We start from the raw sequence: 57,671 nt of genomic DNA on the forward strand, positions 1-57,671 counted from the left end.
AGCTGTTGCGCGCCAACACCTTCGCCGCGCATGTGTCAGGTCGCCCACCAGCGCCCCACCACAGTGCCAGATCGCCACACCGGAGCATCGCTACTCGGGCGCGCCCCCTGTCATCCGCCGGTATCGCGCGAGGACCGAGTCCGCGACGATCGGCGCGGCCCCGAGGTAGTTCTCGGGCGTCAGCGCGGCGGCGATGGCCTCGGGTGAGAGGTGCGCGCGCACCGACGGTTCCTCGGCGAGGATGTCGGCCAGCGGACGGCCGGAGGCCCCGGACAGGTGGGCGGCTTCGCGCAGCAGGGTTTTCGTCTCGAGTCGTCCAAGCAGCGGTGCGAGCAGGACCGCCAGGCGTTCGGTGAGGATCTGTCCGCCGCTGAGCGCGAGGTTGGTGCGCATGCGGGCGTCGTCGACGACGAGGCCGTCGCACAGTTCGACCGCGGTCGCGGCCGCGCCGCCGACCAGCAGCAGCGCGTCGCGCAGCGGTTGCCATTCGGCGTGCCACGCGCCCGCGGACCGTTCGTCCTCGCCGACCATGGCCGTGTGCAGGATCGAGACCAGGGCGGGGACCTGGGTGGCGGTCGAGCGGAGCAGGGCGCTCAGCGCCGGGTTGCGTTTCTGCGGCATGGCGGAGGATTCGCCGCGGCCCGCGGCGGCGGGTTCGGCCAGTTCGGCGACTTCGGTACGGGCCGAGGCGATCACGTCGGCGGCGATCTTGCCGAGCACGCCCGCGACCTGGGCCAGGACGCCCGCGATATCGGCGAGGGGTGTCCGGTTGGCCTGCCAGGGCACCGCCGGGGCACGCAGGGACAGGCGTCGGGCGAATTCCGCGGCGAGGTCGGCGTACAGGGCCGCGGCGTCCGCGACCCGGCCCTGCGAGGAGGCGGCCTCGAGGTAGGCGGCGGAGGTCCCGGCGGCCCCGCCGAGTTGGACCGGCAGCGCGCCCGTCGCGAGGGGCCGCACCCGGTCGCAGGCGTCGAGGACGCCGTCGAGCCAACCCGCGGCCTTCGCGCCGAAGGTGGTGGGCACGGCGTGCATCGCCAGGGTGCGGGCCACCACGGGTGTGTCGCGATGACGCCGGACCAGTGCGGCGAGCAGGTCCGCGAGCCCGGTCAGATCGGCGTGGACCTCCGCCAGCACACGGGCGGCCACGAGCATCGCGGCGGTGTCGAGGATGTCCTGACTGGTCGATCCGCGGTGGACGTGGTCGGCGGCGACCGGATCGTGGGCGGCCACCACGCGGGTCAGTTCGGCGACGAACGCGACGACCGGATTGGCGGCGCCGCGCGCGGCCACCGCCAGTGCGGCGACGTCGAAGTCGTGGCGCGCGAGGGCCTCGGCGATCCGGTCGGGCACGTCGGCGGGCACGATGCCGAGCGCGGCCTGCGCTCCGGCCAAGGCGATCTCGACCTCGACCATCGCGCGCACCCAGGCGGCGTCGTCGAGGAGGGCGGCGACCCGCGCACCCGCGCGGACAGGTGCGAGCAGACCGGTGTCGGCGGAAGGGATTTCGACGGAGGTGGGCATGGTTCCAGCGCATCGCACGCCGCCGAACCCGGCAAGGGGATCGGCGGGGATCTGTCACCTCCGCGAATCCGGGACGGACGCCGCGGCGTTCGTCCCGGATCACGTCGTGGCGACGGGAGGGGTCACGCCTCCACGAAATCGTCACCGCCCTTGCCCGGCGACCCGAGTCGCGGGGAGTCCGGGTCGGTGCGATCGGCCCCGCCGGGCGTCATCTTGTTCGGCCACCAGATCGGTTCCCCGACCAGCAGGGTCAGGGCGGGGACCAGGACCGAACGCACCAGCAGCGTGTCGATGAGGACGCCGAGAGCGACCGCGAAACCGAGTTGCACCAGGGCGACCAGCGGCATCGTCATCAGGATGGAGAAGGTCGCGGCCAGCACGACGCCCGCCGAGGTGATGACGCCGCCGGTGACGGCCAGACTCAACCGCATTCCGGCCCTGGTGCCGACCCGGTGCGCCTCCTCCTTGGCGCGTGTCATCAGGAAGATGTTGTAGTCGACGCCCAGCGCCACCAGGAACAGGAACGCCAGCACCGGGAACACCGGTTCGAGCCCCGCGAAGCCGAACACGTGCTCGAACACCCAGATGCTCGCGCCCATCGCCGACCCGAAGGACACCACGACGGTCAGCACCAGCGCGATCGGCGCGACCAGCGAGCGCAGCAGCACGATCAGGATGAGCGTCACCACGACCAGGACCAGCGGGATGACCACGCGTTCGTCGCGCGAGGCGGCGTCGGCGGTGTCGAGCATGGCCGCGCTGGGGCCGCCGACGACGGTGCCCTCGGCGACGCCGGGCAGGTTCTCGCGCAGTCGCTCGATGGTGGCGTGATCGCCGTCGGAGTCGGCCGGGTCGACCGAGAACGCGGTGATCTCGGCGAAGTCGGGACCGGTGCGTCCTTCCATGGCCAGCGCGATGCCGGGATCGCCGGTGACCGCGCGCAGGACCTCGGGCCTGCTCGGGGTCGGGGTGATGATCGTCAGGAAACTGCCGCCCATCTTCGGGAAGTGCTCGGCGACGACGGACTGCCCGGTGACGGCTTCGGGGGTGTCGACGAAGCGTTCGGCCTGGGTCAGCGGACGGGTCTGGGCGAGCAGACCCAGCGCGAGCACCCCGAGTATCACCAGGGAGGCCGCGACCGCCCAGGCGGGACGGCGGGCGACGGTGTCGCCGATGCGCACCCACAACCCGGACCTACTCGCCTTGTCGGACTCGATGACGCCCACCTTGGGGATGCGCGGCCAGAAGATCGAGCGGCCGAACAGGACCAGGATCGCCGGGAACACCGTCAGCATCGCCAGCAGCGTGCAGACCACGCCCGCCGCGCCGACCGGGCCCATGCCCGCGGTGTTGTTCATGTCGGCGGCGATCAGGCACAGCAGGCCGAGGGCGACGGTGGCCGCCGAACCCGCGATGGCGGGCCCCGCGCCGCGCAGTGCCGCGATCATGGCCGTGCCGACGTTCTCCTCGCGTCGCAACTCCTCGCGGTAGCGGGCCACGATCAGCAGGGCGTAGTCGGTGCCGACGCCGAAGACCAGGATCAGCAGGATCGCGGCGCTCTGGTCGTTGACGGTGATGTCGAAGGCCTTGACCAGCAGATAGACCACGCCCATCGAGAAGACGTAGGCCATCGCGACCGAGATCAGCGGGATCAGCCACAGCGCCGGACTGCGGTAGATCAGCAGCAGCAGGACCGTCACCACGAGCAGGGTGGCCAGCAGCAGTTGTTCGTCCACGCCTTCGAACGCGCCGTCGAAGTCCGCGCTCATCGCGCCGGGGCCGGTCACCGAGACCGCCAGACCCGGCGGGGTGTCCGCGACCACGTCCCGGAACTCGTCGATGTACTCGGAGGGCTTGCCGAAGGAGACGCTCACCGGCACCGCGTACAGCAGGGCCTTGTCGTCGTCGGAGACGGTGATCGCCTCGGCGGCAGGGCGCGCGCTGACGCCGTAGCGCTCGTTGAGGCTCTGGTATTGCCGTTGCGCGGCTTGACGATCGGCGTCGGTGATCGCGCCGTCGCGCTCGTAGACGACCCAGAAGACGTTCTCCGAACCGCCGGGCAGGGTCTCCGCGATCCGTTCGACCTCGGTGGCCTCGGCCGACCCCGGCAGGTAGTCGGTGGCCTTGTACGACTTGACGTCGTTGAATCCGCTCACCCAGGGGGATATCGCGACCAGCAGGACCAGCCAGCCTCCGATGATCAACAGCGCTCGCGTCCGCATCAGATCCACTCTCTCGTCGATTCCGCTCCGTACGGGGAGCAGACTAGTACATTGATCGGGATATAGACCAGTGTTCCACCGACCGGACCAATGTTCTAGCTGCGAGTATGGAAATACTGAACGGCTATCACCGGTTCCGCACCCCGATCGGGACGGGTGTCGATCGTGCGACCCGCTCGCGGCGGCGCACTACACTCGGCACGCACCCGAACGCCAGCCGAGGAGGACATCGACGCCATGACCGGCAAAGCAGCTGGCTCGCGCAGTATCTGGCTCCGACCCGTCCCCGAGGTCCGCAACGGTCCGCCGCTGACCCGGCAGCGCATCACCGAGGCCGCGGTGGATCTGCTCGACGCCGAAGGCATGGACCGCTTGACCATGCGGCGGCTGGCCGAACGCCTCGGCGTCGGCGCGACAACTCTGTACTGGCACGTCGAGACCAAGGACGACGTGATCGACCTGGCGATCGATTCGATCTTCGGTGAGCGCCCCTCGGGGGACCACGAGCCCGCGCGGTGGCGCGCGGACATCGTCGCGCTGCTGGAGAGCTGGCGCTCCACGCTGTTGCTGCACCCGTGGTCGGCGCATCTGACGGCGAGCAGGCGGCCGCTGATCGGCCCCAATTTCCTGGCCTGGATGGAATTCCTGCAAGCGACCCTGGCCCGGGCCGGGCTGGCCGCGGACCAAGTCGCCGCCGCCACCTGGGTCCTGTTCAGCCACGTCCAGGGCTCCGCCTCGAGCCAGTCGAATCTGCGCGCCTCGAGCGGTGAACTCGCGCAGGGCTACGAGCAGGTCCGCGAGCAGGCAGGCCGCTATCCGACGTTGAGCGGGCAGCGCTACATGCAGGACAACGACTGGGACGCCAACTTCCGGCGCGGCCTGGACTACATCCTGGACGGCATCGATCTACAACTGCGCCGACAGCAGTGAGGACGAGTCCGGTTCGGCCCGGCCCGCCGTGGGCCGATCCCGGCGGCAGGTCGGCCCGAGCAGGACGTCCAGGGCGGCGATGTCGACCGCGGCCAACCGACTCCTGATCTCCTCGACCACGGCCGCGGCCCGCCGCCGGTGCCGCGCCGCCGCCTCGTGCCGCCCCAGCGCGGCCGCCAATTCACCCAACGCCTCGTCCTTGGGCCCGAAGACGAAGACCCCGGCGTCCAGACCGATCATCGCCGCCGGATGCCCGCTGAGCCGGTCGTAGACCCGCGCGGCCTCGGCCAGGTCGTTGACCGCGATCGCCGCGCGGGCCCGGAACGCCAGCATCGGCGCGTCGAGCAGGTCGTCGCGTTCCAGGCGGGTCGCGGCCAGCACGGCACGGCCTTGTTCGGGCTGACCCGCGTGGATCAGGGCCAAGGCGTAGGGGTGGGCCACGACCTCCGGCGCCTCGCGATAGGCCAGTTCGAGATCATCGATCAGCTCGGACAGATCGTCACGGGCCCAGGCGATCACCAGCGCGCCGCACAGTTCGAGGAATTCCTTGTTCACGTAGTCGGATTCGGACAGTCGCAGCTGGAAGGAGCGGTAGATCCGCTCCACCTCGCCCGCCCGGTCGCACAGCATCGCGATGGTGAACGAGAACGCGGTGAACACCGTGAAGACCGGCCACACCTGCGCGCACCGCGCGTGCTCCAGCGCGGCCGTGGCGTGCCGGACGGCCGCCGCGATCTCGAGGCGGCCGAACTCCGCGCGGAAGCGCAGGTAGCGGGCCAGCGCCTGGTAGTGGGTCAGGCCCGCGTCATCGGCGACGCGCTCGAGGTCGGCGACCAGTTTGTCCTGGGAATCGGGTGCGGCGTTGTCGAAGGTGACATACGCCAAGGCATTCAGCGCGGCGCACACCAGGGCGGCCTCGCCGATGGTGTGGGCGATGTGCACCGCCTCGACGGCGGCCGCGCGGGCTCGCGCCGCGTCCACCCAGCGCGCCTCGAACGCCGTGGTGACCAGCAGGCCGATCCGCAGGGTGGTGGTGACCGACCCCTTGGCGATCGCGTGCTCGAGTAGCGCGAGCAACCGGGGCGAGGGCGGGCACCACGGCCTGCCCGCCCAGACGACCGGCGCGCGCCAGACCAGCGCGTAGGCCAGCAGGTGCGAGTCGCCGAGGTCCTCGGCGATGCGGATCGCCCGGTCGCGCTGGACGCGCGCGTCGCGGTGTTTGCCCGCGAAGGCCAGGGCGGTGGCGAACTTGCAGCGGGTGTGGGCGAGGGTGACGCGGTCCTCGCGGTGCGCGTGCCCGGAGTCGTGGCCCGCCAACTCGTGCAACTCGACCACCGCGCCCCACCAGTGCGCGGCGTCGGCGCGCAACCCGAGGTCCTCGAAATGTCTCGCCGCGGCGGTGACCGGGGCCAGGGCCCGTTCGGCCGTCTGCTGATTGGCGCCCAGCGCGGCGTGGCGGGCGCGGAATTCGACGCCGGAACTCTCCACCGCCTTCGGCGCCGCGTCGAGGTAGTCGTAGATCCGCCAGTGCACCCTGGCCCGGCGCAGAGAGGAGATCCGCTGGTAGACAGCATCGCGGATGAGGGTGCGCGCGAAGCGGATACGCCCGCCGCGGCCGACGGAGATCAGCCCGGCGCGTTCGGCGGTGCCCACCGCGTCGAGGTGGTCGCGCTCGGTCTCGCCCGAGAGTTCGCGCAGGACTTCGGGATCGATCTCACCGCCCCAGACCGCGAAGTACTCGAGCACCCGCACCGCCTCGGTGGGTAGTCGCTCGATCTGCCGGGCCAGCACGTGGCCCACGGCCGAGGGCAGGGCGTCCAGCGACCGGTGCGCGGCCGCGGCCAGCGACAGTTCCCGGACGAACAGCGGGTTGCCGCCGGTCCGCTCGTGCAGTTCGCGCACCGCGGCCTCGCTCAGCGAGCGCAACCCGGCGCCTTGGGCGACCGCGCGCACCCCGTGCAAGGTCAGCCCGTCGAGTTCCAGGCGCGCCGCCGCCCGGCCCGCCAGTTCCGCCGAGGTGGCCCGCAGCGTGGAGGTGGCCTCCGAGGGGCGGTAGGTCACCACGATCAGCACCGGGGAATCGCCGAGCCAGCGCACCAACTGCCGCAGGATCTCGTGGGTGACCGCGTCGGCCCGGTGCAGATCCTCGAGCACGATCACCAGCGGCGACCGCTCGACGATGTCGACGCAGAGGCCCGCCACCCGCATCGCCAACGCGAACGGATCGTCGATCAGCGCGACCGGCGGTCCGCCGACCTTGTCGTGGCCCGCCAGTTCCGCGGCGATCTCGGTCCACACCCAGGCGGGCGGCGCGTGCGAGACGTCGGGGCAGTCGCCGAGCACGACGGTGGACCCGTCGCGGGACAGGTGGCGCGCGACCGAATGCACCAGCGTCGTCTTGCCTGCCCCCGCCTCCCCCGCCACCCAGGCCAGCGCGGGACCGCCCCTCCGGGTGGCCGCGGCGGCCGCCACCAACGCCGACCACTCCTCGCGGTAGTCGGTGCGCACGACGTCCTCGGCCTGTTCGGGCGGGGGCGGCGGATCGTCCTCGCCCCGCACGATCACCGGGGAATCCGGCAGCACCGCGCGCCGTGCGCCGTAGAACCAGTCGGTGGGACTGTCGAGGTCGGGGGAATGGTCGAGGATCTTGGTCTGTAGTTCGCGCAGCATCGCGCCGGGTTCGACGCCGAATTCCGCCCGCAGGTGCTCCTGCACCCGGCGGATGGTCTCCAGCGCGTCGAGTTGGCGGCCGAGTCGGTACTGCGCGAAGGCGAGCAGGCCCGCGCTGGTCTCGCGCTCCGGGCGGTCCAGGACCGCCTGGGTGAGCGCGGCGACCACCTCGATCGGCCGGTCCAGTTCCAGCGCCGACTGGGCGCGCTGTTCCAGGGCCGCCAAGCGCACCTCGACCAACCGCGCCGTCTCGGCCGAGGCCCAGGTGAATCCGACGAACGACTGGTACGGAGTGCCCGACCAGCAGTTCAGCGCCACGTCCAGGATCCGGCAGCGCTCGGCCGCGTCCGGCGCCTGCGGGGAATGGGTGAGGACCTCGTAGCTCTCCATGATCGCGTCGAAGCGCCAGGCGTCGACGTCGGAGGCGGGCAGGTTGATCGAATAGCCCGGCGCCTCGGAGAGGATGACGCTGCTCGGCGCGCGCGGCGCGCGCTCGGGTTCGAGGATCTTGCGCAGCGCCGAGATGTGCACCTGGAGTATCGAGGACGCCTTGGACGGCGGTTCCTCGCCCCACAGATCGGCGATCAGTCGGTCGACCGAGACCACCTGACCCGCCGACAGGATCAGTCTGCCGAGTACGGCCCGCCGCTGCGGCCCGCCGAGGAACACCGATTCGCCCCCCACGTTCACGCGCAACGGTCCGAGGACCTGAATGCTCGTCATCACACCCCCCAGCTCACGTTCCACCACGCCCGGCTCTCGGGCGCTGCGCCCGGACCGCCGCCGCCACAACGCGATTCACCGAAGTCGTCGCGCGGGATTCACGCGTGGGCGACCGGAACCGCGCCGGGAAGCTCCGGCGGTTCGAGTCCGAGTTCACGCAACGTCGCGCGATATCGGCGCACCGAGTCCAACTTCACCTGCTCATACCCCCGTACCATCTCGGCCGCGCCGACCGCGGCGAGGGCGGTCCGATAGGTCTTCTCGGTGAGATCACGATTCAGCATACTGACCATCCGGATGAAATGGTCTCGCAGAATTCGCTCCACGACACGCACCCGTCCGTAGCCGAAGGGGTCTAATATGGTGCCGCGCAATCGTTTCGAGGCGGCCAGTATCCGCAGCGCCCATGCCGCGCGCGGCCCGAGGCCGATCTTGTTCCGCATTCCCATGCTCCGCAGCAGCGGCGGGTGCAACCGGAAGACCGGCCGTCGCGCGTCCGGGACCTGGGCCGACAGGTGGTCGGCGAAGGCCGGGTCGGTCAGCAGGCGGGCCACTTCGTATTCGTCCTTGTAGGCCATGAACCGGAACAGGCCGCGCGCCACGGCGAGCGTGTAGTCGCCATTGTCGGTGATCGCGCGTTCGGCTTCCCACGCGCCGCGCACGATTTCCACGTATTCCTCGGCCAGCGCGCGATTCTGGTAGGCGATCAGTTCCGCGGCCCGCCGAGCCACGACCGCGCGCACCGCGTCGGGGAAATCCGCGCGCGCGACCGCGTCGAGGGCAATTGTCGGCGCGGCGGGCGGGGACGGGTGGATCTCGTTCAGGGCCGCCGGATTCGCCGCGAGCGCCCGCCCCCAGCGGAAGGCGGCGATATTGCGGTCGACCGCGACGCCGTTGAGCGTGATCGCCCGCTCGACGGCCCACGCCGGTATCCCGAGCGCGCCGAGTTGGTGGGCCGCGCCGACGAGCAGGAAATTGGCCTGGGTGGTCTCGCCGAACAGCGTCGACGACGCGGCGAGCGCGTCGAAGGATTCCACGCGCGCGCACCCGCCCGCCAAGCGGGACAGCAGGTTCGGCGCGTCCGGGTGCTCGACGGTGATGTCGTGGATCATCTCGCCGGTGGGTGTGCGCCCGGTCGAGGCGATCGCGACGGTGCGGGTCGCCGACCCGTAGGTCAAGGTGGCGGCGTCCGCGGCGGTGAGCAGGTCGAAGGCCAGCAGGCAGTCGGCGCTGCCCGGGCCGAGGCGGTGGGCGGGTTCGGGGTCGGGGCCATAGCGCAGGTGCGAGACGACGGGTCCGGCCTTCTGACTGAGCCCGGTCTGGTCCAGCGTGGACACGTGCAGTCCGGCCAGCACGGCGGCCGTGGCCAGTACCTGGTCCACGGTCACGATCCCGGTGCCGCCCACCCCGGCCATCAGGACGTTGCGGGTGGCGTCCGCGTCGGCGAGGACCGGTGGCTCGGGGACCTCGGGCGGCGTCGGCGTCGGGCGCGGGGACCGTCGGTCACCGACCTCGACGGTCACGAAGGACGGGCAGTCGCCGTCCAGGCAGCTGTAGTCGAGGTTGCACGAGGTCTGGTCGATGCGGGTCTTGCGCCCGAATTCGGTGTCCACCGGTTGCACCGACAGGCAGTTGCTCTTGACCCCGCAGTCGCCGCACCCCTCGCACACCGCCTCGTTGATGACGACCCGGGTGCGCTTGTCCGGCAACCGACCTCGTTTGCGTTGACGGCGCGCGTTCGCGGCGCAGTGCTGGTCGTAGATCAGCACCGTGACGCCGGGGATCTCGCGCAGGGCGCGCTGCGCCTCGTCCAGTCGGTCGCGCGACCACACGAGCGTACCGGGGGCCAGATCGGCGCGACGGTGCCTGCGCGGGTCCTCGGCGCACACGATGGTCCGCGCCACGCCCTCGTCGGCCAGTTTGCGGGTCAGCGCCGCGACGGTGAGCCCGCCCTCGGCCTCCTGCGCTCCCGTCATCGCCACGACTTCGTTGAACAGGATCTTGAAGGTGATGTTCACCCCCGCCGCCCGGCACGCCTGCACGGCCAACTGGCCGGAGTGGAAATAGGTGCCGTCGCCGAGATTCTGGAAGATGTGCCCGACGTCGGTGAACGGGGACTGCCCGATCCACTGCGCGCCCTCACCGCCCATCTGGGTGAGCCCGACCACGGCCATGTCGGCGCGGTCGGCCATCGCGACCATGGTGTGACAGCCGATGCCGCCGCAGGCCACCGACCCTTCGGGCACCCGGGTCGAGCGGTTGTGCGGGCAGCCGCTGCAGAAGAAGGCGGCGCGGCGGGTCGAGAGCGGCTCCAAGCTCAGCGGGGCCGGCAGCGGCCTGCGGAACTCCAAGTAGCCGTGCAGGAAACGGGCGAGCGTCCGGCGCACCCGCAGTACGGTCAACTCGCCGTCGGCGGGCACCAGCGCGCGCCCCGTCTCGTCGGACTTGCCCAGGATCAACGGGGCGTCGGCGGTCCCGTAGAGCAGGTCGCGGAGCTGGGATTCGAGGAAGGCCGCCTTCTCCTCCACGACCAGCACCATGTCCACGCCGCGGACGAATTCGCGCACCCGATCCGGGGAGAGCGGATGGACCAGACCGATCCGCAGCAGGCGGATACCCGCGCGCGTCAGGGCGTCGTCATCGATGTCCATGTCGCGCAACGCCTGTCGCACCACCGAGTAGGTCGCGCCGGTGGCCATGACGCCGATCCGGGCCCGCGGCGGGTCGACCTCGAGGACGTCCACGGCATTGGCCGCCGCGTACGCGCGCACGACGCGGCGGCGGGGGCCGAGCAGATCGGCCTCGGCTTCCAGCGTCGCGGGACCGGCGGTCATCGGCCGCTGTCGATAGGTGAAAGTTCCCGCCCCGTGCGCGATCTCGGGGACGACCGGTTCGACCTCGGCGATCGAACCGTCCACCCGCCGGCCGCCGTCGGCCACGTCGGAGACGATCTTGAGGGCCACGGGGCAACCGGACGCGCGGGAGAGGGCCAGTCCGTGGATGCCCAACCGCACGATGTCGGCGGCGTCGCGGGGTACCAGGACGGGGATGTGCAGGGCGGCCAGCGACCGTTCGCTGACCACGGGCAGACTCGACGACTTCGAGCCGGGATCGTCACCGACCAGCAGCAGCATCCCGCCGCGCGGATCGACGCCGTAGAGCGTGGCGTGGCGCAGGGCGTCGGTGGCGCGGTCCAGGCCGGGCCCCTTGCCGTACCAGACCCCGATCACGCCCTCGTGGGTGGCCGACCCCGTGCCGACCCCGATCTGGCTGCCCCACACCGCCGTGGCCGCCAACTCCTCGTTGAGCCCCGGACGGAAGACGATGTCGTTGTCGGCCAACACCTCCGGCATCCCCGCCAGCAGGGTGTCCACCCCACCCAGCGGCGAACCCTGGTAGCCGGAGACGAACGTCGCCGTGCGCCGACCGTGGCGGCGGTCGTGGGCGCGCAGTTCCACCAGCAGTCGCGCGACGGCCTGGACACCGGTGAGCAGCACGGGGCCCGAGCCGTGCCGGAAGCGGTCGGCGAGACGGTAGCCCTCGGCGGGCGCGGGGCGCAGCGCGATCTCGGTCATCGTCGTCACCCCCGGCCACGGTCGGTGTCGCGCCCCGCGGCCGAAAGCGCCTCGCCCGCATCCAGATCGGCGAGCAGGTCGGCCGTGGACTGCACGTAGGCGCAACGGCGCGCCGCGTAGTCGAGGGTCATCCGGTGGTCCTCCGCGGTGAAGTCGGCCACCGCGTCGGCGACCAGGAAGGGCTGGATGTCGCGGGTGAAGGCGTCACACGCCGTCATCAGCACGCCGACGTGGGCGTAGACGCCGCACACGACGAGTTGGTCGCGACCGAGGCGGGCCATCCGCTCGGCCAGCACCGACCGGTGGAAAGCGCTGTAGCGCCATTTCGTGTACACGTCGTCGCCGGGGGCGGGCGCGAGTTCGGGGACGATCTCGCGATCGGATTCGTCGGTGGTCATCCCGTCGCCCCAGAAATCGCGCAGCAGTCCGCGTTGGAGCCGGTCCATTCCGCCGGGCTGCGCGGTGTAGCCGACCGGAATTCCACGCTCCGCGCACGCCGCGCGCAACGCGCGGATATTCGACACCAACTGCGCGCCCGGCGCGGCGGCGGAGTCCAACGGCCGCAGGAAATAGCGTTGCATGTCGTGGACGAGCAGATAAGCGCGCTCCGGCCGCACGGTCCAGTCGGCCGCATTGTCGGGAATTCCGACCGGCATATCGTAGGAAATCCTGTCCGGAATATCGCCGAACCTCATTCGTCTTCCCTTTCTCTGTGCTGGCTGTTCGGTCTGCGGAAATGCGCGACGGTCACACCGCCGGGCGGATCGGCCCCTTCGCGGCGCACGCGGAGCCCATGACCAGGGCGTGCGCGGCGCCGGCGAGGGTGACGTGGCGGTGCCAACCGCCGTAGGAGCGGCCGGAATAGTCGCGAAGGCCGACCTTCTCGGCCACCTCGGCGGCGTCGCGCGCCACCCGTCCCGCCGCGTGGGCGCAGCGCGCGACCTCGCCGATCCGGTGCGCGGGCAGGTCGGTCAGCCACAGTGTCCCGCCCGTCCCGGAACCGTCGGCGGGCAACTGCACCAGCAGCAGGTCGGCGGGCCGCTCCGGCGCCGAGGACGGGCGCGGGGTCAACCCCGCGCCGACCATCACCACCCGGCCCGGCCGCGCGGCGCGCGCCAGATCCCGGCCGCGCCACGACATCCCGTGCAGGCTGCCGCGGGCGGCCTTGGCGATCTCGCCCGCCGCCACCGGCGCGGCGCCGCGGTGACCGGTCAGCGTCGGGTCGGCCACGAACAGTCCCTGGTCGGGCGCTATCCGGGCCAATAGCGGCGTGCCGATCGCGCGCAGTCGACCGACGACGGCGGCGACGTCGAGTTCGCGTGCGTCGAAGACGACCGGACGGCGCGGCAACCGCCAGTCCTCGGTCGTCTCGGCGCACAGTTCGACCACCTGGTCCTCGAGCGGACGCGGGCGGACCTCGGGCGGAATCGCCGCGGCGGCGCGGCGGTCGGCGTCGGCCAGCCAGGCCGCGGGCAGGTGGATCCGCCAGTTCAGCGGATAGGCGGCCCCGGCGGCCACCGACCAGACCCCCACCGCGCGTTGCACGTTGAGCACCCGGCCCTCGTCGCGGACGAAGCAGCGCTCCACGCCGACCGAGCGCCGCCCGGATTTCGGGATGGTCATCGTGTGCACCACGCAGACCTCCATCCCGTGGGTGTCGACGACGTGGCGGGCCAGGGTCCGCCGGATCGGCCGCCAATCCCAGTCCGAGGCGCTGATGAAGTGGTGCAGACCCTGGTCGGTCGCGTCGCCGCCCACCGTGCGGGCGATGTTGCGCACCGATTTCCGGCCGTCGGTCTGCAACAGTCCTCGCAGATACTGCGCGGCGCGGGTCCGTTGATCCCGGCGCGGCAACGAGGAGAAGAGCAGATCACAGAGGTCGGTGAATTCTCCGGCCGACATAGAACCCCCACACATATCGGGTCACTCCGCAGTACCGGGCCGATCAGTCGAGCAGGCCTTGGATTGCTACTGCAGCACGATCATTCGATATTCTTCCCCATGCAACTTCATACCTACTTGTCGCCGACTTAATACTGCCCGGCTATCACTTGTCACGGCAGGTATCCGGGGATGCGCAAGATTACGGGTCGATACCCCGAGGCGATGCGCAGATTTCCGGCGCGCGCGGTGCGCGCAGAATACGGCAATTCCATCCGTACACCGCGGAATTGCGATGACATGAACGGGCCATCATTTCCGCGCACACGACGGCGCCGCGGACCGAGGATCGTCGGTCCGCGGCGCCGCGCGCGGATCAGTGCCGTTGTGCGGCGGGCCGATCCGTGGCCGCCGCGGCCTCGTGGGCCACGGCGGAGTCGAACACCTCGGACACCAGCGAGCGCAGCAACCGCACGCCGTCGCGGGTGAGAATGGACTCCGGGTGGAACTGCACCGAGGCGAAACCCGCCCCGCGCAGCGCGTGGACCTCGCCGCTGTCGGGGTCGCGGAAGACCTCGACGGCCCCGAATTCGGATTCGCGGACGTCGGTGTCGCAGACCACGGTGTAGGTGTTGTAGAACCCGACCTGTTCGGTGCGCCCGAACACCGAGACCTTCTGCTGCACACCTTGATTGGGTGTGTCCAGCCGACGCAGCCCGAATCCGAGGCGCAGGCCGAGCAATTGGTGGCTCAGGCAGATCGCGAGGAAGGGGCGGCGCGCGGCCAACAGTTCGTCCAGGGCCAGCGACATCCGGGCGATCTTGGGCAGGTCGGCGCGGCGCGGATCACCCGGCCCCGGGCCCATGACCACCAGGTCGTGGTCGGTGAGCGTGTACTGCTCGTCGAAGCGGCGCACCGTCACCTCGACGTCGAGAGCGGCCAACTGGTGGGCGAGCATCGAGGTGAAAGTGTCCTCGCCGTCGATCACCAGCAGGCGCGGCCGTGGCGGCCCCGCCCCCGCGCCGAGCGCCGCGCGCTCCCGCGGCGGTGGCGTGAGCCAGAACTCCGCGATGGCCTCGTTGCGGCCCGCCAGCGCGGCCCGCACCCGCGGGTCCGAGCCCACGCGGGCGGCCCGCCCGCCGCCGAGCACCGCCAGCAGGCCCGCGGCCTTGGCGTGGGTCTCGCGGGCCTCGGCGGCCGGGTCCGAATCGCGCACGATCGTCGCGCCGACGCCGATGCGCACCCGACCGCGGGCATCGATGTCGGCGGTGCGGATGAGGATCGCCGAATCCAGCGTCGCCGCGCCGCGACCGTCACGCCCGAGCAGGGCCACCACACCGCTGTAGTAGCCGCGTCCCCCCGGCTCGTAGCGGGCCACCACCGAACAGGCGTTCTCCAAGGGACTTCCAGTGACCGTGGGGGCGAACATGGTCTCGCGCAGGATCTCCCGCACGTCGGCGTCCGTCCGGCCTTCGATGAAGTACTCGGTGTGGGCGAGGTCGGCCATCTCCTTCAGGTACGGACCCGTGACCCGGATGCCCGAGGAACAGATCCGCGACATCATCTTCAGTTCCTCGTCCACCACCATGTAGAGCTCACCCGCCTCCTTGGCGTCGGCGAGGAAGGCGAGGACCTCGGCGACGCGCGGCCCGGACCCGCCGTAGCGGAGGGTGCCGCTGATCGGGTTCATCACCGCCGTCCCGTCGGCCACACTGATGTGCCGTTCCGGCGTCGCGCCGAGGAAGGTCCGTTCCGGCGTGTGGATCAGGAAGGTCCAGTAACTGCCGGTCTCGCGGGTCAGCAACCGGCGGAACGCCGCGAGGGCGGTGTCGCGGTCGTAGTCGGGCAGGGTGGTCAGATAGGTGCGTTTGAGGACGAAGTTCGCGCCCGCCCCCGCCCCGATCTCGTCGCGGATGATTCGGCCGACGATCTCCGCGTAATCCTCGTCGTCGAGGTCGAAACGGCCGTCCGTCGCGACGGCGGGCCGGTCGGGCAGCCCGCGCAGCAGGTCCGGCAGCGCGACCGTGTGCGCGTCGGTGACGGTCATCGCCAGCAGCGGACTGCGGTCGTCCACGCAGTCGAAGCCGCGCTCGGCCACCTGGCGGTGCGGGATCACCACGAGGGTGTCGTGCGCCGGCCGTCCGGACCCGTCGCCGGTGACGACGGGGATCTCGGCGAGCGAATCCAGTTCGCGCACTGGACCGCTCAGGACGTCCACGACCCCCTCCGCGCCCGCCCCGGGCCGGTGGAGCAGGGCGAACGACGGCGTCCGCCCGCTCAGGATCGCCGCAGGCGGATCGGTCCGCGCGGCCGAATTCGGTGCGCCCATCGGCCCTCACGCTCCCAGCGAAGCGCCGCCGTCGACCACCATGCTGTGCATCGTGATGTGACCGGCGCTGTCGGACAACAGGAACGCGACGGCCTCGGCGACGTCCTCGGGACGGGCGATCTTGCGCAACGGGATGCCGACCCGGTAGGCGTCGAGGCTGCCGTCCACCGTCGCGCTCGCCCCTGTCTCGTCGTGCCACATCGACCACAGCATCGGGGTGTCGGTGGACCCGGGTTCGACGATGTTGCACCGGATTCCGGACGCGGCGACCTCGAGGCCGAGGCACCGGGTGAAGGCGACCGCGGCGGCCTTGGACGCGGCGTAGGCGGCCATCCGCATCCGCGGCACGCTGGCCGCGTTGGACGCGACCGTGACGATCGCGCCCGCGCGGCGGGCCACCATCCGGTCGGCCAGCAGTCGCGAGACGCGGAACACGCCGTGGGTGTTGACCGCGAAGGTAGTGGTCCAGTCCTCGTCGGTGAGTTCGCGGACCGGCCCCATCCGCAGGATGCCCGCGGCGTTGACCAGGTAGTCGACCGGGCCGAGCACGTTCTCGGCCCGGTCCACCGCGGCGGCCACCGACGCGGCCTCGCTGACATCGGCGGGCACCGCGAGCACCGACCATCCCTTCCCGCACAACTCCTCTTCGAGTTCGCGCAGTCGGGCGTGTTCCAGATCCACCGCCGCGACATGAGCGCCCGCCTCGGCGAGTTTGCTCACGACCGAGGCGCCGATGCCGCCCGCCGCCCCGGTGACGAAGGCGACCTTTCCATCCATACGCATTTCGTGTTCCTTCAGCAGTGCCAGGCCGCGACGACCGCGCGGGCTTGAGGCGGAGCCAGTCGCGGGTCACACAGGCTCGTGTACTTGCCCACGGTGGTCCGCGACGGATCGGACAGGCATTCGCCCACATCGTCGGGGGTGGTCTCCAGATGAAGTCCGCCCGCGACCGCGCCCGCCTCGAGCAGCACCGACCGGAACCGCGTCACTTCGCGCACCATCGCGTCGAGGTAGCGGGTCTTGGCGCCGTCGGCCAGGATCACGGTGTTCGCGTGCATCGGATCGCACATCCAGATGACCGGGTGTTGGCGCGCGCGCACGGCGCGCACCAGGCGGGGCAGGCGCTGGGCCAGCTTCGCCGCCCCCATTCGCACGATCAGCGTGAGCCGACCGGGTTCGCGGGCGGGGTCGAGCCGTTCGCACAGCGCGATCAGTTCCTCGACGTCGATGTCGGGGCCGATCTTGCAGGCGACGGGGTTGCGCACCTCGGCGAGCAGGCGCACGTGCGCGCCGTCCGGGTCGCGGGTGCGCTCGCCGATCCACGGCCAGTGCGTCGACCCGAGCAGCGCGCCCGAGGCGGTGGCCCGCACCTGCGGGATCTCGTAGTCCAGCAGCAGCGCTTCGTGACTGGTCCAGATCCGCGCGCCGTCCCAGGAGTAGCGGCCCAGCCCGCGCCACCCGAGGTGGCCCATGACCTCGCGGGCGGCCTCGTAGCAGTCGAGCAGGCGACGGGGGTCGGGCCTGCGGGCCTGGGCCAGCGGTTCGGGCCCGTTGACCAGATGCCCTCGGTAGCTGGGGATCTCCACCCCGGCGACCGTCTCGTGGGTGCGTCCCCGGGGTTTGGCGTACTGGCCCGCGATCCGGCCGACCCGCAGGACGGGACGTCCGGTGCGCAGGGCCAGTTCGCCGCCCAGCGCGTCGAGCAGGCCGACCTTGCGCGCGACGTCGGCCGCGGTGCGCTCGGCCGGGTCCTCCGCGCAGTCGCCTGCCTGCACGACCAGCGCCTCCCCCGCCGCGACCGCGACCAGCGCGCGCCGCAGTCTGGCCACGCCCTCGCCGTCGACCAGCGGGGCGCGCTCGGCCAGTTCCCGCCGCGCCAGGGCGACCGCGCGCTCGTCCTCCCACACGGGCTGCTGACGCGCGGTCACGGGACGGGTGTCGAGATCCTCCGACATCGTCAACCAGCCCAACCGAGGTCCGCGCCGAGCCGGAAGCACAGCGATCCCCAGAAGAAGCCGGAACCGATCGCGCCGAGCACGATGACGTCGTCGCGGCGGGCCAGCCCGGCGGTCGCGAGCTTGTACAGCGAGGTCAGCGGCGAGGCCGCGCCGGTGTTGCCCAGCACGTCGCCGGTGATCGGCACCCGCGCGGGATCGACGCCGACGACCTTGCCGATCTCCCTGACCAGCCGCACATTGGCTTGGTGCAGGGCGAATCCGGCGATGTCGCCGACCGCGAGCCCGGCGTGCCCCAGAGTGGCGCGCACCGAGGCGGGAACGTGGGTGATGGCCTGATCCCACACGACCTTGCCGTCCATGTTCATGTAGGTGCGCCCGGCCTCGGTCCGGCCGCCGACCTCGGCGTGCGGCGCCCACCACGGGGTCGCCAGATTCACGGCGGGGTGCGGCGAATGGCCGAGATCGTAGGCGAGCAGTCCGCCGGACTCGGTGCGCCGCAACACAGTGGCGGCCGCCGCGTCGCCGAAGAAGATCCGCGTGGTGCGGTCGGTCGGGTCGGTGATGCCGGAGACCCGCTCCCCGCACACGATCAGCGCGGTCCGCACGCCTTGCTCCTGGAGCAGACAGGCGGCCAGGTGCAGTGCGTACGTGGAGGCCGCGCAGGCGTATTGGGTCAGGTCCACGATGCGGGAGGTGTCGATGCCGAGTCGGTCGGCGATCGTGATCCCCACCGACGGGAAGAAGTAGTCGGGGCTCGAGGTGGCGGTCACCACGACATCGACCTCGGCCGCGGACAACTCGCCCGCGGCCAGCGCGGCGGCCGCGGCCTCGGTCATCAGATCGTCGAGACTCTCCTCCGGATCGAGGAACCGGCGCTCCAGGACGCCGATCTTCTGCTCGATCCACTCGGGGGTGCTGTCGAGCACCGCGCACAGGTCGGCGTTGGTGACGACGCGTTTGGGCAGGGCGACGGCTACACCGCACAGGTCGACCGGCGCGAGATTCCAGGTGGGCACGCTGATTCCCCCTCAGCCCTGATCGAAGGACATCTTCAGCCGCCCCGTGTGGTGCGGGCTCAGCGGCGGACGCTTGTCCAGCGGGATGCCGAACCATTCCTGGTAGGCGGTCAGCACCGCGGCGTCGTCCTCGAGTTTCGTGGTGGTCTTCTCCCCGCCCCGGGTGACGGTCAGCACGTCGTCCTTGAGCACCACCCAGCCGTCCTCGAGCGGCAGCGAACAGAACAGCGATTGCAGCAGCGGCGAATCCGGGCTCGACCGGTACCACCACAGGTTCTGCGCGAAATCGGCCAACTGCACGGGTTCGTCGAAGAACCGGTACAGCAGTCGGCCGCCGCAGTAGACGTCGGTCGAGCGGTGGTCCACGCGCACGGTGCGGAATTCGCCGTGCGGATCGGACTGCGCACCGTCGGCGCTGACCAGCAGCGGGAACCGACTGCCCTTGCCGAAGCCGATGTCGGCGATGTAGCGGCGGCCGCCGATGTTCACCGTCATCAGCAGGTGGTTGAACGGCGGGGTGAAGCGGTCGATGATCCACACCTGCCCTTGGTGCAGGGTGGTGTCGAAACCCAACGCGCGCAACAGGAACAGGAAGCCGGTGTTGATCTCGCCGCAGCCGCCGCCCTTGCGCAGGCGCACGATCTTGTCCACGGCGCGCTCGTCCATCTGGATGTCGACGCCGGTGTGGTAGTCGATGCTCTCGAACGGCACCGAGAGCACATGCCGCTCGTGCAGGCGACGCAGCGTCGCCAGATCCGTGTCCACCGGTCCCTCGACACCGATGCGCTCGAGGTACGCGGCGACGATTTCTTCGCTCAACATGATTGATTCACTCTCCGATCGAACCGAATCTCGGAAACAATTTCTCGGCATTCGCGTAATTCAGCATCGCGGTGTCGGCGTCATCGAATCCGCCGAGTGCCAACAGCGCCTTTCCGTTCTCCGCGCTGAACGATTCCGGCATCAGCGGGAAATCGGTGCCCACCAGGATCCGGGCGGGGTCGGCGAATTTCCGGAACGAGGCGAGAGCGAATTCGTCGCCGCCCATCGCCACGTCGTAGTACAGGCCGCGCAGCGAGCCGATCGGATCGTCGTCGATACGGTCGGCGAGTGCGGCGTTGATGAGCGGGCCGTAGGTCAACCGGCCCGCGTAGTAGGCCAGTCCGCCGCCGCCGTGGGACAGGATCATCCGCAGGCCGGGATGCCGTTCCAGGGTCTTCTCGTAGATCAGTTGCGCGCCGAGGCGCACCGTCTCGAACGGGAATTCGTAGAGCGAGATCGGCAGGCCGAAGTTCGGTTGGCCGGTGCACGCCGGGGCGGTGGGGTGGACGAACAGCGGCGTTCCCCGGCGCGCGGCCTCGGCGTGGAACGGGTCGAGCACCCGGTCCGCCACGTAGAGCCCCCGGTAGTTGGTGATCAGGCCGACACCGTCCAGGCCCAGGACGTCGATCGCGTACTCGAATTCGGTGAGCACCTCATCGACGTGCGGGAACGGCAGGATCGCGAAGGCGCCGAAGCGGTCGTCGTGCTGGGCGACGAACTCGGCGAACCACCGGTTGATCCGGCGCGCGAACCGACCCGCCTCGGCCGCGGGCAGGTCGGGCACGCCCGGCCACACGCTGACCACGGCGGCGCGGATGCCCTGCCGGTCCATCATCGCCAGGCTCGACTCGACGGTCCAGGTCGGCCGGTCGACGTTGGGCAGCAGCGACGGGACGCCGAGTTCCGCCAGTGCGGACAGGTAGTAGTCGGGCAGGATGTGGTGGTGGACGTCGATGGCGGTGTGCCAGGGCGTTCCCGATGCGGTGCTCATCGACTCGCTCAGGCCCGCGTGGTGCCGGCCGGGTTGCTGATCAGGCAGCGCCAGTAGCCGTCCGCGCCGCGCACCAGGATGTCGGCGGCGGTGCCCTCGATCCGCAACTGCTCGCCGTCGGGGCCCGGCCCCTCGTGCACGTAGTCGGCGATCAGCAACGCGATGTCGCCGACGGTGTAGACGTGGCGCACGTTCACGGTGATCGGCAGCCGGTGTTCCAGGGACTGCGCGGCGTTGTCCAGGGTGGCGGCGACCGGGATCGGCTGTCCGGGTTGCATCACCTGCAGCGCGTCCGGCGCGAACAGGCCGGGCAGGGCGGTGTAATCCCCCGCGTTGAATGCGACCGCGAATATCTCGAGCAGTTCTTCGGGGTTTCGGGCGAGTCGTGTTTCGGGCTGTGCGATTTCGGTCATGGCATCCACGATCGGCGGAACCCGCCGCCGCGTCGACACGCTCGCCGATATTGTGTCACCTCCCCCGTGAATTCCCCGCCGAGATGACGAACTATTCGAGGCGACATTGCCGCCCGATATCCGTGGGCGCAGGCTGGCCGATGACCGCAACGAATCCGAGCGTCGAGGAGTAACAGTGGTAAACATTGCCGTGGTCTTTCATTCGCGGAGCGGGAACGTGCATCGACTCGCGGTCGCGGCGGCCGAACGGGCGACCGAACTCGGGGCCGAGGTCCGCCTGCGCAAGCTGGCCGAACTCCCGGACACGATGGTGCTCGACGGGCAGGCGTACCAGGAGTTGGCCGAGGCGACCGCCGAGGTCCCGGTCGTCACCTGGGAGGACCTGATCTGGGCGGACGCGATCATGATCGGCACCCCCGTGCACTTCGGGCTGCCCGCGCCGGAACTGCTGCATTTCCTCGATCACGCGGGGCCGGTGGCGATTCCGGGCAAACTGGCGAACAAGGCGGTCACCGTCTTCGCCTCGGGATCGGCCTCGCACGCCGGGCAGCAGACCGCGATCCTGGCGGTGCACAACGCGGTGTGCCACTGGGGTTCGCTGATCGTGCCCAACGGGTCCAACACCGCCTTGCAGGCCTCCGACCACAACGGCAGCCCGTACGGCACGTGCAGCATCTCCCGGCACAAGCCCGCCAACGTCCACCCGGAGAACATCGAGGCCATCCGGTACCAGACGCTGCGCGTCTTCGAGGTCGCCCGCGCCTACGGCATCGGCTTGGCCCAGACCGAGAGCGCCATCGAATTCGTCGAATTGGAATGGGTGTCCAAGCAATTCGACATGGACGGCATCCCGCCTGCCTGGACCGAGCAGGCACCGACCGCCTGACCCGCGCGCCGACGACGGGCCCCGGCAGCGCGCCGGGGCCCGTTTCCGTTCGGTGCGCTCACGGCGTGAGCACGATGCGCCGCGGGCGGACCACACCGTCCTGCTGCCACCGGTGCGCCCGCGCCGCCTCGGCCAACGGCATCCGCTCGATCCCGCGACAGCGCAGGACGCCCGAGGCCAGCAGGCGATCGATCGCGACCGCCGCGTCGGCCAGTACCGCGCCGGTCGCGTTGGTGATGGCGAACCCCCGGATACTCGCGTCGTTGACGTAGAGCGCGCCCAGCGGCACCGCGACCTCGGCCCCGAGACCGGCCGACACCAGGATCCTGGCTCCCACGGCCAGCAACGGGCACACCGTCGCCAGGTCGTCGTGGCGCGTGGTGGTGTTCCAGTAGACGTCGACGCCCTCCGGGGCGAGTGTCCACAGCCGCGCGGGGTCGAGTCCGTCCACCACTTCCGCGGCGCCGCACTCGCTTCCCCAGTCGAGGTTCGCGGCCCGGTCCACGCCGATCACCCGCGCGCCGAGGTCGACGGCCATCTGCACCGCCGCCGACCCGACCGCGCCGCCGAGCCCCCGGATCAGCACCGTCTCCCCCGGGCGCACACCGGCCTGGACCACCAGGCCCAGATAGGCGGTCGCCGCCGGATGCACGAGCGCGACCGCCGCCACCTCGTCCGCCTCCGCTGGGAGCGGGTAGAGCCGGTCGGCGGGCACCGGGACGTATTCGGCGGCCGCGCCCTGTCGCCCCCCGTACCCGGCGCTGTTGCACCAGACCCGTTGTCCGGCCGCGAATCCGGTGACGCCCGCGCCCGTCTCGACCACCACACCGACCAGATCCCGGCCGACGATCTGCGGGAAGGCGACGCCCGCGCGCACCGCGCCCGACCGCAGGAAGGTGTCGACATGGTTGACCGAGCACGCCGCCACCCGGACCAGCACCTCCCCCGGTCCGGGATCGGGCCGAGGGCGCGGCCCATACACGATCGCATCCGGCGGCCCGAACGCGGTGATGTACGCGGCGTTCATCGCGGCCATCTCAGCTCCGCACGGCGAAGAGCATGCGGCTCAACTCCAATCGCCGCGTCTTGCCGGTTCCCGTGCGCGGCAGACGCCGCATCGGCAACTGGATCGGCTCGCACAGCGTCGGCAGACCCGCCACCGCGCGCTCCCAGGCGGCCCGGTCCAACGGACGCTCGTCGCGGGTCACCACGACCGGGACCGGGCGCTGCCGCTCGTCGCGGACCAGCACCACCTCCGCGAGACTGTCCATGCGGGCCAGCAATTCGTCCTCCACGCGCAACGTGCTGTCGATCCCGGGGATCAGGTCCACCTCGCGATCGGACAGGTGCAGACATCCCCACCGACTGCGGTAGCCGACATCGCCCATCGCCCACCAGCGCCCGTCCACCTGACGGTGGTAGCGGTCGTCCTCCTCGAGGTAGGTGACCGCGCGTCCGTCCGACAGCGCCTGCACGGGACCGGGCGCGGCGCGGGTGGCCCGCCTGCCGTCCCGCTCGACCACCCGCACGTCGGTCGCGCCCGGGAACGCGTAGCCGACGCAGCGCCAGTCGGCGGTGGCCTTGCGGAATTTCGTGCTCAACCGCACCACCGTCGGGCCGATCTCGCTCTGCCCGTACAACTGGACGTGCAGGGGGAACCGCCTGCGCGAGGCGGCCAGCAGCGCGAGCACCGTGCGCGGGTGGACCGCGTCGAACGTGGTACTCAGCAAGGTCAGGTTCCGCAGCGGGGCGGCGGGATGCTCGGCCAACTCCTCCCATTCGATCAGCGCGTTGGGGTGGGCCTCGAACACCCCGGGCCGGAACCGGGCCAGCAGTCCGACGTTGTCGGCGGCGGGTGAATCGCGCAGGATCACCAGCGGGAAACCGCGGCGCAGCGAGACCGCCAACGCGGTGACCAACCGCGAGTGCACGAACGACACCTGGATCGCGACGGCTTCGCGCCCGCGCAACAGCAGGCGCGCGCCCGCCGCCTGCGGTCGGTACCGCGCGCGCATCGTCCACGCCGTGTGCACCACCAGTTTCGGCACGCCCGTGGTGCCGGAGGTGTGGGTCACCAGCATCGGCTGATGCCGATCGGGGCGCGTGTAATCCAATGGTCGCGAGGTGTCGGGCCGCAGCGGCGTCGTGCCCTCGACCTCCCCCGCGACCACCAGCACCGCGCGTGCGCGGCCGCGCACGCCCGCGTCGAGCCGCTCGACCAGTGTCGCCTCGTCGGTGACCAGGAACGGGCCCGCGCACCGCGTCAGCAGTTCGCCGACCGTCTCGCCGGTCAGCGCGGGCGACAGGCAGACGGGCACGCCGCCCGCCCGGTTGACCGCGCAGGCGAGCAGGAAGATGTCGAATCCGTCGGACTTGTGGATCGCGACCTTCGCACCCGCGCCCACCCCGGCCGCCCGCAACGCCACCGCCAACCCCTCCACCACCCGCGCGCAATCCGCGACGGTGATCGTCGTCCCCAATTCCGGTGCCACGTCCAGCCGATGATTCAACATCACCAGACCGTGCGGATTGCGCAGCGCCGCCTCGGCGAACAATTCGCCCAGATACAGTCCGCGATTCCCGAGACGTTGCAGGATCATCGTTTCGTCCCGCCCGCGACGGCGGCCGATTCGATCGTCGCGCGAATCGCCGCCAGGGTGACCGACATATCGCGTTCGATCTTGTCGCTCCATTCGGCGATGAATCGCGGGCGGTCGGGTTCGGGAATCTGCGCGAGGATTCCGCGCATCCCCTCGGTGAGACTGCCCATCTCGAAGCAGTGGACCAGGCGGGTGCCGCCCGAGGCGGTCGGCGCGAGCTGGAACGACCACACGCTCTGCTGTGCCCTGCCCGCGCTGTCACGCATCGCCCACCCGAACACGCTGGGCCTTTCGCTGAAAACGACCTCGGCGTAGGTGGTCCAGGCACCGCGCACCACCGGCGCCCAGCCCACCACGTCGGGCGCCCGGTTGTTGTGCCCGCGGAACACCGAGCCGACGACCTCAGGGCCACCGGACACCCATTCCCCGCCCGCGCACTCCGGACTCCATTCCCCGGAGCGGGTCAGGTCGCTGACACAGGAGAACACGGTGTCCGGATCGGCGGATATCTCGATTTCCCGGAAAACGTGGAAAATTCCGGCCTTGTCATTGTTCGGCAGAGGATTCATGGACCAATTCTATGCAGCGTCCTCGCGCAATTCCCGTGGTCGTCCGATAATTGCGCGCACATTGTCAGGTCGCGGAATCGGCGGCGAATTCTGGTGCGCGGTGCATCCAGTCGAGCCGATCGTGCAGATCCGTCACCGACATCGAGCGCAGCACCTCGTCGCGCCGCTGGGCCGCCGCCCCCGCCGCGTGCCACAGTCCGATGCTGGCGCGGGCCGTGCGCTGCACGCGCGCGGTCCGGGGCTGACGGCGGGCGGTGTACTCGCGCAGACGCCCCGCCACGTCGGTCCGCGCGTCGCCCAGCAGGCCGCCCAGTTCCACGGCGTCCTCGAGGGCCTGGCAGGCCCCCTGGGCCAGATAGTGCAGGCTCGGGTGCGCGGCGTCGCCGAGCAGCGCCACGCGGCCCTCGCACCACTGCTCGACCGGCGCGCGGTCGATCAGGCTCCAACTGCGCCACTCCCCGGCCACGCGCAGCAGGCGACGCGCCGTCTCCGACAGCGGCGCGAACCAGTCCAGGACGTCTTCCCGCGCGACCGGCACGTCACCGAAGGCGGTGCGCACCCCCGTCTCCCGACTCGGCGCGAGATTCATGAACTTCCCGCCCGCGATCGGATAGTGCACGAAATGCTGTCCCGGACCGGTCCACCAAGTCGCCGCGTTCACCCGGAACTCCTCGGGCACCTCGGCCATCGGGACGATGGCCCGGTAGACGGTGATGCCCGCGACCAGCGGATCACCGTCACCGAGCAGTTGCGCCCGCACCGCCGAGCGGATGCCGTCCGCGCCGATCAACGCCGCGCCGCTCACCCGTTCGCCGGAGTCGAGCACCGCCGTCGCCGAGGTTCGGTCCTGCTCGTAGCCGACCACCCGGCACCCGCCGCGCAGGTCGATCCGGTCCGAGTCCGCGCACGCCTCGACCAGGATCCGGTGCAGTTCGGCCCGGTGCACCACGGCGTAGGACCGCCCGAAGCGGGCGCGGTACTCCTCGGTCAGCGGCACCCGGGTGACGAGTTCGCCGCTGACGCCGTTCATGAACCGCAACTCCTCCAGGCGCACGGCGATCTCGCGCACCCGGTCGGCCACGCCGAGCAGTTCCAGCGCCCGCATCCCGTTCGGGGCGATCTGGATGCCCGCGCCCAACTCGGCGAATTCCGGGGCGCGTTCCAGCACCACCGCCGTACCGCCCGCCGCGGCCGTGGCCAGGGCCGCCGCCAGCCCGCCGATACCGCCGCCGATCACCGTCGTGCGCGCCATGCCGATCCTCCCGTAGCGTCCGGTGTCCCGTGACCGACTCTGTCCGGGGGCGCGGGCGCGGGCAACGAAGTCGACGGCACTACATCAAGTCGACCTGCGATCGGGAGGGGTCGTGCAGGGCACGCGCCTGGGCCACAACGGCCGGCGCTACGCCCCTGCGGTGTCATGCAGATCGGAGGGAGTTCGCGAAGGGATCGCGCCCGCAACGGCTCGGGAGTGACAGGCTTCGCGGAGTGAGGAAGTGTGCGCCGAAGGGGAAGGGGGCGCGGCGGGTGGAACACGCCTTTCCACTATCAACTTATAACGGACCCGGGGCCTTGCGGCAAGGCCCCGGTGGTGCCGCACAATCATCGGCCGGACCGGAAACACGACGTCGACCGGCGACCGCGGTGTCCGGATCGGAGAGGGTGAGCACGCACATGTCTACGCGGAACCACGAGGACGAACTGCGCCGCGAGCAGGACTACGTGCGCGGCCTCTACACGCGCCTGGACGCCGAGCGGGCGCGCGCCAGGGGCCGATACACCACCGCGCTGCGGGGTACCGGTACCACGCTGATGGAACGCGACTTCGAGGTCCGCGCCCTGGCCGAGCAGGTGAAACGACTCGACGTCGCCGACAGCGGACTGTGTTTCGGGCGGTTGGACGCCGAGACGGGCGAGCGGTCCTACATCGGGCGCATCGGCCTCCACGACGAAGCCGACGAATTCGAACCGCTGCTGCTGGACTGGCGCGCGCCCGCCGCGCGCCCCTTCTACGTCGCGACCGCCGCCAATGCGGAGGGCATGCGGCGGCGACGCCAGTTCCACAGCCACGGCCGCGAACTGCTCGACTACACCGACGAGGTGCTGGGACGGCCCGGCGCGGCGGAGCACGGCGACGCGGCGCTGCTCGCGGCCGTCGACGCGCCGCGCGGGGCCGGGATGCGCGACATCGTCGCCACCATCCAGGCCGAACAGGACGAGATCATCCGCCTCGACCACCCGGGCGTCCTGGTGATCGAGGGCGGACCGGGCACCGGCAAGACCGTGGTCGCGCTGCACCGCGTCGCCTACCTGCTCTACACCCAGCGGGAACAGATGGCGCGCAACGGCGTCCTCGTCGTCGGGCCCAATCCGGCGTTCCTGCACCACATCGGGCGGGTGCTGCCCTCGCTCGGGGAGACCACGGTGGTGTTCACCACCGTCGGCGACCTCGTGCCGGGGCTGCGCGTCACCGCCGAGGACACCGAACAGGCCGCGCGCGTGAAGGGTTCGCGCCGAATCCTCGACGTGCTCGCGGCGGCGATCGCCGACCGTCAGCGCGTGCCCGAGGACCCGCTGACCATCGAACTGTCCGATGTCACGACCCGCATCGACGCCGCCACCGCCGAGTGGGCCAGGGAAGAAGCGCGCGCCAGCGGCCTGCCGCACAACCAGGCCCGCGCGGTCTTCCTCGACGTCGTCACCTACGTGCTCACCGAACGCGCCATCGCGCGCATCGGCCAGGGTTGGCTGACCAGGGACGACCGCGAAGCCTGGGAACAACTGCGCGGCGACCTGAAAGCCGAACTGGCCGAGAACGACCGGTTCGTCGCCGCGATCGACGCGCTCTGGCCGATCCTGACCCCGCGCGATCTGCTCGCGGACCTCTACACCTCCCCCGAGCGCTTGCGGGCGGCCGGAGCCGACGCCGCCCTGCTGCGCGCGGACGGCCGGGCGTGGACGGTGTCGGATGTGCCACTGCTGGACGAACTGGTCGACCTGCTGGGCGCGGACGGCGCGCCCGACGACACGGCCGAACGGGAGCAGCGCGCCGAGGCCGCCTACGCCGCGGGGGTCCTGGACATCCTCGTCGCCCGCGAGGACCACATGGACGACGAGGACCACCTGTTCGCCCACGACCTGGTCTACGCGGAGGATCTGGCCGACCGCTTCCTCGAACGCGATACCCGCGACCTGGTCGACCGCGCCGCCGCCGACCGCGACTGGACCTACCGCCACATCGTGGTCGACGAGGCGCAGGAGTTGTCGGAGATGGACTGGCGGGTGCTGATGCGCCGCTGCCCCGGCCACTCGTTCACCATCGTCGGCGACCTCGCCCAGCGCCGCGCGCCTGCGGGCGCGACATCGTGGGCCGACGTACTCGACCCCTATGTCCCCGGCCGCTGGGTCTACCGCGGGCTCACCGTCAACTACCGCACGCCCGCCGAGATCATGTCCGTGGCCGCCGACCTGCTCGCCGATTTCGCGCCGGAGGTCCACCCGCCCGACTCCGTGCGCGCCTGCGGCGTGGCCCCTTGGTCACGCGCGGTCACCGACGCCGAACTCCCCTCCGCCATCGCGGAATTCGTCGCCACCGAAGCCGACCAGGCGGGCACCAGCGTCGTCATCGGACCGCCCGGCCTGGCGGGCGCGGTCTCCGCGACCGAGACCAAGGGGCTGGAATACGACGCCGTCCTGGTCGTGGACCCCGACCTGATCCTCGCCGACGGCCCGCGCGGCGCGGCCGAACTCTACGTCGCCCTCACCCGGGCGACCCAGCGCCTGGGCGTCCTGCACCGCCACCCCCTGCCCCCGGCCCTCGCGGGCTTGGTCGCCCGGGACTGATCCCGGCGGGGCCACGAGGTCACGCCACGCCCCGCCGGTAGTGCTCCGCGACCGCGTGGAAGGCGGCCTTCGGCTCCCACGCCATCTCGGGATAGGTCGCGCCGCGGCGATCCTCGTAGACCTTGACGATGCCGTAACTGGCGAGGTCGAGATCCGCGCGCGGGTCGCCGTCCGGTCGGTGGACGTGGTCGTAGAGGGCGAAGGTGAACACGAAAGCGGCGTGCACGCCTTCGTTCTCGAAGACCGTCAGCAGGTCGCGCAGGTATTCGGCCTGCGCGGCTTCGTCGCGGTCGTAGCGGGCGTCCAACCGCTGGGGTGTGCCGCGGTCGTCGTATTCCACGATGTCCAGGCCGGTCGCACCGCGCTCGGCGGCGCCGGCGAAACTCGACGCGCCGAATTCGGTGACGGCGACCGGTTTGCCCAGGGCGACGAGGGCGCGCACCCCGTCGGCGAAGCGGTCGGCGACCTCGGCGCTGCGGTAGAGGTCCATCGAGATCATCTCGAAGCGCGACCAGTCGACGTTCTCCCAGTGGATCGCGGCGTAGGTGAGCGGGCCGTGGAAACGCGCCCGCACGAGGTCGACGGCGGCGGTGAGGAATTCGTTCACCCGAACCGCCGCGTCACCGAGGTGTTCGCGCAGACCGTCGGGCCGCCGCAACAGCGCCATCCGCTCGGCGAAGGTGCCGCCGGGCAGGAAGCCGAGGTTCATCAGGCTCAGTTCCGCGCCGGTGACGAAGACGATCTCGGCTCCGGCCGCGCGCAGGCGTTCGGCGCGCTCTGCGCAGTCGGCGAACAGCGTCAGGATCGCCTCGGGGGCGAGGTCGAGCGGATAGGGCGAGTACCAGACCGCCAGGCCGAGTTCGGCGGCGATGCTCGCGGCCGTGTCGAGGCGTTCGGGGTCGCCGCCCATCACGCGCACGGCGGTGCAGTGCAGGTCGTCGCGGATCACGCGCATCTCCCGTCGCACGATGTCGGGGTCGGGATCGGGGCGCGAGTAGTTCCCCGCGCGCAGGAATCCGGTGTCGTAGCTGATGCCTCTGATGTCCACGGCGTCGCCTTTCGGATCGAAATAAGGAACGTTCAGTACCGTAACTCGAGGCGAAGAAGAACAGCAAGGGCGCACAACAAGGTACGATCCGACCGGATAGGAACCGAGAGGAGGCGGCGGTGGCGCAGACGCGGCGGCGCGGCGCGGAATTGGAGGCGGCGATCCTGCGGGCGGCGGCCGACGAGCTCACCGAGACCGGCTACGCGGGCCTGACCATGGACCGGGTGGCCGCGCGCGCCGGGACCAACAAGAACGCGCTCTACCGGCGATGGCCGAACCGGCTCGCCCTCGGCGTCGCGGCTTACCGCCTGCTCGGCGCCACCGTGGCGCTGCCCGACACCGGATCGCTGCGCGGCGACGTCCTCGAACAGTTGCGTCGCGCGAACCGGCACTGGAGTTCCCCGCTCGGCGCGATCCTGCGCGACCTGATGGCCGCGGCGGGCGGGGCCGCCGAACTGCTCGCCCAACTGCCGGACGAGTCCGCGGACTCCACCACCACCGCGTGGCTCACGATCCTCGGACGGGCGGTCGCGCGCGGCGAGATCCGGCCCGAAGCGCTGCACCCCCGGGTGGCGACGGTCGCGATCGTGCTGCTGCGCAACGAATTCGTGGTGCGCGGGGTTCCGTCCGCGCCGGACGACGTGCTGGTCGAGATCGTGGACCAGGTGTATCTGCCGCTGGTCCGGCAGCGCTGAGGCCACCCGCCTTCGAAACGGGTGAGGGCGGGACCGCCACCGGTCCCGCCCTCGAACGCCAGGTGGATCAGGCCAGCTTGAGCGAGCGGCCGATGATCTCCTTCATGATCTCGGTGGTGCCACCGTAGATCGTCTGGATGCGGGCGTCGGTGTACGCCTTGGCGATCGGGTATTCCTTCATGTAACCGTAGCCGCCGTGCAGTTGCAGGCACCGGTTGATGAGGTCGAGCTGCTCCTCGGTGCTCCACCACTTCGCCTTGGCGGCGTCCTCCGCCGAGAGCTTCTTGGCGTTGAGGTCCTCGATGAACTTGTCGACCAGCACGCGCACGGCGGTGGTCTTGGTGGCCAGTTCGGCCAGCACGAAACGGGTGTTCTGCTGCGCGCCGATCGGCTTGCCGAACGCCTTGCGGTCCCGGACGTACTGGATGGTCATGTCCAGACATGCCTCCATGGCGGCCGCGGCCATCACCGAGATGGACATGCGCTCCTGCGGCAGGTTCTGCATGAGGTGGATGAAGCCCATCCCCTCGGTGCCCAGCAGGTTCTTGTTGGGCACGCGCACGTCGGTGAAGCTCAGCTCGGCGGTGTCCTGGGCCTTGAGACCGATCTTGTCCAGGTTGCGGCCGCGCTCGAAGCCCGGCATGCCCCGCTCGACGACGAACAGGCTGAAGCCCATCGCGCCCTTCTCCGGGTCGGTCTGGGCGACCACGATCACGATGTCGGCGTTGATGCCGTTGGTGATGAAGGTCTTCGCGCCGTTGATGATCCAGTCGTCGCCGTCGCGGACCGCGCGGGTCTTGATGCCCTGCAGGTCCGAACCGGTGCCGGGCTCGGTCATCGCGATGGCGGTGATGATCTCACCGGCGCAGAAACCGGGCAGCCAGCGCTTCTTCTGCTCGTCGTTGGTCAGCTCCAGCAGGTAGGGCGCGATGACGTCGTTGTGCAGCGAGAAACCCAGGCCCGAGAACTGCGACTTGGTCACTTCCTCGGTGAGAACGGCGTTGTAGCGGAAGTCCTCGACACCGCCGCCGCCGAACTCCTCCGGCACGGCCATGCCGAGGAAGCCCTGCTTACCGGCCTCGACCCACACCGCGCGGTCGACGACGCCTTCCTCTTCCCACTGCGCGTGGTTCGGCGCGACATGCTGATCGAGAAACTTGCGGAACGACTCCCGGAACAGATCGTGCTCGGGTTCGAACAGTGTGCGCTCCACACCAACCTCCTAGTGACCACACCGGCCGGTCCACACCGACCCGTCGTTGTCACACACGGTACCCGGAATGAGAACCGTTGTTCACTTCTGGTCCCGAAATCGTTGTCTCACCTGGACCGGATGGGAACCGATGTTCGTTTATCGGCCGAACCCCCGCCTCACCGCCGCACCCGGTGGGCCGCCGCTCAGACGGGCAGGGCCGACCGCAACCGACCGAGCAGGCCGCGACCGGAATCGCGGTCGCGTTCGGCGAACAGGAAGGTCAACTCCTCCTCGAGGCTCTTGCGGACCACGTCGCGCAACTCGGATGCGGCCGCGTCCAGATCCTCGGCGTCGCGCCAGGGGGCCGGGTCGATCGGGGTGCCCGCGGAGAAGTAGAAGCGCTCCGGGCGCGGCAACGCCGTCGGACCGAGCCCGCGCAGCAACGGCGGGGTCAGGTTCGTTTTCAGGCCCAGGGCCTGCACGGCCCAGCGCACCGGCCGCATGACCGGGTGGTCGCCGTCGAAGACGATGTCGTAGGCGTCATCGATGCCGATCATCGCGACCGGCACGATCGGCGCGCCCGCCTCGATGGCCATCCGCGCGAAGCCGGTGCGGCCCTCCCATTTGAGGACGTACTTCTCGTCCTTGCGGCGGATCGCCTCGCGACCGCCGCCCGGGAAGACGATGACCGCCTCACCGCGCCGCAGCAGCGTCATGCAATTGTCGCGGGTGCCGCGAACCGACCCGTAGTAGTGCAGGAAATGCCGCACGCCGGGCACCGAGATGAGCAGATTCTCGGCCAGTCCGCGAATGAGCCTGCCGCGGGTGCGCAACACTTCGGGCATCAGCAGCGGGGCGTCGATGACGCCCATCAGATTGTGGTTGCCGACCAATAGCACCGGGCCGTCGGCGGGAATGTTGTCCAGCCCGTGGAAACGTGGACTGGTCCACGCGCGCAGCGGCGCGAGCAGCGCCTCGAGCACCCGCAGATCGGTTTCGTCCAAGGCGACCTCGAGCGGTGCGCCGTCGGAAAGGGTCACCTCGGTACGCGAGGATTCAAGCATCGGTGTCTCCATCGAATGTCGGATCCCAGCACTTCGTCGTAGTGGAATGTGCGTCCCCTGCGCCGCATGTGGATGCGGCCTCGGTCACCCACGGTACCCGATCGGTATGGCTCCTGAGCCCGCCGCGCGATGGCCCGGAAGTGGCCTCCGACGGTCCCGCGACCCGCCGGATCCGTCCGCGCCGATCGGCCGCGGCGGTACTCGCCGATACCGAAATCGCCTGACGATCAGCGGAATCCAGCTGGAACGCACCCCGGGTCGGCTAGCGGGGAGGTAGCCGCGCGCATCCGACTGTCGCGATTGCCGCGCGGACCGGGACAGCACAGAAGAATGTGGCGAAGACAACAATCGACGCGACCCGCCGAGCAAACCGGACAGTTTTGTCCGGGAAAAGGAAGCCGCGGCGGCGAATTCATGATCGAATTCTCCGCCGCGGCCGCCGATATCCGGGGAGCGATGGCCCAGGAACGCGAATCAGCTCGCGGTGCCCGCGTGCGCGAATTCCGCCAGCGACGCCGCCAACGCGTGCGGCACGCGGGCGCGCACCCGGGTGCCGCCCTCCTCGTGCTCGGAGGAGATGATCCGACCGTCGGCGTGGATGCGTGCCAGCAGATCGCCACGGGTGTACGGCAGCAGCACGCTGACCTCCACGTCCAAGCCGCCGAGCACCTCGGCCAACCGCGCCCGCAACTGCTCGATCCCGACGCCGCTGTGCGCGGAGACGAACGCCGCGTCCGGCAGCAGACCGCGCAACCTCGTCAGCTCCGTCGGGTCGACCGCGTCGATCTTGTTGACCACCAGCAGTTCCGGCGGCGCGGACGCGCCCTGCTCCTTGATCACGTCGGTGATCACCTCGCGCACCGCCTCGATCTGACCCGCGGGCATGGGATCGGACCCGTCCACCACGTGCAGCAGCAGATCCGCGCCCGTCACCTCCTCCAGCGTCGAACGGAACGCCTCGACCAACTGGGTGGGCAGGTGGCGCACGAAACCGACGGTGTCGGTGAACACGACCTCGCGACCGTCGTCGAGCGCGGCCCGGCGGGTGGTCGGGTCGAGGGTGGCGAACAGCGCGTCCTGCACCAGCAGACCCGCGCCGGTCAACGTGTTCATCAGACTCGACTTGCCGGCGTTGGTGTAGCCCACGATCGCCACCGAGGGGACGCCGCTGGAATCGCGACGCGCCCGCTTGGTGTCGCGCGCGGTCTTCATCTCGCGGATTTCGCGGCGCAGCTTGGCCATCCGCTCGCGGATGCGCCGACGGTCGGTCTCGATCTTCGTCTCACCGGGACCGCGCAGACCCACGCCGCCGTTGCTGCCCGCCCGGCCGCCCGCCTGGCGCGACATCGACTCGCCCCAGCCGCGCAGGCGCGGCAGCATGTACTCCATCTGCGCCAGCGCGACCTGCGCCTTGCCCTCGCTGGAGGTGGCGTGCTGGGCGAAGATGTCCAGGATCAGCGCCGTGCGGTCGATCACCTTGACCTTGACGACCTTCTCCAACGCGGTCAGCTGCGCCGGGGTCAGCTCACCGTCGCAGATGACGGTGTCGGCCCCGGAGTCCAGCACCACCGCGCGCAGTTCCTCGGCCTTGCCGGAGCCGATGTAGGTGGCCGGATCGGGTTTGTCGCGCCGCTGGATCAGCGCCTCGAGCACCTGCGACCCCGCGGTCTCGGCCAGCAGCGCCAATTCGGCCATGCTGGCGTCGGCCTGGGCGGCGGTGCCACTGGTCCACACCCCGACCAGCACCACCCGCTCCAACCGGAGTTGCCGGTACTCGACCTCGGTGATGTCGGTGAGCTCGGTGGACAGCCCGGCGACGCGGCGCAGCGAACTGCGGTCCTCCAACTGGAGCTCGCCGGTGGTCGGGGCCGCCGACCAGCCCGCGTGCCGGGTGCCGCGCAGCCGCTGTTCGCGCTCGGCCATCCGGGCGGCGTGGGCGGCCACCGGGTCGTCGTCGCCGTAGTCGGCCGCGGTGACATCCTCGCCCGCCTCGGCGCGCTCGTCACCGTCGGCGGAAGTGATGTCGAATCTCTCTGAATTGCTCATACACCATCCATGCTGCCACGTCGTCGCGGGTCAGCGCATTCGATATTCCCGCCGGGCCCCGCTCAGAGCCCGGTCCACCACTGTTCGGCCAGGCGTCCCGTGGCCACCAGCACCGAGGGTCCGCGCAGCCGCGCCTGCCCCGCCGCCAAGCCCACGCCGACCTCGCCGCCGGGGACGCGGATGCGCACCTCGCCGGAATCGGAGGCCAGGTCGAAGCCCTCGGCGCTCAGCGCGGCGGCCGCCGCGGCCACGGTTCCCGTTCCGCAGGAACGGGTTTCGCCGACGCCGCGTTCGTAGACGCGCATATCGGCCACGCGGTCGCCGTCGAGCGGGGTCAGGATCTCGATGTTGACCCCTAGCGGGAACAGGTCGGGGTCGTATCCGGGCGAGACGGTCAGGTCCAGTTTCGCCAGCGCCTCGGCCGACAACTCCGGGTCGACGCAGGCCAGATGCGGATTCCCCACGTCGATGCCGATTCCCGGGTAGCCCCAGCCGCCGATGGTCGCCGTCGAGGCCCCCAGCGAACGCACCGCGCCCATCCCCACGGTGACCTCGCCGTGCGCCGGACCGGCCGCGTGCACGGTGACCGGCCTGGCCCCGGCGCGACTGCCGACCACGTACTCCGCGCGGCTCTCCAACCCGGTCGCGGCCAGGTAGTGGGCGAAGACCCGCACACCGTTGCCGCACATCTCGGCGATCGACCCGTCCGCGTTGCGGTAGTCCATGAACCAGTCCGCGGCGGCGACGCCGTCCGGCAGCGCGTCGAGCACGCCCGCCGCGCGCAGCGCCCCCGCCTTCGCCACCCGCAGCACCCCGTCCGCGCCGAGCCCGCGCTGCCGGTCGCACAGGGCGGTGATCCGCCGCACGGACAGGTCGAGGCGCACGTCGAGGTCGGGTAGCACGACGAAATCGTTCTCGGTGCCGTGCCCCTTGGTGAACTCGATGTCCGCCACGCTGCCCACTTCCTGTCTCCGGATGGTCCGACTCCGATTATCCGGTACCGCCGCGACCGCGCGGGCGGTGCACTCCGCTCGCGGGCCGCTACCGGGCGAACGTGCGGCGCTGCCGGGATATTTCGTAGAGCGCGACCGCGCCCGCCGAGGGCGCGCCGAGCGAACTGGCGGTGCCGCCCATCGGGATGGAGACCAGATCGTCGCAGGCCGCCTGCCAGGCCGCGCTCATCCCGCTGGTCTCGTTGCCGACGACCAGGATGGTGGATTCGGTGAAATCGTGGTCGAACACGGGGTGGGAGCCGTGTTCGTCGGTGCCGACGACGCGGGTCGGTATCCCGCGCGCGATCTGCCGGTCGCGCAGGTCGAGCACCTGGGCGGCCCCCGCCGCGCGGAACACCGGCACCGCGAACAGCGATCCGGTCGAGGCGCGCACCGCCTGCGGGTCGTACTGGTCGGCGCCGTGCCCGGTGACGATCACCGCCGACGCGCCGAAGGCGTCCGCGGACCGGATCAGCGTGCCGAGGTTGCCGGGCGAATTGGGGCGGTCGAACACCACGATCACCGGCGGCGTCTCGCCGGGCTCCCCCGGTTCGTAGGTCGCCAGGTCGTTGGTCCGCGAGATGGCCACGGCCACGACCTCCGGTATGCCCGCGGACTTCTCGCCCAGTTCGGCCATGAGTTCGGGCACCAGGCCGACGCACGGGATCTCGGCGGTGTCGAGCAGTTCCCTGGCCCACCCGGACAACTCCGGCGCGCCGAGCCGGTACAGCAGCGTCTCGAGCGGCCAACCGTTGGCGACGGCCTGGCTGATCGGGCGCACGCCCTGCACCAGGAAACGGCCGTCGCGGTTGCGGGTGGCCCGATTCGACAGGTACGCCTCCCACACCTGGACCGAGGCGTTGCGGGTGCGGACCCGGCGCGGCGCGAGATCACCGGCCGCCCCGCGTCCCTGCCCCGCGCGCGTGCCTCCGGTGGGCCGGTCGTGTCCATCGATCAAGGTGCGGTCCGTTCGGTCGAGTCGAGCAGGGTCAGCGCGGTCGCCGCGAGATCCGGATCGGCACCGTCGACCCAGTGCACCCGGGGATCGCGACGGAACCACGAGCGCTGTCGCCGCACGTAGCGACGGGTGCCGATCAGCGTGCGTTCCCGCGCGTGGTTCAGGTCGTATTCGTTGTCCAGGTAGGCGAGGACTTGCGCGTAACCGATGGCGCGACGCGCGGTGACGCCCGCGCGCAGACCCCGGTCGATCAGCGCGCGCACCTCCTCGACCAGCCCCTGCTCGAACATCCGCGCGGTGCGGAGCTCGATCCGGGCGTCCAGTTCCTCGGTGTCCCGATCCACGCCGAGAATCGTTGTTCCCCAGCGCGGTTCGCCGATGACGGGGGCCGAGGCCGCGAACGGGCGGCCGGTGAGTTCGACCACCTCGAGCGCGCGCACCATGCGCCTGCCGTCGGTCGGCAGAATCGTACGCGCCGCCACCGGATCGGCCGCGCGCAGCGCCTCGTGCACCGCGGCGACCCCTTCGCGGTCGAGCAGATCCTCCCAACGGGCCCGCACCTCGGGATCGGTGGCCGGGAACTCCCACTGGTCCAGCAGTGCCTGCGCGTACATCATCGAACCGCCGACGATGATCGGCACCCGCCCCCGCGCGCGGATCGCGGCCACGTCGGCGGACGCGGCGCTCTGGTAGGCGGCGACCGTCGCGTACTCGGTGACCTCGAGCACGTCGAGTTGGTGGTGCGGGATACCGCGCCGCTCGTCCTCGGGAAGTTTGGCGGTGCCGATGTCCATGCCCCGGTACAACTGCATCGCGTCGATGTTGACGATCTCGCCGCCCAGGCGTTCGGCCAGCGCGAGCCCGAGATCGGATTTGCCCGTCGCGGTCGGTCCGACGACCGCGATCGGGGTGAGCGGGTCACGACTCATCCGTACTCATTCCGTACCGCCGGGCCGCCACAGGCCGACGAAGTAACCGACGCCGAAAGGCGCGGCGCGATAGCGGGTCCGCACCTCGGGGTCGGCGGCGAACAGACCGGCCGCGGCTTGATAGGCGGCGCGGCCGGAGATCCCCAGTTCCGCGCACAGCTTCGGGTCCAGCGCGAGCAGGCCCGCGCGATCGCCCGCGCTCAGCGCCCGATCCAGGGCCTGCTGCTGGGCTTCGGCGCGTTCGTCCAGGTAACCGGGCGACTTCAGGGTGAGTGTGGTGGCGCCGTCGGCGACCACCAGCACGCCCCTCGGTTCCGCGACGGCGTCGAGTTCGGCGCGCAATCGCTCCCCCACCGCCACGCAGCGTTCGACGGGGGTGTCGCGGGCCAGCACGCGCACCGACACGCTCGCCTCGGGCGCGTGTCGCGCCCGCAGGTTGCCCGCCAGCAGCGCGGGCAACGGCAGCAGCGGATCGGGGATGCCGCCCTCGGCCGCGGGCGACAGCGCCACCGTGACGTCGACGCCGTACCCCTTGAACGTCCCGATCGACTCCGGCCCCGACTCGGCGTCCTCGTCGCCCACGCCGAGCACCGTCCACCGCGCGCAGTGCGCGGCCAACTCCCCGACCGCCGCCGCGACCGCCGCCCGCAGCGTCGGGATCGGATCGTCGGGGTCGTCGGTCCCCGCACGCGCCGCGCCCGCCAGTTCGGGGACCAGGATCGGCGGCGACGGGATGAGGGCCGCAATGGAGAACACCTCACAAAGGTAGCCGCCGGCGGACCGGTCACCGCGACCGCAGGCCCCGCCGCCTGCCCTGTCCGGGGCATGTGCGGCGCGGTCGGCCCCGGGGGCGCGCTTCGAGTGTCTCTGCGTCAATTCGGGTCGAGATTGATAGTGTCGAGGTGCTACCACGCAGGTCACCACGGGTCGAGCGGCCCGCGAACGGCCGCTGGAAGCGACGACGATGGTCGCGAGCGCTCGGACCGGGTTGAATGGGACGAGCCAGGGCGTAAGCAGGCAGCCGTGACGCGCGGCAGGGACGGAGAGCGATGAGCGACAGCAACGGAACCGCGAAGGCCACCCCCGGCAACGCACCGCGACCGTCCGGCGTCCCGAAACCCGGCGGCGGCCCCACCCCGCATCCCAAGCCGCACGCGGTCAAGCCCGCACCCGGCCCCGCCCAGCAGCATCCGCACCCGGTGGTCGTGCCCACCGTCACCGACCCCAGCGCGTGGGGTCGCGTCGACGAGGACGGCACCGCCTGGGTCAAGACCGCCGAGGGCGAGCGGGTCGTGGGTTCCTGGCAGGCCGGTGACGCCGACGAGGGGCTGGCCCACTTCGGCCGCCGCTTCGACGACCTGGCCACCGAGGTCGCGCTGCTCGAGGCCAGACTCGCCGCGGGCGCGGACGCCCGCAAGACCAGGACGGCCGCGCTCGCGCTCGCCGAATCGCTGCCCACCGCCGCGGTCATCGGTGACATCGACGGCCTGGCACAACGTCTGCGGGTCATCACCGAACACTCCGAGGAGGCTGCCGCCCACGCCAAGGAGGAGAAGGAACGCGCCCGGCACGAGCACACCGAACGCAAGGAAGTGCTCTGCCTGGAGGCCGAGAAGATCGCCGCCGAATCCACCCAGTGGAAGGCGGCGGGCGACCGGTTGCGCGAGATCCTCGACGAGTGGAAATCCATCCGCGGGGTGGACCGCAAGGTCGACGACGCGCTGTGGAAGCGCTATTCCAAGGCCCGCGAGGCGTTCAACCGCCGTCGCGGCGCGCACTTCGCCGACCTGGATCGCGAACGCGCCGCCGCCAAGACCCGCAAAGAGGAACTGTGCGTGCGGGCCGAGGAACTGTCCGGCTCCACCGACTGGTCCGGCACCGCCGCGGTCTTCCGTGACCTGCTGACCGAGTGGAAGGCGGCCGGTCGCGCGCCGCGTGAGGCCGACGAAGCGCTGTGGCGGCGGTTCAAGAGCGCCCAGGACGTGTTCTTCGCCGCCCGCAACGCCGCGGCCTCCGAACGCGACGCCGAATTCGAGCACAACGCCACCGCCAAGGAAGAACTGCTGGCCGCCTACGACCACATCGATCCGGCCAACGGTCTGGACGCGGCCCGCAACGCGCTGCGCGAACTCCAGGATCGCTGGGACGCGGTCGGCAAGGTCCCGCGCGAGCGGATGCAGGAACTCGAGGGTCGCCTGCGCGCGATCGAGAAGCGGGTCCGCGACGCCGTCGACGCGCAGTGGCGGCGCTCCGATCCCGAGGCCATGGCGCGCGCGGCGCAGTTCCGCGAGAAGGTCGCCCAGTTCGAGGAGCAGGCCGCCAAGGCGCAGGCCGCGGGCAAGGCGCGCGACGCGGAGAAAGCGCTCGAGCAGGCCCGGCAGTGGCGCGAGTGGGCCGACGCCGCCGAGGGCGCGGTCAGCAATCTCTGAGATCCGCGGGTGGGCCGGGCCGATGTCGGACCGGCCCGCCGCTCACTGACCGGTGTAGCGGTCGCGGTCGTTCTTCTCGGCCTCGGCGGCGGCGATGCGACGCTGTTCCTCGGCTTCCAGGTGCACGGCGGTGCGACTCCACACCACGCGCACCCAGTGGAAGGTCAGCACCATGATCGCGACGGTGCCGATGATCAGGCCGATCCCCGGGCCCGTGCCGACGTAGTTGCCGAGGCCGGGGGTCTGACGGTGCCAGATCGAGAGCACGCCGAACACGCTCGCGACGGCCGACCCCGCGACGGCGATCCAGGCCAGCACCCAGCGTCGGGTCATCAGCGCCAGCAGCGAGAACCCGATGCCGAAGGTGATCACGAACCACACGAACACCCGCGAGGGCAGTCCGATGTGTTCGATCCGGCTCGCGTCGGTGTTGAGCAGCACGTCGAAGCCGCGCGCGGTGCCGGTGTGCGGCAGGACCAGCGACAGCAGCAGCACGAAGACCGCGACGGCGACGACCATGGCGCGCACACCCGGGTCGATCTCGCCGGCGATGCGCCGCTCGACCGCGTCGATCTCGTCGCGGAACTGCTCGAATTCGCCGTTGTTCGCCGAGCCGCCGCCTTCGGCGACGCCGCTGTTCCCGACCGAGTTCACTGCGCCCTCGTCTCCTTCTGATTCGCCGACCGCACCGGACCCGTCCACTGTGCCATCCGCGTCCCGCTCGGCGTCGGGCGACCCACTACGTCCGGTAGTACGGTCCGGCCGCGGATCACCGTCGCGCGCCCCGCCGGTTGTGCCCGGGTCCTCCGCGTCGGACGCGCCCATCGGTGCCCGACCTCAGCTTCCGCAGCCGGTGGCGCACCCCGACACGGCGACCGGTTGCGGCGCGGGCGCGCCGAGCCGCGGCAGCCCGAGACCGACACCGATCGGCGCGGTCTTCGGGGTGACGCCGCGTTCGTGGGCGTCACCCGCGCGGGTGCGTCGATGACTCTTGACGGAGGCGTCGGCGATCAGGTGGTGCGGCGCGGCCGCGGTGATGTCGACGGTGACGATGTCGCCCGGGCGGATCGCCTCGGCGGTCCCGCCGGGCCGGAAGTGCACCAGTCTGCCGTCGCGCGCGCGTCCGCTCATCCGCGCGGTGGCCGCGTTCTTCTTGCCCGCGCCGTCGGCGACCAGCAGTTCCACCTCGACGCCGACCAGCGCCTGATTCGCCTCCAGCGACATCTGCTCCTGCAAGGCGATCAGCCGGTCGTAGCGTTCCTGCACGACCGCCTTGGGCAGCTGATCGGCCATCTCGGCGGCGGGCGTGCCGGGCCGCTTGGAGTACTGGAAGGTGTAAGCGCTGGTGAAACGGGCGCGGCGGACCACGTCCAGCGTCTCCTGGAAATCCTCCTCGGTCTCGCCGGGGAAGCCGACGATGATGTCGGTGGTGATGGACGCGTGCGGCATGGCCTCGCGCACCTTCTCGATGATGCCGAGGAAGCGCTGCTTGCGATAGGAACGGCGCATCGACTTGAGCACCCGGTCGGACCCGGATTGCAACGGCATGTGCAGTTGCGGGCAGATGTTCGGGGTCTGCGCCATGGCCTCGATCACGTCGTCGGTGAATTCGGCCGGGTGCGGTGAGGTGAAGCGCACCCGCTCGAGTCCGTCGATGTCACCGCAGGCCCGCAGCAGTTTCGCGAAGGCGCTGCGGTCGCGCTCCTCGGTGGGATCGACGAAGTTGACGCCGTAGGAGTTGACGTTCTGCCCGAGCAGGGTGACCTCGAGCACGCCCTGCTCGACCAGCGCGCGCACCTCGGCGAGCACGTCGCCCGGACGGCGGTCGACCTCCTTGCCGCGCAGCGCGGGCACGATACAGAAGGTGCAGGTGTTGTTGCAGCCCACCGAGATCGACACCCAGCCCGCGTAGGCCGACTCGCGCTTGGCGGGCAGGGTGGACGGGAACGCCTCGAGCGATTCCAGGATCTCGACCTGCGCTTCGGCGTTGTGCCGGGCGCGTTCGAGCAGCACCGGCAGCGACCCGATGTTGTGGGTGCCGAAGACCACGTCGACCCACGGCGCCTTGCGCACGACCACGTCGCGGTCCTTCTGCGCCAGGCACCCGCCGACCGCGATCTGCATCCCCGGCCGACCGGCCTTGATCGGCGCGAGGTGGCCGAGGGTGCCGTAGAGCTTGTTGTCGGCGTTCTCCCGGACCGCGCAGGTGTTGAACACGACGAGATCGGCCGTCGCGCCCGGCGCGGCCTTGACATATCCCGCATCCTCGAGCAGGCCGGACAAGCGCTCGGAATCGTGCACGTTCATCTGGCAACCGAAGGTGCGGACTTCGTAACTGCGCGCTGGGCCATCTACGTCGAGCGGGGCGGGATGCAGCGCGGTCTGTCCGATCGAATCCACGGGTCCAGGGTACGGGGGTCCGAATCGGCTCCGACGAGCGCATCCGTGCAGGCTCCGGGCTCGCGCGGGGAATTCCGAGGGTGAACCACGAGGTTACGGCGGCATGACGAATCGGCGCGGCGGTTCGGCGTGTCATGGAAAGCGGGGCAAAACGCTGTTTTCCGCTTAAGGTCAGTGACCATGACCGACGCCGATGCAGCGCCCGCCACGACCGGGAAAGCAACGTCCGGGACTTCGGACGCTACAACGAAAAACTCCGGCGACGCGCCGCCCATGATCTCGATACGCAAGGTGGACAAGCACTTCGGCGATCTGCATGTGCTGCGCGATGTCAACCTCGAAGTACCGCGCGGACAGGTGGTCATCGTGCTCGGACCCTCCGGTTCGGGCAAGTCGACCCTGTGCCGCACCATCAACCGACTCGAACCGATCGACTCCGGCGACATCGCCATCGACGGCGTACCGCTGCCCGCCGAGGGCAAGGGCCTGGCCGCCCTGCGCGCCGACGTCGGCATGGTCTTCCAGTCGTTCAACCTCTTCGCCCACAAGAGCATCGTCGAGAACGTGATGCTCGCCCCGATCAAGGTCCGCAAGATCAAGAAGGACGCCGCCCGCACCCGTGCGATGGAACTGTTGGAACGGGTCGGCATCGCCAACCAGGCCGACAAGTACCCCGCGCAACTGTCCGGCGGACAGCAGCAGCGCGTGGCGATCGCCCGCGCGCTGGCGATGAGCCCGAAGGTGATGCTGTTCGACGAACCGACCTCGGCCCTTGACCCGGAAATGGTCAACGAGGTGCTCGAAGTCATGGTCTCCCTCGCCAAAGAAGGCATGACCATGCTGGTCGTCACCCACGAGATGGGCTTCGCGCGCCGCGCGGGCGACCGCGTCCTGTTCATGGCCGACGGCCAGGTCGTCGAGGACACCGACCCCGAAACCTTCTTCACCGCACCGAAATCCGATCGCGCCAAGGACTTCCTCGGCAAGATCCTGAGCCACTGACCGACCGGGCCACCGACCGATCAGCCACCGAACCGGGCGGCCCCACAACCGCACTCGAATCCTACCGCGACCGTCCGCACCGACGGAACGCCCGCGGCACAGCAGCACAGCAGAGGAGTCAGAACAGATGAGGATCACTCACGCACTGCGTCTCGGTGTCGGGGCCATCGCCCTGGCGCTCACCGTCACCGCCTGTGGCGGCGGCGGCGACAAGGCCGCCCTCGACAACGCCCAGGACGGCAAGCTCACCATCGGTATCAAGTTCGATCAGCCGGGCCTGGGTCTGCGCACCAAGGACGGCACCTACAGCGGCTTCGACGTCGAGGTCGCCAAGTACGTCGCCAACAAGCTCGGCGTCTCCCCGGACGGGCTCACCTTCAAAGAGGCCCCCTCCGCCCAGCGCGAGACGCTGATCGAGAACGGCCAGGTCGACCTGGTCGTGGCCACCTACTCGATCAACGACAAGCGCAAGGAAAAGGTCGACTTCGCGGGCCCCTACTACATCGCGGGCCAGTCGCTGCTGGTCAAGGCCGACAACACCGACATCACCGGTCCCGATTCGCTCAAGGGCAAGACCGTGTGCTCGGTGAAGGGCTCCACCCCGGCGCAGAACATCGAGAAGTCCTACCCGGGCACCCAGTTGCAGACCTACGACACCTACTCGCTGTGCCTGGAGAGCCTGGCCAGCGGCGCGGTCGCCGCCGTCACCACCGACGACATCATCCTGGCCGGCTATGCCTCGCAGTCGCCGGGCCAGTACAAGGTCGTCGGCAAGCCGTTCACGGTCGAGAACTACGGCATCGGCCTGAAGAAGGGCGACAAGGAACTGCGCGACAAGGTCAACGACGCGATCACGGCCATGTTCGCCGACGGCTCCTGGGACAAGGCGTTCCAGGATTCGGTGGGCAAGGCCGCCAGCTACCCCACCCCGGCCGCGCCGACGGTCAACCGCTACTGATTCCGAGTCGCGAGGTCGGGCGGGCCTTCCCGCACCGCCCGACCTCGGCTCGTCCGAGCCACCCCCCATCCCGATCGGAGGCGCGCACTCGCCGTGTTTGACCTGATCTCACGCTACGACAGTCAACTGCTCGACGCCTTCTGGGTGACGATCAAGCTGACGGTATTCTCCGCCATCGGCGCCCTCGTGCTCGGCACGATCGTCGCCGGGATGCGAGTATCGCCGGTTCCGGTCGCCCGCTGGGTCGGCACCGCTTATGTCACGATCTTCCGCAACACCCCGCTGACCCTGATCCTGGTGTTCTGCTCGATCGGACTCTACTCCACCCTGCGGTTCAAGCTCGCGGCCGACGGCCCCGATTCGTTGGCCGACAACAACTTCCGCTGGGCCGTGGTCGGCCTGAGCGTCTACACCGCGGCCTTCGTCTGCGAATCGCTGCGCGCGGGCATCAACACCGTCTCCCTCGGCCAGTCCGAGGCGGGCCGCTCGCTGGGCCTGACCTTCATCCAGAACCTGCGCCTGATCGTGCTGCCGCAGGCATTCCGCTCGGTGGTCGCCCCGCTGGGCAGCGTGTTGATCGCCCTGACCAAGAATTCGACGGTGGCCTCGGCCATCAGTGTCGCCGAAGCCTCGTTCCTGATGTCGGAAATGATCGAATCCGAGGCCGCCCTGGTCTCGATCGGCGCGATCTTCATGATCGGCTTCGTCGTGCTGACCCTGCCGATGGGCCTGCTGTTCGGCTACCTCGCCCAACGATTGGAAGTCGCCCGATGAGCGCCCAACCCTCGGTCCTGTTCGACGCGCCCGGCCCCAAAGCGCGCATCCGCAACACCGTCTACTCGCTGATCGTCGTCGTCGCCGTGGTCGCGGCCCTGTGGGTCGTCTATCGCGGCTTCGACAACCAGGGACAGTTCGACGCCGCGAAGTGGGAACCGTTCCTCGACCTGGACGTCTGGACCACCTACCTGCTGCCCGGTCTGCAAGGCACGATCACCGCCGCGGTGCTGTCCATCGTGCTGGCGCTGATCTTCGGCATGATCTTCGGCGTCGCGCGCCTCTCCGAACACCGCGCGGTGCGATGGGGTGCGGGCACCGTGGTCGAGGTCGCCCGCTCGATCCCCGTGCTGATCCTGATGATCTTCCTGTTCGCGCTGTATTCCGAATACGACCTGTTCGACTCGGAATACCTGGCGCTGGCCGCCGTGGTCACCGCGCTGACCATCTACAACGCCTCGGTCATCGCCGAGATCGTCCGCGCGGGCATCCGCTCGCTGCCCAAAGGACAGACCGAGGCCGCGGTGGCGCTGGGCATGCGCAAAGGCCAGCTCATGCGGTTGGTACTGCTGCCGCAGGCGATCACCGCGATGCTGCCCGCGCTGATCTCGCAGATGGTGGTGGCGCTGAAGGATTCGGCGCTGGGTTACGTCATCACCTACGAGGAGGTCGTGCGCAACGGCCTGCAACTGGGCGCCGCCGAACAGAACACGATCCCCACCCTGATCGTGGTCGCGATCCTGATGATCGCCCTCAACAGCGCGCTGACCTGGGTGGCGACCGCCGTGGAACGCCGCCTGCGCACCGGCCGACGCGCGGGACGCGGCGCGACGGTGCTGGCCCCGGATTCGGTGATCACCGACGCCACCCCGGGCATGGACATCACCAAGAAATGAGCATCCCGGAGGCGGAGTTCGAGCGGTTCCTGGCGGGCACGGGCCCCCGGGCCGAGGAACTGCGGGCGCTGGACGCGGTGATCCGCTCCAGCGCACCGGGTTTCGAGCCGGTCCTGTTCGACGGGTCGGGCCCGACCATGCTCGCCTACGGCTTGCTGCCCTACCGAAGCAAGAGTGCCAAGGAGACCACCCGGTGGCCGGTGGTCTCCTTGGCTCCGCGCAAGAACTACGTCTCGCTGTACCTGGCCGCGATCGTCGACGGACAGTACGTCGCCGAAACCCACGCCGACCGTCTCGGCAAGGTCGACTGCGGGAAATCCTGCATCCGCTTCAAGAAGCTGAGCGATCTGAACCTCGACACGCTGCGCGAGATCCTCGCCGATCTCGACCGACGCCGCACCGCGGGCGAACGCCTCTACGGCGAACCCGAGCGGTGACAGGTCGATCCAGCCGAAGTCGCCCGGCCTCGCCGGCCATCGACAGCCGTCGTAGCGGCCCCGTGGCCACCGCTCGACCGATACCGGAATTCCCGCTGGCGGAGCGCGCCGAGAGCCCCGCCGCGCGGGCTCATCCGAACAGCACGCCGGACTCCTCAGATCTCGCCCGAACGCTCCGACTCATGCTGTGCCAATTCGGCTTTCACGACGGCGTAGGCCGTACCGTGGCCGTAGCCGCGACGGGCGAGCATGCCGACCAAGCGGCCCATGACCTTCTCGCGATCCACGTCGTGGGGAATGGTGCGCAGTTTGCGGCGGACCAATTCGGCGGCGCGATCGGTCTCGTCCTCGCCGGAGATGGCGGACAGGGCCGCGTCGGCGTCGGCCGCCGCCACGCCCTTGCGGCGCAGTTCCTGGGCGAGAGCCTGTTTTCCCTTGCCGGAGTAGGTGTGCCGGGAGCGCACCCACTCTTCGGCGAAAGCGGCGTCATCGATCAGACCCACCTCGGCGAGGCGGGTCAGCGCGCTCTCGGTGACCTCGTCGGTGTAGCCCTTGTCCGCGAGCCGCCCCGCCAGTTCGGCGCGACTGCGGGCGCGGACGGCCAACAGACGCAGGCACGCTTCCTTCGCCTGTTCCACGGTGCCGCCCTGCGGCGTGCGCCGGGCGCCGCGCTCGGATCCGGCCGCCACCGGATCCGAGTCGCGGGCCGGCGCGTCCACCTCATCGGGCGACGAGTCCGCCCCGAATCGCGCACGGCGACCACCTCGGGATCGCCCGCTTCGGGATGCGGCCCCGGTCGAGCGCGCCCGCTGCGGATCGGGTGCGCTCGACCGGGTGCCGGGGATGTCCGCATCGGCCGAACCACCTTCGGCCGACCGGACGGGTCGGGTGGCCCCGCGCTCACGGCGGGGCGGCGCCTGCTCGGGAATGTCGACACCGAGTTCGACCAGGCGGCGGCGCATCCGCGCCACCGGGTCGGCCTCGGCGGACTCCGATCCGAGATCCGCCGAGCCCCGGCCCGGACGCGAGGACGCCGCGCTCATCGGCTCAGAAATCCGCCGGGGCCTCGGCGGCCGCGTCGGCGGTGACATCGGCGCCGATGCCGAGCTTCTCCTTGATCTTCTTCTCGATCTCGTCGCGGATATCGGTGTTGTCGAGCAGGAACTTGCGGGCGTTCTCCTTGCCCTGGCCCAGCTGATCGCCCTCGTAGGTGTACCAGGAGCCGGACTTGCGGATGAAGCCGTGCTCGACGCCCATATCGATGAGCGAGCCCTCCTTGGAGATGCCCTGGCCGTAGAGGATGTCGAACTCGGCCTGCTTGAACGGCGGCGAGACCTTGTTCTTGACCACCTTGACGCGGGTGCGGTTGCCGACCGCGTCGGTGCCGTCCTTGAGGGTTTCGATACGGCGCACGTCCAGGCGCACCGAGGCGTAGAACTTCAGCGCCTTGCCGCCGGTCGTGGTCTCCGGGGAGCCGAACATGACGCCGATCTTCTCGCGCAACTGATTGATGAAGATCGCGGTGGTGCCGGAGTTGTTCAGCGCGCCGGTCATCTTGCGCAGGGCCTGGCTCATCAGGCGGGCCTGCAGGCCGACGTGGCTGTCGCCCATCTCGCCCTCGATCTCGGCGCGCGGCACGAGCGCGGCCACAGAGTCGATGACGATGATGTCGATCGCGCCGGAACGCACCAGCATGTCGGCGATCTCGAGGGCCTGCTCACCGGTGTCGGGCTGGGAGACCAGCAGGGCGTCGGTGTCGACGCCGAGCTTGCGCGCGTAATCGGGATCGAGGGCGTGCTCGGCGTCGATGAAGGCGGCGACACCGCCCGCGGCCTGCGCGTTGGCGACGGCGTGCAGGGCGACGGTGGTCTTACCCGAGGATTCCGGGCCGTAGACCTCGACGATGCGGCCGCGGGGAAGACCGCCGATGCCGAGGGCGACGTCCAAGGCGATGGAACCGGTCGGGATCACCGAGATCGGCGGGCGCACATCTTCGCCGAGACGCATCACCGCGCCCTTGCCGAAGCTCTTCTCGACCTGGGCCAGCGCCAGTTCGAGCGCCTTGTCGCGGTCGTACGCCTGTGGTGCCATGTCCTTGATCCCCTTTTCGCCGGGTGAAGTCTCATTCTCTGGTTGCGCCCACCCTAGAGGGCGGCACCGACAAGTTCCGGCGCCCAGCTTAAACGAACAGATGTTCGAGTCAAGCGACGCGCTCAGAACAATTCGTCCAGGACGCGGTAGTAGGCCAGACGCTCGGGGTCGGGTTCCGGTTCGCCGTAGGCGGCGAAGAACGCGGCCACCGCGGCGGGCCCCGCGGTGGCCCGCAGGTCGCGGTCGGCCAAGGCCAGATCGCGGTACCGATCGGCCACCCCCAGCGCGCCCACGTCCAGGACGATCCCGCTCGTGAGCACGTTGGCCGGCGTGAAATCGCCGTGGCAGACCACCGGATCCGCTTCGGCGGGCCGCGCGGCGTACAGGTGTTCGAGCAGGTCGCGCGGGGTGCGTCCGAGATTGTCGGCGTCGAAGTCCGCGGCGTCGACCAATCCCTCGACCACCTGACGGCGGGCCCGCGCCAGAGTCACGTCGAGCCCCCCGTCGAACGGGCATTCCGCTACCGGCAGGTCGTGCAGGCGGCGCAGCACCTCGCCCAGCAACGCGCCGGTCTCGGGAGTCGGCGCGTGCGCGGTGCTGGGCGCGCCCGCGTCGGCCAGCACCAGCACGTCGGACTCGAACACCGCGATCTCCGGCACCGGCACCGCGCGGTCCCCCAGCCAGCGCAGTCGCTCGTATTCGGCGACGGCGTGCGGACCGCGTTTGAGCCAGTAACGGTCACCTACGCGCAGCACGCCGCCGCCGCGCCCTTCGTGACCGTCGGCGCGGATCGGCGCGTCACCGAGCAGGGCGGCGACCATCGGCGGCCACGGGATCGGTAACCGTGCCAGCGTCAGCAGCGTGACGCGCGTGGCCTCGATCGATTCCGGGTCGCCCTCGGCGACCCGCAGCCGCAACGCCTCGCCCAGAACGGTGCGCGCTCGTTCCGATTCGCCCTGTTCGCCCAACGCCCGGCCCAGGTGGGCCAGCGCGAACGACAGCGTCTCGGGCGCGACGGCACGCGCCGCGGCCACCGCCCGGTCGTGCAGCAGGATCGCGGTACGACCGTCGCCGCGGTAGCGGTACACATCGGCCAGATCGATCCACAGGGTGATCCGCCGGGCCTCGGTGTCGACCAGTTCCAGCGCGCGGTCCAAGTGATCGAGGGCCTCGTCGTAGCGACCCAGCAGCATGCACTCGACGCCGGTGCGGCGATGCCCGGCGACGTCGTCGGGGGCGGCCGCGGCCACCCGCGCCGCCAGCGACTCCGGATCGAGCGGGATCATCCGCCGCCGCTCGTCGAAGCGATACGACTCCGGCGGCGGCGAATCCTCCGACCCCGGCACGCTCACCAGCGGGTTCGCGGGACGTCGAATTCGGCGCACAGCGCCCGCCACACCTCACGCGGGTCCACGCCGCCCTCGATCGCCTGCGAGCCGGTACGGCCCAGCGAGGGGATCACGTGATCGTTGAGCAGGGCGTCACCGCGCGCCACACCGAATTCGGTGTGCATCAGTTCCTGGAACTCGGTCAACCGCACCGTGTTCAAGATACTCGCGTGCGGTGACGCGCCGGTCACCCGGCGTCGGCCACCGCGGCGACCGAACGGCACAACCGCACGGGGTCGGCCACCTTCGCCGCGCTCAGCGACGCCTCCCTGGCCGCCGCGCCGTAGCCGGGCTCGTCGAGAATCGCGCGCACCGCCGCGCGCACCGCTTCGACCGTCAGCGGCCGGATCAGGATCGAACCGCCCTGCCGGACGGCGCGATTGGCCAGTTCCCACTGGTCGCCCCCGCCGGGGACGGTGACGATCGGCACGCCCGCGAGCAGGGATTTGGCCAGCAGGCCGTGTCCACCGCCGCCGATGACCGCGGCGGCGTGGGTGAGCAGTTCGTCCTGGCGGCCGAGGCCGGCGCGCGCCCACGGCGGCAGATCGGCGGGCGGGGTGTCGAGCATCGAGATCGCGACCCGCACGCCCGCGCCGTCCAACGCCTCGAGCACCGTCTCGACCATGCCCGCCACGCCGGTGTGCGCGGTGGAGGGGGCGACCACGATCAGCGGGTCCTCGCCCGGCGGCGGCGTCAGCAAGCGATCGGTGGGCTCCCACAGCAGCGGCCCGATGACGTGGGCGTCCTCGGGCCAGTCCGGGCGCGGCACCTCGAGCGCGGGCAGGGTCGCGATCAGCCGCAGGTCGGGGCCGGGATCGGCGGCGGGCAGACCGATGCCCGCCCTGGCCTGTTCGCGCTGGCGCTGCCCGTTGCGGATGGCGCGCGCGGTCATCGTGCGCAGCATCGCGTCGCGCATCCGACCGCGCACACCCTCGCCCACCGCGAGGCCGCTCCCGATGGGCGGCAACGCCTTCGACGGCAGATACAGCGGATGCGGGGACAGTTCCACCCACGGCACGCCCAACCGTTCGGCCGCCATGCCGCCGCCCGCGGTGAGCACGTCGGAGACGACGAGTTCGGGCAGCATCGCGCTCAGGTCGGGCAGGATCTCGGTCGAGATGTGCGCGGCGCGTTCGTGAATGCGCTGTCCTGCGTCGGCGTCGTCGTCGACCGCGCGCGGGGCCAACCCCTTGAGTCGGCGCACGGCGATGCCCGCGTCCTTGGCGGCGTCGAACCACCGCGGTCCGGTGAACAGCACCGGTTCGTCACCGGCCGCCAGGAACCGCTCGCACAGCGCCAACGCCGGGAACGCATGCCCGGGATCGGGTCCGGCTACAACGGCTACACGCATTCGCCCAGCCTGCCACACCGTCTCGGCGGACGGGCGCGGCGTTCACCGCCGCGTCATCGCCGCGCCACCGTCGGGGTCGGACGGTCGGCCATGCTGGTCGGCGAGACCAGGGCGACCCCGAGGAGGACCGATGACGATCGCGAGCGTGGACGAGTTGATGGACCTGCTGCGCGCCTGCGCCGGAGTCTGGGACCGCACCGATCGCGCGGGCGATCCGGTCGACATCCTCGATCACGACCGCCAGTGCGCGCAGTTGCTGCGCCGATGGCATCCCGAGGACGAAGAACTCCAGGTCGCGGGGCTACTGCACGATATCGGCCACCACCTGCGCCCCGGCGACGACGCGGGCCACGGCAGGCACGGCGCCGAGGCGGTGCGCGGCCTGCTCGGCGAGCGGGTCGCGCGCCTGGTGGAACTGCACGTGCCCGCCAAGCGCTATCTGGTCGCCACCGACGCCGAGCACGCGGCGACCCTCTCGGCGGCCAGCAGGCAGACCCTGCTGAGTCAGGGCGGTGCGATGGACGCGGCCGAGATCGCCGCCTTCCGCGCCGATCCCGATCACGCGGCCGCGATCACGCTGCGCAAGGCCGACGACGCGGGCAAGGTCGTCGGCCTCGAGGTCGAACCGGTGGAACACTGGCGACCTGTTCTGGAACGGGTCGCCGCGGCGGCGGCCTCGACGGTGTCGGTGACGTCGACCGCGTGGGTGGCGACCGGGCCGACCACCGCGACATACCGCGCGGTCCACGGCGGCAGATCGGCCAGGTCGGGGAAGATCCACTCGTTGCCCGCGTCGGAGACCGCGTCCAAGCCGCTGCGGCCGACCGCCCGGTGATCGGCGCCGCGGCTACAGCTTGCCGACGGTGGAACTGTCCGAGCCCGCGACGGCCTTGTAGAGCAGATACAGTCCGAACACCACCGCGCCGATCATCAGGATGGGGAACAGTCCCTCGAGCAGCGCACCGATGACGGCGAACACGATCCACACGATCGCGACCACACCGATGATCTTCCACAGCATTTCGGCCTCCTGGCGTCTCCGAGGAACCGCCGTCCGGCGATCCGACGATTCCATGCTGGCAGTCCGCGCGGCGGAAATCACCAGCTCAGCGGCGATATCGGGGTGCAAATCAGGGTTCACCCCCAGCCGGACCCGGTCAAGCCCCTTTGACCATTCCGCCCGGTCCCCCATCGGGTTACCACGTGGTAGCGGGCCATTCACCAGGCGTTGTCGACGGTTCGGATCGTCGTGTCGCTCCAGCGAATTCGAGCGAATCCGGGAAACGGTTGCCGCAGATCCGCTGTTGCTGTCAGGATGATCATCGGCGGACATGATCTTCCTCCGCCGAATCGCCATCATCGCTTTGCCGACACTCAGGAATCCCGTGAACTACCCGCAGCTCGGGGCGGTTCGGTGCACCGTGCGATCTCACGGATATCGGTCGAGAAACAATGAAACCGACCCGTGGGTTCGAATTGTTGCGCGCACCATACTGCCGCTGATCTACGCACACCTATTACGCTGCGCCGGTGGCAGTACCGGCGGCCCCGCGTGACCGCTCCCGCGGCGACTCCGTTCGCCCCGAGCAGAGCGCGAACGCCCGTGCACGAGGCGGCGCGAGCCGTCGCCGTGCACACCCAGCGAATCCCGAGTACTGCCGTCGCACACCGCGACTCGGATTCGCCGCTCCACCCGCTTCCGGAATGTCGACCGCATGCCGTGGACAAAAGAGCCACCCGATAGCCGGGACCGGTTCTCGTGACCCAGCATCCGGCAGGACATTCCGGCCCCCATCGATTAGCCAGCCGTACACCATAAGATTGCCGACCCGTCGAATCCATGCGCGGACGGTCCCCGACGGTGAGCTGCGCGGCGTCGGCTATGAGTCGTCGCGAGCGCAGCCCTCCCCGCGCGCTCGGCGACGCGACGCCGCGATTCGACGAAAGTGGGAGTCAGCGCCCCGGAAAGCCCCGGGGCGGTTCACCGGTCGCGATCACCGTGCGGTCCGCGATCTCGGTGAGCGCCTGCGCCCACCCGTCGAGCCGGTCGGCCGCATGCCGCAGATCCGCCACGATGGTGTCGAATCGGTAGGCCACCACGGAATTCTCGGGCACCGCCAGAATCGTGCTCGCCGCCGAGACCACCTGCTCGTATTCGATGATGCCCGAATTCAACCGATCCAGCGCGAAGCGCATATTGACCGAGACGGCCTCCCCCGCCGCCGGATTCCCCCGGCCGATGACCGCGAGCGCGCGTTCCATCTGCACCACGTCGGCGGCCAGCGCGTGCAGGGCCGCGGCACCGGAATTCGCCGTCTCGATCATCTCCACCAGTTCCTCGCGCGGCACCCGCTGCGAGGCGCCCAGATGCGCGATCAGACCGTGCAGGGTGCGTTCGGCGCGCACCAGGCGCGCGATCGGGGCACGAGCCACCGATCGCAGCGGCGGCTGCTTACGGGGTAGGAAACCGGGCTGCGGCAACGGTTTACCGCGCAAGCGCAGATAGCGTCGGGCGCTGAGCGCCGTCCCCGTGACCAACGCGACCGCGCCGCCACCGATGACCACCACCGCCCACACCGGGGCCGAGATCACCACCAGCCCGACGGCGCCCGCCGTGGTCAGGCCGGACACCGTGCCCAACTGGTAGCTGCGGCGGCGCGCCCGGCGGCGCCTGCGCAGTTCCCGCTCACGCGGGTCGGCCCACTTCCGGACGGCGACCAACGCGGTCTCGCCCGCGTCGCGCAGCGTCTCGGGCAGATTGGACGCGGGCGGCGCGAAAGGATGGGGGTAGGCCACCGGCACACCGGGGGAAGACTTCCGACTCACTTGCCCGCCCCCTTCGAAACGACCACCGACATCCGCCGACCGGCGGGAATTCGCTCGCTCATGACCGCAGCACCTCACTCGGTTCCATCATGACCGATTCTCACCCGTCGCGTCGGCACCGTTTTCTCACCGCGCACCGCTACTGCTGCGCGGTCTGTCCTTTGTTCATCTGCGGCTGCGCCGGATCGGCCTGCGGCGCGGCCGGATTGATCGCGGTCTGCCCCGCGGCGCCGCCCGCGGGCAGCGAATCGCCGCGCATCGAGGCGCGGATCTGCTCGAGTTTGCTGTGGCCCGCCATCTGGATGCTGGCCTGCTGGACCTCGACCATGCGGCCCTGCACCGAGTTCTGCGCCAGTTCGGCGGCGCCGAGCGCGTTGGCGTAGCGGCGCTCGATCTTCTCGCGCACGGCGTCCAGGCTCGGCGTGGTGCCCGGCGCGGACAGCGTGGAGTCCATCTGCTGCAACGAGGCCGACACCTGCTCCTGCATCTTGGCCTGCTCGAGCTGGCTGAGCAGCTTGGTGCGCTCGGCGACCTTCTGCTGCAACAGCATGGCGTTCTGCTCGACCGCCTTCTTGGCCTGCGCCGCCGCCTGTAGCGACTGGTCGTGCAGGACCTTCAGATCCTCCACCGACTGCTCGGCGGTGACCAGTTGGGCGGCGAAGGCCTCGGCCGCGTTGGTGTACTGGATCGCCTTCTCGGTGTCGCCCGCCGCACTGGCTTGATCGGCGAGCAGAACGGCCTGCCGCGCGTTGGCGTTGAGCTTCTCGACCTCGTCGAGCTGCCGGTTCAACTTCATCTCCAGCTGACGCTGGTTGCCGATGACCGACGCGGCCTGCTGCGAGAGGGCCTGGTGCTGGCGCTGAGCTTCCTCGATAGCCTGCTGAATCTGCACCTTCGGATCCGCGTGCTCCTCGATCTTGGAGTCGAAGAGGGCCATCAGGTACTTCCAGGCCTTGACGAACGGATTAGCCATCGATTGATCCCGCCTCCATCTGATGCACCGCTTCGCGCGGTGCCGGTGCGCGACCGTCACGCACCGGCTGTGTGCCTATCCTCCACCATCCGGCACTCGGACCGGCCGAACCCGGTCCGATCGACGCCTAGTAGAGAATCTATCCGGTTTCCCGACCGGACCGCAGCCCCGCTCGCGGCGGACCGGGCGTCAGTTGCTCTTGACCAGGACCAACATGTCCGACTTGGGCGCGGGGATGACGATCCTGGTGCGTTCGGCGATACGCGCGAGGCGCTCGCCCTGCTCCGGTGGCGCGGCCCCGGCCTCCGCCGACATGCTCGCGGCGGCGGGCGCCGATCCCGAGCCGCCGGGTTCGGCGGATTCGACCGGCACGGCCGCCGCGTCCGAGCCGGCTTCGGCGGGGGCCGCCTCCGCGGCCGGGATGTCGGCCGAACCGTTGACCGGCACCGCGTCGTCGCCCGCCATGATCGTGCTCACGTCCCACAGCACCCGCGACAGCGGGACGTCGAGGGCGGCGCAGATCGCGGCCAGCAGTTCGCTGGAGGCTTCCTTGCGACCGCGTTCGACCTCCGACAGGTACCCGAGGCTCACCCGCGCCGACGTGGACACCTCACGCAGAGTCCGGTGCTGGGCCAGACGCGCACGGCGCAGACTGTCCCCGATCGCCTCTCGCAGCAGCGTCATGTCGTTCTCCTTCGCTCGGCGCCCACCGGGCCGACGCGCTGCGACCGTGGACCGAGCGCGCACAGTTCTTTCTGGTACAACGTCGGAGCCCGGGCGGATGGTTCCCGGTTCCGTTCACCGGATCGCCGGACCCGATCAACCCTGGACGCACCGCAACAGTTCCCGCACCGCGATCCCGGTCGCGGTGATTCTGATCGTCCACCGGTCGCCCGACAGGCGCAACCGCATCACCTCGGTGTGCCCGGGACCCGACAGCCCCAGGAACACCGTTCCCACCGGGTGACCGTCCTGCGGATCGGGGCCCGCGACGCCGGTCAGGCCGATTCCCCAGTCCGCTCCGCAGCGGGTCCGAGCCCCCACGGCCATCTGTTCGGCGGTGCCCGCGGCGACCGGACCCTCCGTGCGCAGTCGGTCCTCGCTGACCTCGGCGAGGGTGTGCTTCAGATCGGTCGCGTAGACCACCAGACCGCCGCGCAACACCGCGCTCGCGCCGGGCACCCCCGCGATCGTGGCGCTGAGCAGGCCCGCGGTCAGCGATTCGGCGGTGGCCACGGTCTGCCCCGCCGCCGTCAGCGCGCGCACCACCTCGGCGGCCGGAGCGGCCGCGACCAGCGGATCGGTCATCGCTTGCGCGATCCGCCCGCGAACCACACCCGGGCGGCCTGGCCGACGTAGTCGAGTCCGGTCACCACGGTCAGCACCAGGGCCGCGTACATCAGCACCATGCCCGCGGTGGCGAACGCGCCGCTCAGCGGCAGCAGCAGCGCGGCGATGGCCAGCGACTGCACCAACGTCTTGAGTTTGCCGCCGCGACCGGCCGGGATGACGCCGCGGCGCACCACCGCCAGGCGCAACAGCGTGATGCCGATCTCGCGGCCGCAGATCACCAGGGTGATCCACCAGGCCAGATCGCCGAGGGCCGACAGACCGATCAGCGCCGAACCGATCAACGCCTTGTCGGCGATGGGGTCGGCCAATTTGCCGAAGTCGGTGACCAGACCGTATTTGCGGGCCAGTTGCCCGTCGAATCGGTCGGTGATCGCGGCGATGCCGAACAGCGCGGCCGCGGTGAGCCGCCAGGCGGTGTCGTGACCGTCGCCCGCGAACAGGGCCAGCACGAACAGCGGCACGATCGCGATGCGCGCCATCGTCAGCACGTTCGCGATGTTCATCAAGGGGACGGCGGCGGGTTCGGCGTGCCCCGGAACCACGGGGCCGCGCACCGGCGAGGTCTCCGGCCAGGGACGGTCGATCTCGTCCGGGTAGGCGCTCATCCGCGGCCCTCGCTCACGTCCGCTCGCCCGGCCGCGACCGTTCCGGTGCCGGTCAGGGACCACATCGATGCCGCGGCGCCACACCCGGCACGATGCGGGCAGCGCGAGGACAGGATGTGGGACACACGATCAGACTATCGGTAACGGAGCCGACTACTGTGCACCCCATGACCTCTCGGGGACCACATGGTGGTTCGACCAGCGACACCAGTCCGGGCGCGGCGCAGACCGCGCAGTCCGCGGGTCCGGTCGTGCGTCGTGCCCGTACCTCGGACATCCCCGACATCAAACGCCTGATCGACGTCTACGCCGGAC

General features: G+C 70.6%; 50 protein-coding genes (1 of these 50 only partly in view). 12 read left to right on the top strand and 38 right to left on the bottom strand.

What is annotated here, in order from left to right:
- Window positions 1-90 precede the first annotated feature (90 nt).
- Together ON30_RS17810 and ON30_RS17815 are read right to left on the bottom strand one after the other, a co-directional pair.
- Window positions 91-1,521, bottom strand: coding sequence for a lyase family protein (locus ON30_RS17810; protein ID WP_040708570.1), 1,431 nt, complete (start codon window positions 1,519-1,521; stop codon window positions 91-93).
- A gap of 122 nt (window positions 1,522-1,643) precedes the next feature.
- Window positions 1,644-3,743: an MMPL family transporter gene (locus ON30_RS17815; protein WP_083911487.1), complete on the bottom strand. Its 2,100-nt coding sequence runs from the start codon at window positions 3,741-3,743 to the stop codon at window positions 1,644-1,646.
- A gap of 237 nt (window positions 3,744-3,980) precedes the next feature.
- Here ON30_RS17815 and ON30_RS17820 point away from each other — a divergent pair, with 237 nt between their 5' ends.
- On the top strand, window positions 3,981-4,673 hold the full coding sequence (locus ON30_RS17820) for a TetR/AcrR family transcriptional regulator (protein WP_040708571.1): 693 nt from the start codon (window positions 3,981-3,983) through the stop codon (window positions 4,671-4,673).
- On the opposite strand, the gene ON30_RS17825 is transcribed toward ON30_RS17820, so the two are convergent.
- From ON30_RS17825 to ON30_RS17875, 11 genes are all read right to left on the bottom strand, one after another.
- Window positions 4,650-8,066 carry an ATP-binding protein gene (locus ON30_RS17825; protein ID WP_157183765.1) on the bottom strand — a complete coding sequence of 1,139 codons (3,417 nt, stop codon included), beginning with the start codon at window positions 8,064-8,066 and terminating at the stop codon, window positions 4,650-4,652. The two genes, ON30_RS17820 and ON30_RS17825, sit on opposite strands and share 24 nt — an antisense overlap.
- A gap of 98 nt (window positions 8,067-8,164) precedes the next feature.
- On the bottom strand, window positions 8,165-11,641 hold the full coding sequence (locus tag ON30_RS17830) for an indolepyruvate ferredoxin oxidoreductase family protein (protein WP_040708635.1): 3,477 nt from the start codon (window positions 11,639-11,641) through the stop codon (window positions 8,165-8,167).
- 5 nt (window positions 11,642-11,646) lie between these two features.
- Window positions 11,647-12,336 (bottom strand): isochorismatase family protein, encoded by a 690-nt coding sequence (locus tag ON30_RS17835; protein ID WP_051029478.1) that lies wholly within the window; start codon window positions 12,334-12,336, stop codon window positions 11,647-11,649.
- A gap of 52 nt (window positions 12,337-12,388) precedes the next feature.
- The gene (locus ON30_RS17840) at window positions 12,389-13,543 is read right to left on the bottom strand and encodes an IS701 family transposase (protein WP_051029479.1); all 1,155 of its coding nucleotides are present in this window, start codon (window positions 13,541-13,543) and stop codon (window positions 12,389-12,391) included.
- Between the two features lie 355 nt (window positions 13,544-13,898).
- Complete coding sequence (locus tag ON30_RS17845; protein ID WP_063719900.1) at window positions 13,899-15,851, bottom strand: anthranilate synthase family protein; 1,953 nt, start codon at window positions 15,849-15,851, stop codon at window positions 13,899-13,901.
- 6 nt (window positions 15,852-15,857) lie between these two features.
- Window positions 15,858-16,628 (bottom strand): 2,3-dihydro-2,3-dihydroxybenzoate dehydrogenase, encoded by a 771-nt coding sequence (locus tag ON30_RS17850; protein WP_040708573.1) that lies wholly within the window; start codon window positions 16,626-16,628, stop codon window positions 15,858-15,860.
- A 17-nt stretch (window positions 16,629-16,645) separates the two neighbouring features.
- On the bottom strand, window positions 16,646-17,806 hold the full coding sequence (locus tag ON30_RS17855; RefSeq protein WP_040708574.1) for a 3-deoxy-7-phosphoheptulonate synthase: 1,161 nt from the start codon (window positions 17,804-17,806) through the stop codon (window positions 16,646-16,648).
- Between the two features lie 2 nt (window positions 17,807-17,808).
- Window positions 17,809-18,825, bottom strand: a complete 1,017-nt coding sequence (locus ON30_RS17860; protein WP_040708575.1) for a ketoacyl-ACP synthase III — start codon at window positions 18,823-18,825, stop codon at window positions 17,809-17,811.
- A gap of 12 nt (window positions 18,826-18,837) precedes the next feature.
- Window positions 18,838-19,647: an arylamine N-acetyltransferase family protein gene (locus ON30_RS17865; RefSeq protein WP_040708576.1), complete on the bottom strand. Its 810-nt coding sequence runs from the start codon at window positions 19,645-19,647 to the stop codon at window positions 18,838-18,840.
- 7 nt (window positions 19,648-19,654) lie between these two features.
- Window positions 19,655-20,638, bottom strand: coding sequence for an amidohydrolase family protein (locus ON30_RS17870; RefSeq protein ID WP_051029480.1), 984 nt, complete (start codon window positions 20,636-20,638; stop codon window positions 19,655-19,657).
- Between the two features lie 8 nt (window positions 20,639-20,646).
- A complete protein-coding gene (locus ON30_RS17875) occupies window positions 20,647-21,051 on the bottom strand; it encodes a YybH family protein (protein ID WP_051029481.1) in 405 nt (134 codons plus the stop codon).
- A 190-nt stretch (window positions 21,052-21,241) separates the two neighbouring features.
- Here ON30_RS17875 and ON30_RS17880 point away from each other — a divergent pair, with 190 nt between their 5' ends.
- On the top strand, window positions 21,242-21,937 hold the full coding sequence (locus ON30_RS17880) for a flavodoxin family protein (protein ID WP_063719901.1): 696 nt from the start codon (window positions 21,242-21,244) through the stop codon (window positions 21,935-21,937).
- 58 nt (window positions 21,938-21,995) lie between these two features.
- Here the strand turns inward: ON30_RS17880 and ON30_RS17885 are convergent, their stop codons facing one another.
- From ON30_RS17885 to ON30_RS17900, 4 genes are all read right to left on the bottom strand, one after another.
- The gene (locus tag ON30_RS17885) at window positions 21,996-22,973 is read right to left on the bottom strand and encodes an NADPH:quinone reductase (RefSeq protein WP_218006278.1); all 978 of its coding nucleotides are present in this window, start codon (window positions 22,971-22,973) and stop codon (window positions 21,996-21,998) included.
- Between the two features lies 1 nt (window position 22,974).
- Entirely contained in the window at window positions 22,975-24,537 is a 1,563-nt protein-coding gene (locus ON30_RS17890; RefSeq protein WP_040708578.1) for an AMP-binding protein, read from the bottom strand.
- The gene (locus ON30_RS17895; protein ID WP_040708579.1) at window positions 24,534-25,106 is read right to left on the bottom strand and encodes an SRPBCC family protein; all 573 of its coding nucleotides are present in this window, start codon (window positions 25,104-25,106) and stop codon (window positions 24,534-24,536) included. Before ON30_RS17895 ends, ON30_RS17890 begins: the two co-directional genes overlap by 4 nt.
- 64 nt (window positions 25,107-25,170) lie before the next feature.
- Window positions 25,171-26,358 (bottom strand): FAD-dependent monooxygenase, encoded by a 1,188-nt coding sequence (locus tag ON30_RS17900; RefSeq protein WP_040708580.1) that lies wholly within the window; start codon window positions 26,356-26,358, stop codon window positions 25,171-25,173.
- 419 nt (window positions 26,359-26,777) lie between these two features.
- Here ON30_RS17900 and helR point away from each other — a divergent pair, with 419 nt between their 5' ends.
- Window positions 26,778-28,946 carry an RNA polymerase recycling motor ATPase HelR gene (gene helR / locus ON30_RS17905; protein ID WP_051029482.1) on the top strand — a complete coding sequence of 723 codons (2,169 nt, stop codon included), beginning with the start codon at window positions 26,778-26,780 and terminating at the stop codon, window positions 28,944-28,946.
- Between the two features lie 19 nt (window positions 28,947-28,965).
- Here the strand turns inward: helR and ON30_RS17910 are convergent, their stop codons facing one another.
- Window positions 28,966-29,994 carry a glycoside hydrolase family 113 protein gene (locus tag ON30_RS17910; RefSeq protein ID WP_040708581.1) on the bottom strand — a complete coding sequence of 343 codons (1,029 nt, stop codon included), beginning with the start codon at window positions 29,992-29,994 and terminating at the stop codon, window positions 28,966-28,968.
- A 119-nt stretch (window positions 29,995-30,113) separates the two neighbouring features.
- Between ON30_RS17910 and ON30_RS17915 the strand changes: the two genes are divergently transcribed.
- Window positions 30,114-30,689 (top strand): TetR/AcrR family transcriptional regulator, encoded by a 576-nt coding sequence (locus ON30_RS17915; protein WP_040708582.1) that lies wholly within the window; start codon window positions 30,114-30,116, stop codon window positions 30,687-30,689.
- A gap of 67 nt (window positions 30,690-30,756) precedes the next feature.
- Here the strand turns inward: ON30_RS17915 and ON30_RS17920 are convergent, their stop codons facing one another.
- From ON30_RS17920 to ON30_RS17950, 7 genes are all read right to left on the bottom strand, one after another.
- Window positions 30,757-31,902, bottom strand: coding sequence for an acyl-CoA dehydrogenase family protein (locus tag ON30_RS17920; RefSeq protein WP_040708583.1), 1,146 nt, complete (start codon window positions 31,900-31,902; stop codon window positions 30,757-30,759).
- A gap of 185 nt (window positions 31,903-32,087) precedes the next feature.
- Window positions 32,088-32,948 carry a lysophospholipid acyltransferase family protein gene (locus tag ON30_RS17925; RefSeq protein WP_051029483.1) on the bottom strand — a complete coding sequence of 287 codons (861 nt, stop codon included), beginning with the start codon at window positions 32,946-32,948 and terminating at the stop codon, window positions 32,088-32,090.
- A gap of 474 nt (window positions 32,949-33,422) precedes the next feature.
- Complete coding sequence (gene hflX / locus ON30_RS17930; protein ID WP_040708644.1) at window positions 33,423-34,871, bottom strand: GTPase HflX; 1,449 nt, start codon at window positions 34,869-34,871, stop codon at window positions 33,423-33,425.
- A gap of 185 nt (window positions 34,872-35,056) precedes the next feature.
- A complete protein-coding gene (dapF, locus tag ON30_RS17935; protein ID WP_040708645.1) occupies window positions 35,057-35,938 on the bottom strand; it encodes a diaminopimelate epimerase in 882 nt (293 codons plus the stop codon).
- A gap of 97 nt (window positions 35,939-36,035) precedes the next feature.
- Window positions 36,036-36,944: a TrmH family RNA methyltransferase gene (locus ON30_RS17940; protein WP_373282575.1), complete on the bottom strand. Its 909-nt coding sequence runs from the start codon at window positions 36,942-36,944 to the stop codon at window positions 36,036-36,038.
- Window positions 36,941-37,873, bottom strand: a complete 933-nt coding sequence (miaA, locus tag ON30_RS17945; protein ID WP_040708584.1) for a tRNA (adenosine(37)-N6)-dimethylallyltransferase MiaA — start codon at window positions 37,871-37,873, stop codon at window positions 36,941-36,943. Before miaA ends, ON30_RS17940 begins: the two co-directional genes overlap by 4 nt.
- Window positions 37,874-37,879: 6 nt before the next feature.
- On the bottom strand, window positions 37,880-38,629 hold the full coding sequence (locus tag ON30_RS17950) for a class III extradiol ring-cleavage dioxygenase family protein (RefSeq protein ID WP_040708585.1): 750 nt from the start codon (window positions 38,627-38,629) through the stop codon (window positions 37,880-37,882).
- A gap of 293 nt (window positions 38,630-38,922) precedes the next feature.
- Here ON30_RS17950 and ON30_RS17955 point away from each other — a divergent pair, with 293 nt between their 5' ends.
- Complete coding sequence (locus tag ON30_RS17955) at window positions 38,923-40,302, top strand: DUF349 domain-containing protein (RefSeq protein WP_040708586.1); 1,380 nt, start codon at window positions 38,923-38,925, stop codon at window positions 40,300-40,302.
- A gap of 42 nt (window positions 40,303-40,344) precedes the next feature.
- Here ON30_RS17955 and ON30_RS17960 read toward each other — a convergent pair whose 3' ends face one another.
- Window positions 40,345-40,956: an Rv2732c family membrane protein gene (locus tag ON30_RS17960; RefSeq protein WP_051029484.1), complete on the bottom strand. Its 612-nt coding sequence runs from the start codon at window positions 40,954-40,956 to the stop codon at window positions 40,345-40,347.
- Between the two features lie 183 nt (window positions 40,957-41,139).
- Window positions 41,140-42,702, bottom strand: a complete 1,563-nt coding sequence (gene miaB, locus ON30_RS17965) for a tRNA (N6-isopentenyl adenosine(37)-C2)-methylthiotransferase MiaB (RefSeq protein WP_051029485.1) — start codon at window positions 42,700-42,702, stop codon at window positions 41,140-41,142.
- Window positions 42,703-42,975: 273 nt separating this feature from the next.
- Here miaB and ON30_RS17970 point away from each other — a divergent pair, with 273 nt between their 5' ends.
- The 5 genes from ON30_RS17970 to ON30_RS17990 all read left to right on the top strand — a co-directional run bounded on the left by ON30_RS17970 (window position 42,976) and on the right by ON30_RS17990 (window position 46,769).
- Entirely contained in the window at window positions 42,976-43,704 is a 729-nt protein-coding gene (locus tag ON30_RS17970; protein ID WP_040708588.1) for an amino acid ABC transporter ATP-binding protein, read from the top strand.
- 127 nt (window positions 43,705-43,831) lie between these two features.
- Window positions 43,832-44,662, top strand: coding sequence for a glutamate ABC transporter substrate-binding protein (locus ON30_RS17975; protein ID WP_040708589.1), 831 nt, complete (start codon window positions 43,832-43,834; stop codon window positions 44,660-44,662).
- A gap of 93 nt (window positions 44,663-44,755) precedes the next feature.
- Entirely contained in the window at window positions 44,756-45,436 is a 681-nt protein-coding gene (locus tag ON30_RS17980) for an amino acid ABC transporter permease (RefSeq protein WP_040708590.1), read from the top strand.
- Window positions 45,433-46,332, top strand: a complete 900-nt coding sequence (locus ON30_RS17985; protein ID WP_040708591.1) for an amino acid ABC transporter permease — start codon at window positions 45,433-45,435, stop codon at window positions 46,330-46,332. The genes ON30_RS17980 and ON30_RS17985 overlap by 4 nt, the downstream gene beginning before the upstream one ends.
- The gene (locus ON30_RS17990) at window positions 46,329-46,769 is read left to right on the top strand and encodes a DUF1801 domain-containing protein (RefSeq protein WP_051029486.1); all 441 of its coding nucleotides are present in this window, start codon (window positions 46,329-46,331) and stop codon (window positions 46,767-46,769) included. The genes ON30_RS17985 and ON30_RS17990 overlap by 4 nt, the downstream gene beginning before the upstream one ends.
- Before the next feature lie 155 nt (window positions 46,770-46,924).
- Here ON30_RS17990 and recX read toward each other — a convergent pair whose 3' ends face one another.
- From recX to ON30_RS18015, 5 genes are all read right to left on the bottom strand, one after another.
- Complete coding sequence (gene recX / locus ON30_RS17995; RefSeq protein ID WP_040708649.1) at window positions 46,925-47,458, bottom strand: recombination regulator RecX; 534 nt, start codon at window positions 47,456-47,458, stop codon at window positions 46,925-46,927.
- A 358-nt stretch (window positions 47,459-47,816) separates the two neighbouring features.
- Window positions 47,817-48,860, bottom strand: coding sequence for a recombinase RecA (gene recA, locus ON30_RS18000; protein ID WP_040708592.1), 1,044 nt, complete (start codon window positions 48,858-48,860; stop codon window positions 47,817-47,819).
- A gap of 122 nt (window positions 48,861-48,982) precedes the next feature.
- On the bottom strand, window positions 48,983-50,245 hold the full coding sequence (locus ON30_RS18005; RefSeq protein WP_245554100.1) for a phosphotransferase: 1,263 nt from the start codon (window positions 50,243-50,245) through the stop codon (window positions 48,983-48,985).
- Entirely contained in the window at window positions 50,209-50,400 is a 192-nt protein-coding gene (locus ON30_RS18010) for a DUF3046 domain-containing protein (protein ID WP_040708651.1), read from the bottom strand. The genes ON30_RS18005 and ON30_RS18010 overlap by 37 nt, the downstream gene beginning before the upstream one ends.
- 35 nt (window positions 50,401-50,435) lie before the next feature.
- Window positions 50,436-51,599 (bottom strand): glycosyltransferase, encoded by a 1,164-nt coding sequence (locus ON30_RS18015; protein ID WP_040708593.1) that lies wholly within the window; start codon window positions 51,597-51,599, stop codon window positions 50,436-50,438.
- 130 nt (window positions 51,600-51,729) lie between these two features.
- Between ON30_RS18015 and ON30_RS42290 the strand changes: the two genes are divergently transcribed.
- Window positions 51,730-52,434, top strand: a complete 705-nt coding sequence (locus ON30_RS42290) for an HD domain-containing protein (RefSeq protein WP_083911481.1) — start codon at window positions 51,730-51,732, stop codon at window positions 52,432-52,434.
- Between the two features lie 12 nt (window positions 52,435-52,446).
- On the opposite strand, the gene ON30_RS39240 is transcribed toward ON30_RS42290, so the two are convergent.
- The 6 genes from ON30_RS39240 to pgsA all read right to left on the bottom strand — a co-directional run bounded on the left by ON30_RS39240 (window position 52,447) and on the right by pgsA (window position 57,356).
- Complete coding sequence (locus ON30_RS39240; RefSeq protein WP_157183766.1) at window positions 52,447-52,932, bottom strand: TerC family protein; 486 nt, start codon at window positions 52,930-52,932, stop codon at window positions 52,447-52,449.
- A 620-nt stretch (window positions 52,933-53,552) separates the two neighbouring features.
- The gene (gene pspM / locus ON30_RS18030; protein WP_051029487.1) at window positions 53,553-54,425 is read right to left on the bottom strand and encodes a phage shock envelope stress response protein PspM; all 873 of its coding nucleotides are present in this window, start codon (window positions 54,423-54,425) and stop codon (window positions 53,553-53,555) included.
- 139 nt (window positions 54,426-54,564) lie between these two features.
- Window positions 54,565-55,398: a PspA/IM30 family protein gene (locus ON30_RS18035; protein ID WP_040708595.1), complete on the bottom strand. Its 834-nt coding sequence runs from the start codon at window positions 55,396-55,398 to the stop codon at window positions 54,565-54,567.
- A gap of 189 nt (window positions 55,399-55,587) precedes the next feature.
- Window positions 55,588-56,082 (bottom strand): helix-turn-helix domain-containing protein, encoded by a 495-nt coding sequence (locus ON30_RS41755; protein WP_040708596.1) that lies wholly within the window; start codon window positions 56,080-56,082, stop codon window positions 55,588-55,590.
- A 135-nt stretch (window positions 56,083-56,217) separates the two neighbouring features.
- Window positions 56,218-56,706 (bottom strand): CinA family protein, encoded by a 489-nt coding sequence (locus ON30_RS18045; protein WP_040708654.1) that lies wholly within the window; start codon window positions 56,704-56,706, stop codon window positions 56,218-56,220.
- Complete coding sequence (gene pgsA / locus ON30_RS18050; protein ID WP_083911483.1) at window positions 56,703-57,356, bottom strand: CDP-diacylglycerol--glycerol-3-phosphate 3-phosphatidyltransferase; 654 nt, start codon at window positions 57,354-57,356, stop codon at window positions 56,703-56,705. Before pgsA ends, ON30_RS18045 begins: the two co-directional genes overlap by 4 nt.
- 167 nt (window positions 57,357-57,523) lie before the next feature.
- Here pgsA and ON30_RS18055 point away from each other — a divergent pair, with 167 nt between their 5' ends.
- Window positions 57,524-57,671: the start of an amino-acid N-acetyltransferase gene (locus tag ON30_RS18055; RefSeq protein WP_040708597.1), read on the top strand. The gene runs 419 nt beyond the window's last position; 148 of the gene's 567 nt are visible here — the first part of the coding sequence; the start codon lies at window positions 57,524-57,526; its stop codon lies beyond the right edge, outside the window.

The organism is Nocardia takedensis NBRC 100417, assembly GCF_000308695.1.
GTDB lineage: Bacteria > Actinomycetota > Actinomycetes > Mycobacteriales > Mycobacteriaceae > Nocardia > Nocardia takedensis.

Coding starts and splice junctions, on each gene's coding strand:
- ON30_RS42290 (WP_083911481.1), top strand. CDS start 51,730: ATGACGATCGCGAGCGTGGACGAGTTGATGGACCTGCTGCGCGCCTGC.
- ON30_RS17925 (WP_051029483.1), bottom strand. CDS start 32,948: ATGCTTGAATCCTCGCGTACCGAGGTGACCCTTTCCGACGGCGCACCG.
- ON30_RS17900 (WP_040708580.1), bottom strand. CDS start 26,358: ATGGCGCGCACGACGGTGATCGGCGGCGGTATCGGCGGGCTGGCGGCG.
- ON30_RS17970 (WP_040708588.1), top strand. CDS start 42,976: ATGATCTCGATACGCAAGGTGGACAAGCACTTCGGCGATCTGCATGTG.
- ON30_RS17825 (WP_157183765.1), bottom strand. CDS start 8,066: ATGACGAGCATTCAGGTCCTCGGACCGTTGCGCGTGAACGTGGGGGGC.
- ON30_RS17820 (WP_040708571.1), top strand. CDS start 3,981: ATGACCGGCAAAGCAGCTGGCTCGCGCAGTATCTGGCTCCGACCCGTC.
- ON30_RS17840 (WP_051029479.1), bottom strand. CDS start 13,543: ATGTCGGCCGGAGAATTCACCGACCTCTGTGATCTGCTCTTCTCCTCG.
- ON30_RS17885 (WP_218006278.1), bottom strand. CDS start 22,973: ATGGCCGCGATGAACGCCGCGTACATCACCGCGTTCGGGCCGCCGGAT.
- ON30_RS17985 (WP_040708591.1), top strand. CDS start 45,433: ATGAGCGCCCAACCCTCGGTCCTGTTCGACGCGCCCGGCCCCAAAGCG.
- miaA (WP_040708584.1), bottom strand. CDS start 37,873: ATGAGTCGTGACCCGCTCACCCCGATCGCGGTCGTCGGACCGACCGCG.
- recA (WP_040708592.1), bottom strand. CDS start 48,860: ATGGCACCACAGGCGTACGACCGCGACAAGGCGCTCGAACTGGCGCTG.
- ON30_RS17865 (WP_040708576.1), bottom strand. CDS start 19,647: ATGTTGAGCGAAGAAATCGTCGCCGCGTACCTCGAGCGCATCGGTGTC.
- ON30_RS18035 (WP_040708595.1), bottom strand. CDS start 55,398: ATGGCTAATCCGTTCGTCAAGGCCTGGAAGTACCTGATGGCCCTCTTC.
- ON30_RS17815 (WP_083911487.1), bottom strand. CDS start 3,743: ATGCGGACGCGAGCGCTGTTGATCATCGGAGGCTGGCTGGTCCTGCTG.
- ON30_RS17835 (WP_051029478.1), bottom strand. CDS start 12,336: ATGAGGTTCGGCGATATTCCGGACAGGATTTCCTACGATATGCCGGTC.
- ON30_RS41755 (WP_040708596.1), bottom strand. CDS start 56,082: ATGACGCTGCTGCGAGAGGCGATCGGGGACAGTCTGCGCCGTGCGCGT.
- ON30_RS17955 (WP_040708586.1), top strand. CDS start 38,923: ATGAGCGACAGCAACGGAACCGCGAAGGCCACCCCCGGCAACGCACCG.
- ON30_RS17830 (WP_040708635.1), bottom strand. CDS start 11,641: ATGACCGAGATCGCGCTGCGCCCCGCGCCCGCCGAGGGCTACCGTCTC.
- ON30_RS17850 (WP_040708573.1), bottom strand. CDS start 16,628: ATGGATGGAAAGGTCGCCTTCGTCACCGGGGCGGCGGGCGGCATCGGC.
- ON30_RS18015 (WP_040708593.1), bottom strand. CDS start 51,599: ATGCGTGTAGCCGTTGTAGCCGGACCCGATCCCGGGCATGCGTTCCCG.
- ON30_RS17990 (WP_051029486.1), top strand. CDS start 46,329: ATGAGCATCCCGGAGGCGGAGTTCGAGCGGTTCCTGGCGGGCACGGGC.
- hflX (WP_040708644.1), bottom strand. CDS start 34,871: ATGGCCGAGCGCGAACAGCGGCTGCGCGGCACCCGGCACGCGGGCTGG.
- ON30_RS17855 (WP_040708574.1), bottom strand. CDS start 17,806: ATGTCGGAGGATCTCGACACCCGTCCCGTGACCGCGCGTCAGCAGCCC.
- helR (WP_051029482.1), top strand. CDS start 26,778: ATGTCTACGCGGAACCACGAGGACGAACTGCGCCGCGAGCAGGACTAC.
- ON30_RS17895 (WP_040708579.1), bottom strand. CDS start 25,106: ATGAATCCTCTGCCGAACAATGACAAGGCCGGAATTTTCCACGTTTTC.
- ON30_RS17975 (WP_040708589.1), top strand. CDS start 43,832: ATGAGGATCACTCACGCACTGCGTCTCGGTGTCGGGGCCATCGCCCTG.
- ON30_RS17875 (WP_051029481.1), bottom strand. CDS start 21,051: ATGACCGAAATCGCACAGCCCGAAACACGACTCGCCCGAAACCCCGAA.
- ON30_RS17845 (WP_063719900.1), bottom strand. CDS start 15,851: ATGGGCGCACCGAATTCGGCCGCGCGGACCGATCCGCCTGCGGCGATC.
- ON30_RS17890 (WP_040708578.1), bottom strand. CDS start 24,537: ATGATCCTGCAACGTCTCGGGAATCGCGGACTGTATCTGGGCGAATTG.
- ON30_RS39240 (WP_157183766.1), bottom strand. CDS start 52,932: ATGTCCGCCGATGATCATCCTGACAGCAACAGCGGATCTGCGGCAACC.
- ON30_RS17870 (WP_051029480.1), bottom strand. CDS start 20,638: ATGAGCACCGCATCGGGAACGCCCTGGCACACCGCCATCGACGTCCAC.
- pgsA (WP_083911483.1), bottom strand. CDS start 57,356: ATGAGCGCCTACCCGGACGAGATCGACCGTCCCTGGCCGGAGACCTCG.
- ON30_RS18045 (WP_040708654.1), bottom strand. CDS start 56,706: ATGACCGATCCGCTGGTCGCGGCCGCTCCGGCCGCCGAGGTGGTGCGC.
- ON30_RS17810 (WP_040708570.1), bottom strand. CDS start 1,521: ATGCCCACCTCCGTCGAAATCCCTTCCGCCGACACCGGTCTGCTCGCA.